The organism is Flavobacterium amnicola (assembly GCF_004122165.1).
In the GTDB taxonomy this organism is placed as follows: Bacteria; Bacteroidota; Bacteroidia; order Flavobacteriales; family Flavobacteriaceae; genus Flavobacterium; species Flavobacterium amnicola.
This window is the reverse complement of record NZ_SBKO01000001.1, coordinates 1095756-1153426: the sequence shown is the minus strand read 5'-3', so window position 1 is coordinate 1153426 and position 57671 is coordinate 1095756. Positions and strand designations below refer to the sequence as shown.

Here is a 57671-nt window from a genome sequence, read left to right as displayed (position 1 = left end):
ATATAAAAATTCGATATCCGGAATATGAAATGAATCGTTTACACCATCTCCGTTAGGCGAAAACCCATCAGGGATGTAAAAACCATAATCTTCAGGGGATTCATCACAATCTGTTAAAGTAACGGTAACCGCTATTCCGTTTGCCGATTGACATCCAGTAGTAGAATTAGTATACCCATAATAAGTTGTTCCTTCGGTTAATAGTGTTGACAAAGGAAGTTGTGTTCCGCCTGTCATGGCATCATACCAAATAACTGTTCCTCCCGAAGTGGTATTATTCGATAATTGTTGTAATGTTGGATTATCCGCACCACAGAAGTTTTGTCCGTTGGAAGTTAATACCGGTGGCGCCACTACTTCCACAGTAACCACATTGGCACTTCTTGGAGAGCCACAACCATTAACACTACTAACCTCTTCAACATAATAAGTACCGCTAACTAAAACGGTTGTAGATGCTAGAGGTGTTGTACTTGTTAATGAATTATACCAATTGTATTGCGTACCATTTGGCAATAAATTCGCAACGGTCGCATTATCCGTTTCGCAAAAAGACTGATTGGCCGTTGTTGGCGCAGCAGGAATTGGATTTATGGTAAAGTTTGTCGCAACATTTGATGTACAACCATTTAACGTGATCACTACTTCGTATAATCCGGTTGCTGTTGGTATGATTTGTGGATTGGTTTGACCTGTCAAAATACCTCCATTAAAATACCATTGATATGTTGCAGCCGTTACCACAAAATTTGATGGCGTTACTGTGAGTGTTGCCATTTCTCCTTGACAAATAGTATTATCCGCATCAGAAGAAGTAATCGTTGCTAACGGAAGTGGATTTACCACAAAACTGGTTGATAAAACCAAAGGACATCCGTTTAAAGTTATGGTTACTTCATAAGTTCCTGAAGCCGTTACTGGAATAGAATTGGTAGACGCTCCCGGAATTATCGCAGTGTTTAGTGTCCAAACATACGTAGCGTCTGTCGCTACAAAATTAGTTGGAGTAACTGTTAATGTGGTTGCATCGCCTTCACAAATCGTATTGTCGGCATCTGAAGAATCTAATGTTGCTATTGGATTAGGATTGATTACGAAAGAATCGGAAACCCCTGAAACAATTACGCCACATGAATTTCCAGTATTGGTCAAGTCAGTGATTTGAATAGTTGTAGTTCCAGTATTCGTCAATAAGGCTGCTGGAATATTGAAAGTCGCACTTCCAGAAGTAACCGGAACTGAAACCATATTATTTATAGCATTATTTGCACCTGATAAGTCATATTCAAAATCAACATTGGTTAACGTTCCTAATCCTGTAATGGTAACTGGAACATCTTGTCCTTCACAAGCATCTGCAACTGTTATCGCTAAAGCAGGAACAACAGGCAATGGTAAAACTTCAAACGAACCTGAAATAGTTATTGGTCCACTACACGTTGTCGTATTGTTCGTAATACTTGTTACCGTGCAAGTTGTTATACCAGCATTGGCTAACAAGCCTCCAGGGATTGAAAAACTAGATACACCTCCTGTTATTGTAATTACAGCAGTTTGCGCAGTGGCCGTGTTGGCACCCGATAAATTATATGTGATAGTATAACTTCCATCTGCTAATGGTGCTAAATTTGACAAATTCACATTGTTTGTATTGTTTTGACAAACATTTCCTGCCGTTAAAGTAGCATTTGTAACTTGAGGGGTTGGACTTACAATAACGGTATCCATAATTACAGGTACCGGATTCACGCAAATCCCTAAAGCAGTTGCCGCAACAATATTAGTAACCGAAACCGTAAAAGTCCCTACCGATTGAAAGTTAGCATTTGGCACGTTAAACGTTGCCACTCCACCCGTAAAAGTAACCGGAATAGTAATAGGCGTCACTTGACCCGAAACAATATACGTTACATTATACGTTCCATTCGGAATTAATGCTGGTGTTTGGGCAATAGTTGCCGTATAAACAGCCGTTGCTATTTGATCTTGACATATATCTGGAGATACATTTAATACAATTCCTGTATAATCTACAGGATCTTCAATAGTAACAGTAACGGTTGCATTTTCAACAGTACAAATTGGGTTACTTGGTCTTACTTCATAAGTAAAAGTATAGACACCAGCTCCTAATGTATTGTATATATTTTGGACATTGATAAAGGAATCCGAAATCGACGTTAATTCGTTTGTTCCACTATTTTCATCCCAGCTTCCTCCTGGGTCTTCACCCGTTAAAAGTGAAAATAAGTTTAAATTCGTATAAGCTGCAAAACCAGCAGAACTACAAATTTCAAGATTATTTGGTGTTCCTGGTTCTGCCGGAGGAAAAACGGTTAAAAAGGCACTTACCGAGTTAGCCGCACAAGTCCCTACTGCCGGAAGTGTATAAGAAAACTGATAGGTTGTACCAACAGTCACATTAAAACTACTAGGGTTGATAGTACTTCCAGAAACAGGAGTACCTGTAGTTACATTGAACCAATCTCCGTTAAACTGAGGTCCTGGTTGCACTGCTCCATTAAAAAGTTGAAATAAGTTATAGCTTGATTCGTCACCACAAACGACACCATTAGGCCCTGGATTACCAGCATAACCTCCCACTATAACAGTAATTACTGAAGTATTATCAACACAACCTGGTGCTCCGGTTACTGTGTACGTATACGTATAAACGCCACTTTCACCAATCTGCCACACATTTAAAATTCCAGTCAAAGGATTAAGTCCGCCAGATAACAAATCATCTGACCATGTTCCTCCTGGTAATGGTGCACCTCCTAAAAGAGCAAACAAGTTCACTGCTTGATTGGCTGGATCAGGAATATTACATATTGTAACAGAATTATCTGAACCGGCACATTGTGCTTGTAACGAGTTTGAAAAAAAGAAAGTAGTAAATAATAAGAAGAAACTGAACAAACACGTTTTCCTAGAAAAGGGTACAATTCTATTCATATTTTTGGGATAATTTTTCTATAAAAGTAGAAATATGATGTTTTGTTAATAACTTTTAACAAAATAATCGACAAACTGTCGCTAATCCTCGACAAACAACATGCTCTACTCATTAAATTCAGTTAGGAACACTGTTAATAACTCTGTTGAAACCGCCCCAAAATAAAAACTCCAGAGACTTCTCTGGAGTTTAATTTATCTATGCTAGACGTAATAATTGACTAGGATTTCACCAAAAGTTTAGGTTTTTTTACAGGAATTGATTTCGGCTTAATTGAGGATGTTTTGATATCGGCTAAAACATTAACGGCTTCATCCACATATACATCTTTTGAAATTGCTTCAAACCAATCTTTTCTCTTTTGAGAAAAAACAGCGTCATTTTTCATCAATTCAACTTCTTCCGAAATAGGATTAACAACTAAACCATTTTTATATTTTGCAATTTCTTTATATTTTTTAGTAGCTTCCTCTATCGATTTTTGCTCCTCTAAAAATTTAGTCAAATTAAGACTGATGTTGCTATCGTCTTTTCTATCATTAATCCATTTAGCGTTTTCATCAATCAATTTAAATTGTGCATTTTCCACCAAACGTTTTTGACTGTTAGCCACTACGTTTTCAAAATTTAAAATAGATTTAGTTTCTGTATAATGCGCTTGATCGATTTTATCCCAAGGCATTGCTTTTTTCTCATCACGTTCTCCAATTTTAATATACGAATATCGATCAGGAAAAGCGATATCACTTGAAACACCTTCTAATTGAGTAGAACCACCATTTATTCTATAAAACTTTTGAGTAGTCGTTTTTAAAGCCCCTAAATCACCATAATTAGCCCCCCCTTTAAATTGAAACTGATTTAAATCGATTACGTTTTGAACAGTTCCTTTACCATAGGATTGTTTGCTTCCAATGATGACACCTCTTTTATAATCTTGAATGGCGGCAGCAAAAATTTCCGATGCCGATGCCGAAAAATTATTTTGAAGCACCACTAACGGACCATCCCATTGTACTTTAGAATCATGATCAAAAAGTACTTCTTTTTTTCCGTTGCTTGATTTAATTTGAACTACAGGACCTTCTTCAATAAACAACCCTGTGATATCGACAACTGTTTTAAGAGAACCTCCACCATTATCGCGTAAATCCATTACGATTCCTTCTACTCCAGCATTTTTCAAACGATTCACTTCCACCGCAACATCTTTGGCAGCGTCACGATTGTCTTCGTTTTCAAAATCAATATAGAATTTAGGAAGATAAATTAATCCGAATTTTTTACCATTTTTCTCAATGATTGAAGATTTCGCATAGGTTTCTTCAATTTCAACAATATCACGAATCACTTTTATAATTTTTGTCGAACCATCTACTTTACGAACAGTTAACCTCACCTCAGTCCCTTTTGGACCTTTAATTTTCTTAACCACATCATCCAAACGCATTCCTGCTACTTCAACAGGCTCGTTTGCCCCTTGAGCCACTTTTAAAATAATATCTCCTGGTTCTAATTCTTTTCCTCTCCATGCAGGACCTCCTGAAATCAACTCAGAAATTTCAGTATGATCATTTTTCTTTTGCAAACGAGCTCCAATACCTTCCAGCTTTCCACTCATGCTGATATCAAATTTTTCTTTTTCTTCAGGAGCAAAATAAAAGGTATGGGGATCAAACTGACTTACAATGGAATTAATATATACTTCAAACCAATCGGCTCTATCCAAATCGCTTACAAATTCAAAATATTCATCTAAATTTTTAATAGCTGATTCTCTCGATTCTTTTTCTAATTGTTCGAAAGTTTTTTCTTTATAATTGGCATCTTTCGCTTTATTTTCTTTTTCTATTTTTTGTTTATCAACCACAGAAGCCAACGTTGACAATTTAATTTGCAAACGCCATCTGTTTTTTAATTCGGTATAATTTTTAGCAATGGCCAATTTATCCGAATCAATATTGATACTTTCATCAGAATTAAATTCAAAAGGTTTGTCATTTAAGGCTCTATAAATCACCTTTGCCTCGTTCATTCTTTTCTGAATTCTTTCATAAACAAGCGTAAAGAAAGTCAAATCTCTTTCTCTAATCATGTCATCAATTTGAAGCTCGTAGACTTTAAATTCCTTAATATCAGACTCTATAAAAAAACGCTTTGACGGATCTAAGGCATCCACAAAATCATCATAAACACCTTTTGAGAATGTATCATCCATTACTGCTGGATCATAGTGTCCTTTCTCTATAACGTAGGAGATTAAATCCAATAAGACTTTGTCTTTTTCCGGATCGCTCTGTACTTTGGGTCTAAAACTCCATAGCGTTGCACTTAGCGCAACGACTAGTAACACTACTTTATAATTCTTTTTCATAAACATCCAAATTGCATTCATACTAATTACTAAAGTACACAAAAAACCATGCCAACAAATAGGAATGACCATAATTTTTTGTTAAACATGTAAATTTAACATTTACCAATAAATTTTCCTATTTTAGCACATGATATTTATCTTCTTTTTTCAATGAAAAAACCTTTGATTTTAGTCACTAACGATGACGGAATAACGGCTCCCGGTATTCGAGTGCTTATGGATATTGCAAATGAAATTGGAAATGTTATTGTGGTGGCTCCCGATAGCCCTCAAAGCGGCATGGGACATGCCATAACCGTTGACAACACGTTGCATATCAATAAAATCAGCAATGAATCTAACGGAATTGCGCAGTATACTACATCAGGAACTCCTGCCGATTGCGTAAAAATGGCAAAAAACGAAATCATTAAAGAAAAAATAGACTTGTGCGTCTCGGGCATTAATCATGGTGGCAATTCTTCCATCAATGTTTTATATTCGGGTACCATGAGTGCAGCCATTGAAGCCGGCATCGAAGGTATACCTGCCATTGGGTTTTCGTTAGCCGATTTTTCATGGAAAGCCGATTTTGAGCCCATAAAACCCTTTATCAAAAAAATTATAGCAGAAGTAATACGAAACGGACTTCCAGAAGGTGTTGTTTTAAATGTTAATTTTCCAAAATTGCAACAAAACGAGATAAAAGGAATCCGCATTTGCCGTCAGGCGAAAGCCAAATATGCTGAGAAATTTGACAAGCGACAATCACCCTTTGGAAAAGAATATTATTGGTTAGCAGGTGAATTTGAGTGCTTAGACAAAGGAGAAGATACCGATGTTTGGGCCTTACAAAACGGCTATATTTCAGTGGTCCCTGTGCAATTTGATTTAACCGCACATCACGCCATTCAACAACTTAACACTTGGAATTTATGAGAAAAATAGATTTATTTATAGGAATGTTCATCGGATTTATCTCTGCGATTATTGGCATTTATCTTTTTTTAGAATTCAAAACGGAATATGGATTTGCTGAAGGAATTCAAGGCATAAAACAACAAGGTTTTTTAGGCAAACTTATCGCAATGGGAGCTGTATTGAATTTAGGCGTGTTCTTTTTATTACTTAAATTCAACAAAGATCTTATGGCCAAAGGGGTTATTTTAGCCACTATTTTACTAACCTTTATTACCCTTTTCGTTTAGATGAAATCGCCATCAACAAACAGTTTGTTGCAAACAATTGAAAATCATCGAACCCCTATGAAAATAGGATATTGTGAGATAAACACAAATAAAAATTTGCGATTCTTATACACTTTTAAAAAACAATAAGCGCATCATATATGAAATATTATATTATAGCTGGAGAAGCCTCAGGTGATTTGCATGGATCCAATTTAATGAAAGCCATTTTGAAAGAAGATTCAACTGCCGAAATTCGATTTTGGGGTGGCGATTTAATGAAACAAGTTGGGGGCAACATCGTAAAACATTATCGTGAATTGGCGTTTATGGGATTTGTGGAAGTGGTGATGAATTTGAAAACCATCATGCAAAACCTTAAATTTTGCAAAGCCGACATACTGCAATTTCAACCCGACGCCATCATTTTCATTGATTATCCGGGTTTTAATATGCGCATTGCCAAATGGGCTAAAACATTACAAATTCCAACGCATTATTATATTTCACCACAAATTTGGGCTTGGAAAGAGAATCGTATTAAAGACATTAAACGTGATTTCGACAAGATGTATGTGATTCTTCCGTTTGAAAAGGATTTTTATGAGAAAAAACACCATTATCCAGTAGAATTTGTAGGGCATCCACTTATTGATGCGATTCAAAATCGTCCCAAAACGGATGTCGCAAAATTCAAAAAGGAAAACAATCTTTCTGAAAAACCAATCATTGCTTTATTACCCGGAAGCCGAAAACAAGAAATTTCGAAAATGCTTTCAGAAATGCTTTCGGTAGTGGCTAATTTTCCAGAGTATCAATTTGTGATTGCTGGCGCTCCAAGTCAAGAATATTCTTTTTACGAACAATTTTTATCGGATCAAAACATCAAATTCATTTCCAATAAAACTTACGATTTGTTAAGTGTTTCCCATGCCGCTTTAGTCACTTCTGGTACTGCCACATTGGAAACCGCTTTGTTCAAAGTTCCCGAAGTGGTTTTATACAAAGGAAGTGCAATTTCATATCAAATTGCAAAACGCATTATTACGCTGAAATACATTTCGTTAGTCAACCTTATTATGGACGCACCAGTGGTTACCGAATTAATTCAAAGGGAATGCAACACTCAAAACATTAAAAAGGAATTGAATAAAATCTTGAATACCCAACACCGCAAACAACTTCTAGCCGATTATGACGTATTAGAAACCAAATTAGGCGGTTCGGGAGCCAGTGAAAAAACAGCAAAATTAATTGTTTCAAGTTTGAAGAATAGCTAATGATGATTACCCGATTTCCGATTGCGAGAATTACGTTTTGGTTTATAGGTGGAATTCTTTTGGCATTTTATGCAAAACCAAACCTTACAACTGCCTTGTTTTTTCTTGGAATCACGCTTTTGTTTTGTGTTTACAGTTTTTATAAATCCAATAAAACATTTACACCGAATTCAACTTTTGGAATTTCCTTATACCTGGTTTTCTTTTCGATTGGAATCACAACGACTCTATTCCATAACGAAACCCTCTTTAAAAATCATTACACACAAAACGAAAGTAATTTTGAAGACTCCAAAAACTTTCATCTTGTCCTACTAGAAAAACTAAAAAACTCTGCCAAATATAATCGCTATTTTGCGAAAGTCATTTCGATAGAAAACAAGAGTTCTTGTGGAAAAATCCTTTTAAACATCAAGAAAGATTCTGTTGAAAAAACGATAAAAATCGGAAATCAGTTATTGGTTCACGATCAATTGCTTCACCATTTTAAACCCAACAATCCCAACCAATTCGATTACGGCCAATACTTAGAAACCAAAGGTATTTATGCGCAAATTTATACCGATCCTACAGCTGTAAAAATTAGCACCAAAATAGAAAAAGGAATTTTTTATTATACGTCCAATTTCAGAACTACCATTGTAGAAAATCTGGCCAAATCCGGTTTCAAAAAAGAAGAATTAGCGGTTATCACAGCTTTAATATTAGGACAACAACAAGACATTTCGCCAGAAGTGCTTCGGGATTATCAATACGCCGGAGCAGTCCATATTTTGTCAGTTTCAGGATTGCATGTTGGCTTTATTTTGTTCTTTATTACCTTTTTATTACAACCGATTCCCAATACAAAATTAGGAAACACTTCAAAATTGGTTATCGTGATTCTATCGCTTTGGCTATTTGCATTTGTTGCTGGATTGGCGCCATCTGTAGTCCGTTCTACCGTGATGTTTAGTTTTATTGCGGTTGGAATGCATTTAAAAAGAGAAACCAACACCTTTCATACCGCCATTGTTTCCTTGTTTTTGATATTACTTTTCGAACCACTATTTTTATTCGACATCGGATTTCAACTCAGTTACTTGGCCGTTTTCTCAATTCTATGGTTACAACCCCTTTTGGATAAAATATGGCAGCCTAAAAATAAAATTATTACCTATTTCTGGAATATTTTGACGGTTTCTTTTGCCGCTCAAATTGGCACTTTACCTTTAAGCATTTATTATTTTCATCAGTTTCCCGGATTGTTTTTTATCACCAACTTGATCCTTATTCCGTTTCTATCCGTGATCATGGCATTGGGAACTTTACTGATGATTTTGGCTTATTTAGATTGGATTCCAATGCTTTTATCCAAAACTGTTGAAGTATGTATCACGATAACAAATACTATAATTAACAAAATTGCCTCCGTAGAGAGTTTTGTACTGACTGCTATTCCGCTTTCCTTTTCGCTAATGCTGCTTGCTTATTTAATACTTATAAGTTGGACCATTTGGATTCAAAAACCGAAGTTCAGCAAACTATTGGCTGCATTGGCGAGTTTGTTTTTGTTTCAAATCATCTTATTTTCTACCAAGTGGAATTCAGAAAAAAATGGGGAATTGATTGTATTTAATGTGATGAAAAAATCTATTATTGCGATGAAAAATGACAGTTCCATTAACCTGTTTGCATCGGAAGCCATCACCAAAAATTCTTTTGAAGAAAGAATGTTACAAACCTATGCAACGGCCAATTATTCAAAAATCAGTAAGACAGAACCATTATCAAACACCCTATATTTTAACCACAAGAAAATATTAGTTATTGATAGTTCGGCAGTATACAACACTTCGATTTCTCCTGATATTGTGCTTTTGACTCATTCTCCAAAAATAAATCTAGAGCGATTGTTAGCCACACAACATCCAGAAATCGTTATTGCCGATGCTTCCAATTTTAAAAATTATACTACAGCTTGGAAACAAACTTGTTTGAAAAGAAAAATCCCTTTTCACAGCACTTATGAAAAGGGATTTTATAGTTTAAAAAAATAAAAATTTAGCTTTTTACTTTTTGGATTTTATTGGCTTTCTTTTTGTTGGAAACATATTTTGCCACAATTTGATTGGCGCCATCTAACCATGCTGCTGGACCTCCTGCAACATAACCCGTACTGCCTAATTGCTCGAAATTTATTTTACCATCTTTATTTCCTGATTTTACAAACCAAACCGTTGGATATCCTCTCACCCCAAACATTTGTTGTAATTGATCGTTTTGCGCCTTAATATTTTCAGGTTGTGGTGTTCTACGTGGAAAATCTAATTCTACCAACACCACTTTATCTTTTGCCCACGCTTCAAATTCAGGCGTTTTGAACACTTCTTTTTGCAAACGAATGCACCAGCCGCACCAATCGCTACCCGTAAAAAACATAAAAATGGGTTTGTCTTCTTTTTGAGCAATTTTGGAAGCGATTCTCATATCGGTATGCCACACTAATCCTTTATCTTCATTATTTTTCGTAGCTGTAAAGCTCCACACTAAAAAAGCAATTGCTACTATTGAAAGGTATTTAACTATTTTCATATTCTAATTTTTTAATGATTTCAATAATTCTTCAGGTGTTTTATATCCGTCTAATGTTTCCTGCACATTCCCTTTTTTATCCAAAATATACATGGATGGATAACCCGGTACTTTTAAATGTTTCGTAAGCTCGTGTGCACTATTTCTTCCTTTTCTATTGGGATCGTACCCTGGGTTATTAAACGCAGCGCCTTGATAGTTTACTTTAGAGTTTCCTTCTGCATTAAATTTTACAGCGTAATAATTCTTATTAACATAATCAACCACAGCAGGATCTTGAAAAGTATTTTTATCTAACATTTTACAAGGCCCACACCATTCGGTGTACACATCCATAAAAATTGGCTTAGGAACTCTTTTTTGCTTGGCCAATGCCTCTTCCAGCGACATCCAATTGATATCTTGGGCTTGAACAGCAAATGTTCCTAAAAAAAGGAATAGTATGAGTAGTATTTTTTTCATGTCACAAATTTTACTTTTGATTAATCAAAAACAGTGCCGAAATTACTGTTTTATTTAACTTCTTGCATTAGTTTTTTTACCAATGGTGAAATCAGAATTAAAACCACTCCTGCCACAAGTGCATAAATGGCCAATTGTTTGTATCCATCGGCATAGACCATTAATTTATCTAAATTGGAAGCATTTTCGGAAGCTTCAGCAATATTAGCACCTAATAAACCCGCAAAATACTGACCGTAAGCACTGGCTAAAAACCACATCCCCATGATAACAGCTTGGGTCTTTTGAGGCGATAATTTGGTCATGGCACTCATCCCGATTGGGGACAAACACAATTCTCCAAAAGTAATGATAAACCATCCAAAAGTAAACAAATCTAAAGAGGTTTTACCCGAAGCATCGGCAAAGAATTTAGTGTAATAAAAAATCCAAAAACCACCCGCTAGAAACACGAATGCCAATCCGAATTTCACCACTGTATTGGGTTCAATTTTTCTTTTATTCATCCACAACCAAACCATTCCAACAAGTGCAGCAAATACAATAACAAACAACGAATTGGCTGAATTATTCACTCCATTTGGATCTAGCTCTACACCTGCTACGGTATTTTCTAAATTATTCGCTGCAAACAAACTCAAGGAACCTCCACTTTGTTCGAAAAAAGCCCAAAAGAAAATAGAGAAAATTATAAACACCAAAGCGGCTAACAATTTTTTATTTTCCGCACTTGAAAAATTACGCATTTCGTAAAACAAATACAGAATAGAAGCCGGACCAATGATCATCATGAAATAATCAGTATACACCGTATTGGCCACCATTAAAATGATTACCGGCACAATTGCCAACGAACCAATGAAAGTAATCACTTCCAATGCTTTTCGCTTCGAATCTTCTAAATGGGCTAAAGGAGACAATCCGATTTCACCTAAGCTTTTTTGTGTTTGAGTAAACGTCAACAAACTTATTATCATTACGATGGCTGCAAAACCAAAGGCATAATTCCAACGTAAGCTTTCAGGCACCAATGAAGACCATAAATTTCCGTTCGCCACAGCAATACAGATATAACCTCCGATTAAAGCCCCTAAATTCACACCAGCATAAAACAAAGAAAATCCGGCATCACGACGTGCATCTCCATCTTTGTATAATTGCCCTACCATGGAAGAAATATTTGGCTTAAAGAAACCCGTTCCGACGATGGTAAAACCAATTCCGATGAAAAAGAAATGTTTGGGATCGATAGCTAAGATGACACTTCCGACAATCATTAACAAACCGCCCCAAAACAATGATTTTCGAAGCCCTAAAATTTTATCGGCAAACAAACCTCCGATAAAAGTAAAGGCATATACCCAAGCTTGAGTCGCACCATATTGAAGATTGGCTGTTTTTTCGTCCATGGTTAATTGGCTTACCATAAAAACCACCAACATACCTCGCATACCGTAGAAACTGAAACGTTCCCACATTTCGCTAAAAAACAAATACCAAAGTTGTTTTGGATACTTTCCTTTAAAATCTTGAATTTCTTGTATAGTTGTTCCCATATTAATTAATTCCTTTTTCTTTCATTACTTTATTCAACTGTTTCAACAAGGCAAACATCAACAAGGTTGCAAACATTAGCAATCCAAAGTTTACCCAAAAGAAATCGGTTTTATCATCGTAGGTATCCCACATACTGGCCAAAACTCCCGATAATTTATTTCCGATTGAAGTTGCCAAAAACCATCCTCCCATCATCAAAGAAGTTATATTTCTTGGGCTTAATTTGGAAACTACAGATAATCCCATGGGTGATAATAGTAATTCACCGATAGTAATTACGCCATAATTAGCAAATAACCAAAGTACAGATACTTTTTCGGAACCATTTTGTCCAGCCTTAACTGCTAAAACCATTACTAATACTGACAAAGCAGAAATTAATAATCCGAAAGCAATTTTTGTTGGAGTGGAAGGTTCTTTTTGGCGACTTCTCAAGAAGGTGAAAAATGCTACTATTAGAGGCGTTAATGCAATTACCCAAAACGGATTAATTGATTGACTTAGGTTGGATGCCCAAACGGAAACTTTAGCCCCTTCGCTTGGTAATTTTTCTTTGGCTACGTTTCTGAAGTACAAAGGATAATTCACTTCTTTGATTACTTCTCCGTTTTTCTTTTGAATTCGAAATGCGTTATCGTATAAGGCAACAGAATCTTTTTTGTATTCTAATTCTTTCGTAAGAAAAATATTATCTGTAACCTTCTTTGCTATTCCTGTCACTTCACGATTCGTGTATTTATCTCCCCAGTTGTTTAAAGCAGATCCGTTAAGTTTAAAAACAGCCCAAAATAAAATTACCACGGCAAAAATAGCCAACAAAGCACCAATAGGTCTTTTATCGTCTTCTTTGGCTTTAAAATATAAACTTGAGTAAAATAATACTACTGGTATACAAGCAAAAATAAAGGCATCGGTACTATCAGAACCAAAAATGGCACTATCTAAATTTGTATCGGATGCTACACCTTTTATGAGCCAACCAATAATTCCGAATACTACTGATGGTACTAGAATAAACATAACAATTTTCCAAAAAGGCATATCTCCTTCTTGTGTTCCTTTTTTCTCTGTTTTATCACCATAATATTTGGTTCCCAACATAAAGACAATTACTCCAATAAACATACCAACACCAGCGACAGAAAAAGCAGCGGCCCAGCCAAATAAGTTTTCGAAAACAGCTCCAAAAAAGTTACAAATAAAAGCTCCAACATTTATTCCCATATAGAAAATATTGTACCCTTCATCTTTTTTAGCTTTATATTGTTCGTCGTTGTAAAAATTACCTAACAAAGTAGAAATATTTGGCTTAAAGAAACCATTACCAACAATAACTAAAGTCATGGCGACATATAACATGGGAAGATTATGAATTCCCATCATCAAATAACCTATTCCCATCATGATTCCACCAGAAATTATGGAATTTCGATATCCAAGATATCTATCTGCTACTAAACCCCCGATAAAAGGAGTTAGGAATACTAAGGCAATAAATGTTCCATACAAATCTGAAGCCTCTGCTTCGGTCATGGCAAAACCGGCTTCTACATCTTTAAGGTATAGGGTAAAAATTCCAATCATTAAATAATAACCGAAACGTTCCCACATTTCAGATAAAAACAAATAAGGCAAGGCCTTTGGATGTGATTTCCACATAATTTATTAGGTTAATTTGGTCTAAAAATAAAAAAGCCCGAAACCGTAGTTTCGAGCTTGAAAGATATAAAAATATTTTTTAATAGTTTTACTGCACTCCGTTCATCATTTTCTTTAAACGTGGAGACAATAAAGCAAGGATAATAGCTGCTACTCCACAAAGAATTACGAACACCATGAAGAACTCGTATAAATTGTGAATTTCAAATCCAGCAAAAGTAGTATTCGCCATTGGCAATTGCTCTTTTTCGAATAAAGCTACTTGCTCGGGAGTTAATGTCACTTTTTTATCCAATACTTCTTGAAGGTTAATTCCTAGTTTTTCTGCTTTTTGGAATTTATCTCCCGTTGCCGGAATAATAGCTCCTAACGAACCTGCTAAAGCATAACCCGCCGCATTAGAAATAAAGAAAACTCCGTATAGTAATGAAGCGAAACGTTTCGGTGCTAATTTACCAACCAAAGACAATCCGATTGGAGACAAACAAAGTTCTCCCATCGTTTGAATTAAGTACAATAACATCAACCATTTGATCGCTAACAACCCTGAATTTCCTAAGTCTTTTACATTATGCGCGATGATGAAATAACTTAAGGCAATTAATGCCAAACCAATAGCTTGTTTTAAAGGCGAAACCGGTTCTTGACCTTTAGCTCTTAATTTATCCCAAAGCAAACTGAAAGGTAATGCTAAGGCTACTACGAATAATCCGTTGAAAATTTGAACCATTGAAGGCGGCATATCCCATCCGAAAATATGTCTGTCGGTTTGGTTATCGGCGATGAATGTTAATGAGGATCCCGCTTGTTCAAAAGCAGCCCAAAAGAAAATAATAAAGAACGAAACGATATAGATTACCCAAATTCTTTGTCTTTCTACTTTATTTTCGGCAGAGCTCATAATTAAGAACGCCAAAGAAATACCAGCAGAATAGATAAACGGATAAATAATTCCTTTGATTAATTGTCCCATTTCCACAGAAGTGAAACCAAACTCACCTACCAATACATATCGGAATACAAAAAATAAGGCTACGAATAATCCGATAGCAATTCCGATTGATTTTCCAGTGAATTTTGCCGTTTGCGTTTCACCTTCTTCAAAATCGTCACTTGTATTGTGTTTTGGCAAACCACCGATTGGTCGACCTTCCGGATTTACAACATATTTATTTTTAAGAATAAAAAAGGTGATAGTTCCAATGATCATCGCGATTGAAGCCGCTAAGAATCCCCATTTGAAAGCAAAAATATCTCTAACTCCTGCATCATCTTTTACATCTCCTAAATAAGGGCAAATAAACTGACCTAAAAAGGCACCCATATTAATTCCCATATAGAAAATGGTGAACGCTGAGTCTAATTTCGATTTCTCTTGTTTTGGATACAAACTTCCCACCATGGAAGAAATATTCGGTTTGAAGAAACCATTTCCAAAAATGATAATAAATAAGGCAATCCACATGATGGTTTTAGCGCCACCTAAGTTCGTAGAGAATGTTGAAGCACTTAAAAATAATAAAAACTGTCCGATAGCCATTAAGGTTCCTCCAACAAGAATACAATTTCTGTTTCCTAAATATTTATCAGAAATAAATCCTCCTAACAATGGTGTTAAATAACATAATGCTAAAAATCCACCATAGATAATTGCGGCATCCGCTTCTTTTATTAAAAGAGAATTTACCATGAAAAGCGTTAATAACGCTCTCATTCCGTAGAAGTTGAAACGTTCCCACATTTCAGTTCCGAATAATACCCAAAGTCCCTTTGGATGTCCAGTTTTTACTGTTTCACTCATTTTTATTTGTTTTGGTTTCTATTGTTGGTTAATTATAATTTTTCTTTGATGAAATTCGTCATTTTGGTGTACAATTGCAAACGTGTTTTTCCACCATAAATTCCGTGATTTTTGTCTGGATAAATTGCCCAATCAAATTGCTTGTTGGCTTGCACTAAAGCTTCTATCATTTTCATAGTGTTTTGCACATGTACGTTATCATCGGCAGTCCCGTGGATTAAAAGAAAATTACCTTTCAATTTACTCACATGGGTAATTGGCGAATTCTCATCATAACCACTTGCATTTTCCTGTGGTGTTTGCATGTAACGTTCGGTATAAATACTATCATAATTTCTCCAAGAGGTTACTGGCGCTACAGCGATTGCTGTTTTAAACACATCCGCTCCTTGAAAAATACAATTAGACGCCATAAATCCACCATACGACCAGCCAAATATACCAATTCTAGATTTATCTACATACGAATAGTTTCCAATTACTTTAGCCGCATCAATTTGGTCAATTACTTCAAGCTTACCTAATTCTTTTTGAGTGCATTTTTTAAATTCGGCTCCTTTCAAACCTGTTCCTCTACCATCAACACAGGCTACAATATAACCTTGTTGAGTTAACATGGAAAACCAATAATCGTCAGTTGTATTCCAAGTATTGTCCACTTGTTGTGACCCTGGACCTGAGTATTGATACATAAATACTGGGTATTTTTTTGAAGCATCAAAATCTTTTGGTTTTAGTATCCAAGCGTTTAATTTGTGACCTTTTTCAGTGGTAAGTTCAAAAAACTCTTTTGTTGGAAGATTGTATGCCGCTAATTTAGCTTCTAAGTCCTCATTCGACACAATCGTTTTGATTGCATTTCCTGTTTTCGAATCGTTTAAGGTATATTTTGTTGCGTTTTTAGCACTTGAAAACGAATTGATAAAATATTGAAAGTTTGGACTAAAAGTAGCATTATTCGTCCCCGTTTGGGTTGTTAAACGTTTTTTACCGCTTCCGTTCAATTTGATTGCATATACATCACGGTTAATAGATCCATTTTCTACCGATTGGTAATAAATCATTCCGTTTTTCTCATCAAAACCATAATAAGAAGTCACTTCCCAAGGTCCTTTTGTAATTTGATTTTTTAGTTTTCCTGATTTGTCGTAGTGGTAAATATGATTAAAACCATCTTTTTCAGAAGTCCAAATAAAACTATTGTCTTTTAAGAAGGTTAAATTATCCGTCACATCTATATAGGCTTTGTCTTTTTCATTCAAAACCACTTTGGTTGCACCAGTAGTACCATCTACGAATAACAAGTCTAAATTATCTTGATGACGGTTTAAAACTTGAGCACATAAAGTATTAGCATCGTTGGTCCATTTCATTCTCGCGATATAAAAATCGCTGTACTTGTCTAAATTGATTTTTTGTGTGTTCCCCGATTTTACATCATAAATATGTAACGAAACGACTGCATTTTTTTCTCCTGCTTTTGGATATTTAAAAACAGTTTGCGTTGGATACAATCCTTGGTTGTACATATCCATTGAAAATTCAGGAACATCGGTTTCGTCAAAACGAATAAAGGCAATTTTATCGGAACCCGCATTCCAATCGAAGGCTTTCACAAAAGCGAATTCTTCTTCATACACCCAGTCGGTAATCCCGTTTATAATGGAATTCTTTTTACCATCTTTTGTAATTCGAGTATGATTTTTTGTCGCAATATCATATACATATAAATTATTTTCGAAGGCATAACTAATTTTAGTCCCATCGGGTGAAAAAGTTGGTTCCTGCACTTTATAATCAGCTAATTTCGTTAGTTTCTGTGCAGCGATGTCGTAAATAAAATAGTTCGCTACAAAGGAATGTCTGAATATTTGATCGCTATTATTGGCTATCAATATTTTCTTTTCATCGCTGCTAAACGTATAGCTATCGATGCCTTCCAGCATTTTAGAATCTTTAGAATCTACCAGCGTAGACACTTTGTTTAGGGTTGCATAATCATACAAATCGATTTTTGCCGAATTGTTTTTTCGATCAAAATTTAAAACGGTGTATTGATTGGTGTTTTTCATGGCGCTTAAAGCATCCATTCCTTTGGCTCTAAATGCGCCAGTCCAAATTTCCTCAAGGGTTAATTTTTGTTGCCCAAAAGTTGAAAAGGAAACGACAACAAGGCAAACTAAAGATAAAATTCTATTTTTCATTGGTTTCAATTCTTAAAAGAGCCCAATTTTAGTAAAAAAAATCCAAATGAAACCTAAATGAAATGTTAAAAGCATTTTCCAACAGGAATATTGACCACAATTGTATCACTTATTTTATCTTTGCAAATCAAAATTTTATGCAAAATGACTAAAGCCATTAGTGGATTTTCTAAACTGACAAAAGAAGAAAAAATAAATTGGATTGCTTCCAACCATTTTTCAAATGCAACAGAAGCAACTCAAATCATAAAAAAATATTGGAATTCGGATACAGAATTGCAAAAACTGCACGATGAATTTATCGAAAACACCATCACCAATTTTTATTTACCATTGGGTGTGGCACCAAATTTCACTATTAACGATAAAAGTTACACCATTCCTTTTGTTGTAGAAGAAAGTTCAGTAGTTGCGGCCGCGAGTAAATCGGCCAAATTTTGGGATAGTCGTGGCGGATTCAAAGCGACTGTACTCAATACCGAAAAAATTGGACAAGTCCATTTTATTTACAAAGGAGACAAACAAAAACTAACCACCTTTTTTGCTACCATCCAACCAAAATTCTTCACCGAAACCGAAAGCATTACAAAAAACATGCAAAAACGTGGCGGTGGTATTTTAGATATTGTGTTGAAAGACAAAACGGCTGAATTAGACAATTACTATCAGTTGCATGCGACTTTTGAAACTAAAGATTCGATGGGCGCTAATTTTATCAATTCTTGTTTGGAGCAATTTGCGAAAACACTAAAAGAAGAAGCGCAACATTTTGATAGCTTTACTTCCGAAGAAAAAAATATCACGGTGGTCATGAGCATCTTGTCGAATTATGTTCCCAATTGTGTGGTTCGTGCCGAAGTATCTTGTAAAGTTTCAGATTTAGCGGAAAAACACATCGACAACCCAGAAGAATTTGCCGAAAAATTCGTTCAAGCTGTTCGCATTGCTGAAATTGAACCGTACAGAGCTGTTACCCACAACAAAGGAATCATGAACGGGATTGACGCTGTAGTTTTGGCTACTGGTAACGATTTCCGAGCGGTAGAAGCAGGAATTCATGCCTATGCTTCTCGTAACGGACAGTATTCCAGTTTATCGCACGCTAAAATTGAGAATGGTATTTTTACTTTTTGGATGGATATTCCATTAGCATTAGGTACCGTAGGTGGATTGACTAGTTTACATCCGATGGTTAAAATCGCTTTAGAAATGTTAGGGAAACCATCAGCGCAAGAATTAATGCAAGTGGTTGCTGTGGCTGGTTTGGCGCAAAACTTTGCGGCTTTAAGAAGTTTGACTACAACAGGTATTCAGCAAGGACACATGAAAATGCACTTAATGAATATCTTGAATCAATTTCAAGCCAATGATGACGAACGCAAAAAAGTAGTCAAATATTTTGAAAAAAACACGGTGACACACAGTGCTGTGGTAGACTATTTAGCCGAGATTAGAAAATAACATTAGATTGCTTCACTTCGACTTCGCTCAGTGCAAGCTACTCGCAATGACTATGAAACAAACCTTTTACAGCAACGGAAAACTCTTAATCACAGGTGAATATGTGGTGCTTGATGGCGCAAAAGCCTTGGCATTACCTACCAAGTTTGGACAGAATTTGGTTGTGAATGAAGGGAAAAACAATGCCATTTCCTGGAAAAGCTATGATAGCGACGGGAGTGTTTGGTTTGAAAGCATCATTTCGTTTGACTCTATTCTCGCAAAAGAAGATTTTGTAGCAGACAAAATAAAAACGACACTTGTTGAAATTTTACACCATACGTATTTGTTAAATCCGAGTTTCATTACCCAGTCTAATGGATATGAAATTACAACCGAATTGACCTTTCCGAAATTTTGGGGCTTGGGCACTTCTTCGACTTTAATCAACAACATCGCACAATGGCAGCAAATCGATGCTTTTACGTTACTTCGAAATAGTTTTGGAGGCAGTGGTTATGATGTGGCTTGCGCACAAAACAACACACCTATTGTGTATGAGTTGCAAAACGGAGAACCAGTAATTTCTACAGTTGATTTCCAACCTACTTTTGCCGATAAAATTCATTTTGTATACCTCAACAAGAAACAAAGTAGCAAAATCGCCATTGCCAATTATTACAACAAACAAGCGAATATTCAAGGAGCTATACCCGTAATTAACGCAATTACAAAAACAATCATTACCAGTGCGGAACCAAAAGAGTTTGCCAACGCACTGCAGCAACACGAAATAGAATTGAGTGCCATCTTAGAGATGGAAACCGTAAAAGAAGCCTTGTTCCCCGATTTTAAAGGCACCATAAAAAGTCTTGGGGCTTGGGGTGGCGATTTTATTTTGGTGATTGCCAAAGAAAATCCGACAGCCTATTTTAAAGAAAGAGGCTACTCTATTGTGATTCCTTATACTGAGATGATTTTATAGTAATTTCGGTATACTTTTAGTGGTTCAAATACCAAATACTTCCATTCAACACCGTAGCAAAACTTACCCAGGCCAAATAAGGATAAAGTAATTTCGAGGCTAATGAGTCAATTTTTCCAAATGCTTTTATGGTTTCGAAAATCAATAACCAAAGTAATAGTATTTCAATAAAGGCCAAAAACGGATTGCACAATCCAAAAAACAAAATGGACCATAACGCATTGAGCAACAATTGCATTCCGAACAAAAACATGGCCTTTCTTTTATTTTCACCACTACTGGATTTCTCATTACTCCAAATAATTGCAAAAGACACGCCCATTAGTACATAAAGCACTGTCCAAACTGGGGCAAACACCCAGGCTGGCGGATTAAAAAATGGCTTAACCAAAGTGGGAAACCATGTTTTTACAGAAGATTGTGTTGCAAAACCGGATAAAAACCCAACCAACAAACAAGCTGTTACTGAAATAATTCCTTTTGAAAGTTTAATTTTTGCCAAAACTTGATGATTTTAATGAATTTCAAAAGTAAAGAATAAACATTAATTTTAACAACGAAGACAAAAAAAGTATCTTTGCGTAAATTTCACCATCAATGATTTCAGAAAACGATTTTATCGCTTCAAACTACACATTACAAATTGAAAAAGGGGATTTCCAATGGAGTGCACCCAGCAACATCGCCTTGGTAAAGTATTGGGGGAAAAAAGACAATCAAATTCCAGCGAATCCTTCTATCAGTTTTACGTTGAATAATTGCAAAACCATTACCAAAATGGGATTTGTTAAGAGAGTAAATGACGGTAACTTTTCTTTCGATTTGTTGTTTGAAGGAAGACCCAAAGAAGATTTCAAGCCGAAGATTCATAAATTTTTTGAACGTATTTTTGACTATTGTCCGTATTTGAAAGATTTTCATTTCACTATTGAAACCGAAAACACCTTTCCACACAGCTCAGGGATTGCCTCTTCAGCTTCCGGAATGGCCGCTTTAGCGATGAATGTGATGAGTATAGAAAAAGCATTAAATCCTTCCATTTCTGAAGACTATTTTTATCAAAAAGCCTCTTTATTAGCTCGTTTGGGTTCGGGAAGTGCTTGCAGAAGCATCAAAGGTGAAGTGGTCGTTTGGGGCCATCATGCAGAAATTTCAGGCAGTTCTGATTTATTTGGTGTAACATTTCCAACAACGATTCATGCCAATTTTAAAAACTACCAAGACACCATTTTACTAGTCGATAAAGGCGAAAAACAAGTTTCCAGCACAGTAGGACATGATTTGATGCACAATCATCCATTTGCGGAACAACGATTCGCGCAAGCTCATGATAATCTTTCTAAAATAAAAGCTATTTTGGAGACTGGAGATGTTGAAAATTTCATCAAAATTGTAGAAAGCGAAGCCTTGACTTTACATGCGATGATGATGACATCAATGCCTTATTTTATATTAATGAAGCCCAACACCTTGGAAATCATCAATGCCATCTGGAAATTCAGAAATGAATCCAATATTCCAGTATGTTTTACGTTAGATGCTGGAGCGAATGTACACGTTTTATATCCGCAAGACGTAAAAGAAAAAGTTTTGCAATTTATTAAGAACGAATTAGTTGGCTATTGTCAAAATGGTCAATATATTTGTGACGAAATTGGTATGGGTGCATTGTCATTTTAATTTGTATCTTTATCCTTAATAAACTGAATACCGTTAACTGTTAACCATATGAAAGGACCTCTATTCTACTCAAAAATCCTACTTTTCGGAGAATATGGAATCATTAAAGATTCTAAAGGACTAGCTATTCCTTATAACTTTTACAATGGCGCTTTAAAAATTGAAGAAAATCCTTCTGTTGAGGCGGTAAAATCTAATGAAAGCTTGAAACGTTTTGTTTCCTATTTGGATAAATTACAATCGGAACAACCCGAATTGGTTACTTTCAACATCAATGCCTTAAAAACAGATGTTGATAACGGAATGTATTTCGACTCGAGTATTCCGCAAGGATATGGTGTAGGAAGTAGCGGCGCTTTAGTCGCAGCGATTTACGATAAATATGCCAATGCTAAAATCACGGTATTGGAAAATTTAACCCGTGAAAAATTATTACAACTGAAAGCGATTTTTTCTCAAATGGAATCGTTTTTCCATGGAAAAAGCTCTGGCCTAGACCCATTAAACAGCTATTTAAGCATTCCTATTTTAATCAATTCTAAAGACAATATTGAAGCTACTGGAATTCCGACACAAAGTACTAGCGGAAAAGGCGCCGTATTCTTACTAGATTCAGGAATTGTAGGTGATACCGCCCCAATGGTGAGTATTTTTATGGAAAACCTGAAAGAAGCTGGCTTCCGTAAAATGCTAAAATCACAATTCATCAAATATACCGATGCTTGTGTGGAAAATTTCTTACATGGCGATGTGAAATCGTTATTTTCGAATACCAAGAAACTTTCAAAAGTAGTCTTGAACAACTTCAAGCCGATGATTCCGGAACAATTCCACCAAGTTTGGCAACACGGAATTGACACCAACGATTACTATTTAAAATTATGTGGATCAGGTGGTGGAGGTTATATTTTAGGCTTTACACAAGACCTAGCAAAAGCTAAAGAATCGTTAAAAAATTACAAATTGGAAGTCGTATATCAGTTTTAAAAAATAACTTTAAACTTTTATAACCTCAAACTTTCAGCCAAAACATGCTTACAAGAAAAACAAAATTATTACTGATGAAAATTCTCGGTTTGTTTTCTGTGGTGCGTGGTTATAACATTCCCATCATTGTTTTAGCACAATATTTGTCCTCTATTTTTATATTGGCGCCCGAAAAACGTGCCTTAGAAGTAATCTTAGATTGGCGTTTGCTTATTATTGTGTTTGTCTCTACCCTAACAATTGCTTCGGGCTATATTATCAATAATTTTTACGATTCTGAAAAAGATTTAATCAACCGACCTAACAAATCGATGTTGGACCGACTGGTTAGTCAGCAAACTAAATTACAAGTTTATTTTGGACTCAATTTTATAGCCACAGCTTTGGCATTTATTATTTCCTTTCGCGCAGCACTTTTCTTTGCGGTGTATATTTTTCTGATTTGGTTTTATTCCCATAAATTAAAGAAATACCCAATTATCGGAAACTTAACTGCTTCCCTACTTGCGGTTTTACCTTTTTTTGGAATTTTACTCTATTTCAAAAATTTTTATAGCGTTATTTTTGCCCATGCCACCTTTTTGTTTTTGCTGATTCTCATCCGTGAAATGATTAAAGATTTAGAAAACATAAAAGGCGATATGGCCAACGATTACCAAACCATTCCTGTTCGATTTGGCGAAAAGATATCCAAACAAATTATAACGGCACTTACTATTGGCACTGTCATTCCCGTATATATTTTGGTCGAAAAATTCAATGTGGGTTATATGGATATTTATTTTTACATGAGTTTGATTGTCCTTATTTTCTTTATTTTGAAATTGTGGAAATCCAATTCCCATCAAGAATACTTACAACTGCACAATATCCTAAAAATGATTATCATCACAGGGGTATTTTCTATTGTTTTGATAGATCCTTCTGTTTTAATTCATGGCAGAAATTTGTTGAAAATTTAATCAAACCATCCTAAATCGCAATTCCCAAATCCTAATTCCTTATCTTTGCATCAAATTAAAGATTTATGAATAATTCAGGAGGCAATAAACGTGGTGGTTCAAGACCAAATAGCTCAAGACCAAGTTCTAATAAGCCAAAACCTGCTATGGACAAAAGGGCACAAGGTCCTAAAAAAGCAAAACCTACGGCAAAACCAGAAGTAGTTACCGATAAAGTGGCCAAAAAGCCCAATCCTACAGCAAAACGACCTAAAAATACAGACGAAATTCGTCTAAATAAATACATTTCAAATTCAGGCGTTTGTTCGCGTCGTGATGCGGATATTTACATCCAATCGGGTAATGTAAAAGTAAATGGAGTGCCGGTCATCGAAATGGGCTATATGGTAAAACCAGGTGATGTGGTAAATTTCGACGGAATGACTTTAAATCCGGAGAAAAAAGAATACATCTTATTAAACAAACCTAAAAATTTCACCACGTCTTTCGATGAAAATGAAATGCACAGGAATGTTGCCGAATTAGTTCGTGCCGCAACGAATGCCAAAATTCAACCAGTAGGACGTATGGATAAAAACACGACAGGATTGTTGTTGTTTACTAATGATACTGATATGATTCGTAAATTCAGTTTACCGAATCAACGTTCGTCTAAAGTGTACCAAGTGTCTTTAGACAAAAATTTAAAATACGAAGATTTAGAAAAAATAGCCGGAGGTGTAACTTTAGACAATCATCGCTTATTTGTTGAGGAAATTAGTTATGTGGATGGTGAGCCGAAAACTGAAATCGGTTTAAAATTGCGCACCGCAAACGTAAAAGTAGTGCGTGCCATTTTTGAAAGTTTCAAATATGATGTGTTAAAGATTGATCGTGTGGCTTTTGCCGGTTTGACCAAAAAAAACCTTCCAAGAGGCAATTGGCGTTTTTTAACCGAACAAGAAATTATCAATTTGAAGAATGTATAAAAAAACTCCTGTTAGCAATAACAGGAGTTTTTTTTAATATATTTTAAATGATACTCATTTAATTTTGCGTTGGATACACACCGTACAAACTAATGATATAATTTAAACCTAGAGTAGGTTGCATATTAGTGAAGGGTTGATTCCCACCGTTAGATGGATTAACCATAGTAGATTTCATTGTGGTGTTTGACGCTGTATTGGCAAACTCCTTATCTAAAACCCCCGCATTGGCAAACAAATTCCCTGTTGGAAGATTGGATGTGCCCGCACTAGAAACACAGGCAATTCCATGATTATGCACTGGCATCTGATTAATATTCATTGTGTTGGTTTCGGATCCATATAGTTGTCCTAATTGCACATTACTCAATCCCGGTCCTGTACTGTTATTTGCACCCGTTACGATACGTCCTCTAAAATCTGGAAGAGCAAATGTTGTTTGTCCGTCACCGCCATAAGTCGTTCCAAGCAAAGAGAACAAAGCTTCATTTTCCGAAATTGGCAATAAACTACCGTCACAAAACATCCAACCCGCTGGAGCAAAATTTCCAGCAAAAACTTTAACTTGACCCATAAACACTTGTTGAGAAAAGCCTTTCTGATTAAAAAAGCCCAACACAAAAAGTAGTATAATTATTTTGATATTTTTCATAATTAATTCTTTTGAAATTATTTAAAACTGTACTAATTCGTTATTAATTTCTTGATGGAAATATCCCTTGTAGCGCAATGATATACATACACCCCGCACTTGGCTGAATGTTATTGATTGGCTGACTCCCCCCTGCAGGAGACATCACTCCAGACGCCATAAAAGCATTGGGTACAGCATTTGAATATTCAGGATCTAGTGTGGCTGTTTCAGCTGGTAAGTTGCCTGTTGGCAAATTCTGGTTTCCTGCTGTTGTCACCCCATTAATAGTATGGCTATGTGCAGGTAAATTATTTATAGTTAATGAATTCGCTTCGGTGCCCGCCATTTGTCCTTGTACAATTGCAGTATTGTTAGGATGCACTGGAACTCTTCCTCTCAAATCAGGCAAAGCAAAAGTAGTTTGACCGTTTCCGCCATAGGTTGTACCTAATAAAGAAAACAATGCTGTATTTGAAGCAATAGACAATAATTGCCCATTACAAAATGCCCATCCTCTTGGGGCAAAGTTTCCAGCAAAAATTTGAATTTCACCAATCATTGGATCGTCTTGACCATAACTCACTTGTCCAAACCCTACAAAAAATAAAGTTATAATGGAATATAAATACTTTTTCATAATAGTTTATTGTTTAATTATATTTTGAATTTTAATTCCTTTCTCAGAGATAATTTTAACCAAATACATCCCCGCTTGAAAAGTAGAAAAATCCAACTCATTTGATTGGTTAACCTCGCTAATTAATTGCCCTTGCAGATTATAAATCATTGCCTTTTCAATTCGATTAGGAGAATTAATTTTCAACACAGTAGCAACTGGATTAGGATAAATTTGAATGGAATTATCATACATATAATCATTTCTAGCCAAAACATTTTGAACACTTCCCGTTAACGTTGAATTCCCTGAAGTTAAGTTTCCAGCACATTGGCCCGTAGTAGTTGGAACATTTTCTGTCCATACTCCCAAACTCAAACTTGGAGGATTTGGAGTCGACGCTGAAGTATTATAATAAATCAAATTATACCCCGAAAAATCTCCATTTCCATCATCGGCAATAAATTCCCAACGGGAATTGGCTGCATTCCAAGATATCTGGAATTCACAAACCCCTAATCCAGGACATGATTGATCCCCAGTTATCGGGGTTGTTGTATAAATATTTCTACCGGCACTTGAACCAGTCAAATTGAATGTATAGGATGAACTCGCAAAAAGATTTGGACAGCCCGTGAAATTTATCGTTTGAGCGTTAGTAGCAAAAACAAAAAATAACAAAAAAATTGATAGTATATTTTTCATTTGATAAGTTTTATGTTGAATTAATTTCTTGGTGGATAAATCCCTTGTAAACAAATTACATAATTCATTCCCAAGTAAGGTTGCATGTTATTAAAAGGAGTGTTGTTTCCAGCCGGTTGCACCATTGCAGGACTCATCGTAGTGTTAGCTGCGGCATCGGAATACTCTTTATCTAACAACTTCGTATTGGCTGGAATGTTCGATTCTGGATTACCAGAAGTTCCATCGGCAGTAGTAGCATTGATGGCATGTGTGTGTGAAGGTACATTTTGTGGTGTTAAAGTCACAATTTCTTGACCACTCATTTGACCTAAAGAAACAGGAGAAAGGCCTGGTCCTTGACTTGCACCAACATGAATAGGAGCTCTTCCTCTTAAATCTGGCAAGGCAAATGTTGTCGTACCGTTGCCCCCGTAAGTAGTTCCTAAAATCGAAAAAAGTGCTGTGTTTGATGCAATAGATAATATCCGTCCATCACAAAAGGCCCACCCTCTTGGCTCAAATGTAAAGCCTACCATACGAATTTCGCCTATGTAGCCATCTTGAGCAAAAGATTTCGTTGCCGTGAGACAGCTAAAAAGCAGCACAAGGCAAAAAGTAATTTTTTTCATGGTTTTAAAGTTTTGTTTGTTTGGTGTAAAAGTAATCATAATCTTTTCCTTTAAAAAGAAAAAACGCACAAACAGTTAAAATGCAAAAAACCTCGACGAATCGAGGTTTTCATATAACTAAATCTAGTGATTATTTTAATTTTTTCTTCACGGCAACTTCGGTAAATCCTTCAATAACGTCATTGATTTCAATATCGTTATAGCCTTTAATTTGCATACCGCAATCGTATCCTTTCGATACTTCTTTCACATCGTCTTTGAAACGTTTTAAGGCAATCAAATCTCCAGTGTAAATTACGACACCTTCACGGATTAAACGTACTTTATTTGCTCTAAAGATTTTGCCATCGGTAACCATACATCCTGCAATAGTTCCCACTTTAGAAATTTTGAATAATTCTCTAATTTCTGCTGTACCTGTGATCTCTTCTTTCATTTCAGGAGATAACATTCCTTCCATTGCATCACGTAAATCATCAATAGCAGCATAGATAATAGAATAATGACGGATATCAATTTCTTCTTTATCGGCTAATTGCTTCGCATTTCCAGCAGGACGAACGTTAAATCCGATAATAATCGCATCTGAAGCCGAAGCCAACATAACATCCGACTCTGTAATCGCTCCAACCCCTTTGTGAATAATATTCACTTGGATTTCATCTGTTGACAATTTAGAGAACGAATCAGATAAGGCTTCTACCGAACCATCCACGTCTCCTTTAAGGATAATGTTCAATTCTTTAAACTGACCTAAAGCAATACGACGACCGATTTCATCTAATGTGATATGACGTTGTACACGTACTGATTGCTCACGCATTAACTGTGTACGTTTTGCTGCAATTTGTTTGGCTTCTCTTTCGTCTTCGTAAATGGTAAATTTATCACCAGCTGTTGGTGCTCCATCTAATCCTAAGATTGAAATTGGTGTTGAAGGCCCTGCTTCTTTTACGTTTTTACCACGTTCATCTTGCATAGCTTTAATCTTACCGTGGTTTTTTCCCGCTAAGATATAATCCCCCACTTTAACCGTACCTGCTTGTACCAAAACTGTAGAAATATATCCACGTCCTTTATCTAAGAATGCTTCAACAACCGTTCCTACCCCTGGTTTATTTGGATTCGCTTTCAGTTCTAAAACCTCCGCTTCCAATAATACTTTTTCTAATAATTCTTTTACTCCCAATCCTGTTTTGGCAGAAATATCATGCGATTGGTATTTTCCACCCCAATCTTCCACCAAGAAATTCATGGCTGCTAATTTTTCTTTAATTTTTTCAGGATTAGCCGTTGGTTTATCCACTTTATTAATCGCAAACACGATAGGCACTCCAGCGGCTTGTGCGTGACTGATGGCTTCTTTAGTTTGTGGCATGATATCATCATCCGCCGCCACTACAATAATCGCGATATCAGTTACTTGAGCTCCACGGGCACGCATCGCGGTAAACGCCTCGTGACCTGGTGTATCTAAGAAAGCAATTTCTTGACCATTGTCTAACTCTACTCCGTAAGCACCAATATGTTGTGTAATACCTCCTGACTCACCCGCAATTACATTTGTTTTACGGATATAATCCAATAACGATGTTTTACCGTGGTCAACGTGACCCATAACCGTAACGATTGGGGCACGAGGTTTTAAATCTTCTGGTTTATCTTCAATTACTTCGATATTTTCTTCAATATCAGTAGTAATAAATTCTACTTCATAACCAAATTCATCGGCAACGATAGTTAAGGTTTCTGCATCCAAACGTTGGTTCATGGTTACCATGATACCAAGCGACATACAGGTTCCAATTACTTTTGTAATTGGCACATCCATCATCGTAGCAATTTCACCTACCGTAACGAATTCGGTTACTTTTAGCGTTTTGCTACCTTCTTCTAATAATCGTTGTTCGTCGTCCGATTTTTGACGGTGCGTATCACGCTTGTCACGACGGTATTTGGCTGCTTTAGATTTGTTACCTTTTCCTTGTAAACGCTCTAAAGTTTCTTTAATTTGATTTTTTACATCCTCTTCAGATGGCTCTACCTTGACGATAGCAGGACGTTGACTATTATTTCCTTTGGTAAAAGGTCTACTTCCTCCTGGCTTGTTAAAACCACCTTGTCCTTGCGGTCTGTTTTGTCCACCTTGACCGGGTTGCCCTCCTCCTTGGCCTGGTTGCCCTGGCTTCGTTGGGATTCTATTACGTTTCTTTTTATCGGCAGCATTAGCATTATTACCCGCAGCGTTTTGGTTGTTGGTAATTTTAGGCTCTATTTTCTTTTTAGGCTTGTTGAATTGCGTTAAATCAATTTTTTGACCCGAAAAAGTAGGACCTGATAATTTGGTGTACTGCGTTTCGTGAGCCTCGTCTACAGGGGCAGCTTCTTGTGAAGGGCTTGAAGCTGGTTGTTCTGTTTTTGGAGCGACTACTACTGGTTTTTCAGCAACTTTTTCAGCTGTTTTTTCTTTCACTACTTCTGGCTTCACTTCTGCTTTAGGAGCTTCTACAACAGGTTTTGCTTCAATAGGTTTTTTCTCTGCAGGTTTTTCTACAACTTTTTCTACAGGTTTTGCAGGATTCAAGTCAATTTTACCCACTTGCTTTGGTGCCGTAATACTAGCTTTTGCTTTAATCACTTCTTGACGGGCACGTTCTTCTTCAAGCTTGCGCTTTTCTTCAAGTTCATGCTCGCGTTCACGCTCAATACGCAGGGCTTCTTTTTCTTTTCTTTTCTCCTCACTCACTTCTTTTGAAGCATCTTTATTCCCTTTGTCTCCAGCAAATTGGTTTGACAGGATATTGTATATTTCGTCAGTGACTTTTGTATTCGGATTAGATTCAATAGTGAACCCCTTGTCCTTTAAAAAATCGACAGCTCTTTCTAACGAAATATTAAATTCCCTTAAAACTTTGTTTATTCTAATTGTTCCTTCAGACATAAATTTTATTTATGATATTTTATTTTTGTGGATTAAAAAGGTGATTAATCTTCAAATTCTTCTTTCAAAATCTTGATTACTTCAAGAATTGTTTCTTCTTCTAAATCGGTACGACGCACTAAATCGTTCACATTTTGAGTTAAGATACTTTTCGCTGTATCCAATCCAATTTTTGCAAACTCATCAATGATCCATCCATCGATTTCATCTGAGAATTCCGTTAATTCAACATCATCATCTTCTGCTGCACTTCCTTCTCTAATAACATCTAATTCGTATCCTGTTAGTTGTCCCGCCAATTTAATATTGTGACCACCACGACCGATCGCTTTAGATACTTCTTCTAATTTTAAATAAACCTCAGCTGTTTTTTTCTCTTCATCAATTTTGATGGAAGATACTTTTGCCGGGCTCAATGCTCTTGTAATATACAATTGCGTATTTGTTGTGTAGTTGATTACGTCAATATTTTCGTTTCCTAACTCACGAACAATACCGTGAATACGAGATCCTTTCATACCCACACACGCTCCTACTGGATCAATACGATCATCATAAGAATCTACAGCCACTTTTGCTTTTTCACCAGGAATACGCACGACCTTTTTGATCATAATCAATCCGTCGAATACTTCTGGAATTTCTTGTTCGAATAATTTCTCTAAGAATTTTTCTGAAGTTCTAGACATGATAATTTGTGGCTTATTTCCTTTAAGCTCAACGTTTTCAATAATTCCACGAACGTTATCTCCTTTACGGAAGAAATCGGAAGGAATTTGTTTTTCTTTTGGCAACACAATTTCGTTCCCTTCATCATCTACAAGAATTACCGCTCTTGGACGTACATGGTGTACTTCAGCCGTGTAAATATCGCCAATTAAATCTTTAAATTGTTTGTAAAGATTAGTATTGTCATGTTCATGGATTTTAGAAATCAAGTTTTGACGTAAGGCCAAAATTGCTCTTCTTCCTAAATCTATTAATTTCACTTCTTCTGAAACTTCTTCCCCAATTTCGAAATCAGGTTCGATTTTTCTAGCTTCAGAAAGTGTTATCTCTTCATTTTCGAAATCTAAGTCCTCATCTGCAACAATAACTCTACGTCTCCAAATTTCCATATCTCCTTTATCAGGATTGATAATGATATCGAAATTATCATCGGAACCGTATTTTTTCTTCAATGCATTTCTAAACACATCTTCCAAAATCGCCATAAGCGTTACACGATCTATTAATTTATCGTCTTTAAATTCTGAAAATGAATCAATTAATGCTAAATTCTCCATACCAACTCTTTAATTTAAAATGTTATTGTAACAACTGCTTCTTTAATATCACTGTAAGCGATTTTTTCGTTATGAAGCACTGTTTCTTTTCCTTTTCCTATTTTTTTGGGTTCTCTTGAACTCCACTCAACTGTAATATTCTCATCGGAAGCATCTACAAGCAACGCTTCTATAGTGGCTGCTTCCGTTCTAATTTTTAGTGTTCTACCAATATTTTTTTTATACTGACGAACCATTTTTAATGGAGAAGAGACGCCGGCCGAAGCCACTTCAAGAGCAAAATCTTGTTCTTCTCTATCCAAATTATTCTCAACCATCCTACTGATATCGATACAATCTTGCAATTGCACTCCGGTATCACCATCTAAAGTTACAATAATTTTATTGGAATCATCAATCTTTAAATCAATAAGAAACAGACTTGGATATTGTTCCAAACCTTCTTCTAATAATTGTTTTACTTTTTCTTTAAATCCCATACTGTATAAAAAGAGGCACGCTGTGCGTGCCTCATTATTTAAATAAACTGCTAAATAACGGCGCAAATATACTACTTTTTTTATAAAAATAAAATTATTGTATTATGTTAATATTTTTCTTACCTTTATGTGACAAACAAAATGCAAAACGGAATATTAATCATAAACCTTACCATTATGAAACGAATTTTAGTTCCTACTGATTTTTCTACTCATGCAGAACACGCCCTAAAAGTCGCTGCCAAAATAGCCAAAGATAACAACGGAGAGATTTTCATTGTACACATGCTTGAATTACCGTCACAAATGGCAGATGCTGTAAGTTCTGGAGCGGCGATACCTGAAATTATGCTATTCTTAAACAAAGCGCATGAAAGGTTAGAAGAACTTTTAACCAGAGATTATTTAACAGGAATTAAAGTTACAGAAGCCATTAAATACGAAAGAGCCTTTGAAGGAATCATAAAACATAGCGAAGATTATGATATCGACATGGTGGTAATGGGTTCCCATGGCGCTTCTGGATTTAAAGAATTATTAGTAGGCTCTACCACTGAAAAGATTGTCAGAAATTCTGAAGCTCCGGTTTTAGTAATTAAAAACGACAGCCCAAATTTCAATGCCAATAGATTTGTATTTGCTTCCGATTTTTCTGAAGAAACAAGAAGTTCTTTCGAAAAAGTCATGAAACTTGCCAAAATGCTTGGCTCTCATCTTGATCTGGTAATGATTAACACGCCTAACAGCTTCAAAACGTCACATCAAGCACAAAAAACAATGAAAGATTTTGTTTCAAGTTATTCTATTGACAACTATTCATTGCACATTTACAACGACTCAAACATTGAAACTGGAATTCTTAATTTTTCCAATAGTGTTAATGCTGATTTAGTCGGAATGTGTACACATGGAAGAACCAGCTTGTACCATTTTTTCAACGGAAGTATTAGCGAAGGATTGGTAAATCACGCTTCGAAACCAGTTATTACTTTTAAAATCTAAACCTTACACATAACAAATAAAAAAGCTCCATTTGGAGCTTTTTTTATTTGTTCATATGTTGCATTTCATATACAAAGGTATCCAAATCTACTTCCAACATTAAAAGTGACAATGCTTTATCTACGATATAATTTACATTTCCAGGCGTAAAACCTAAGGCTAATGCAAATTTAGTAAGTATTTCTTTTTGTTTTGGACCAAGTACATGATCTGCATACACCATTCTTGACAAATCAAACAAACGCTCAATACGTTGCACATGTAATGATGGTGGATTAATTGGATATTTTAATGGATTTTCAAGAATTTCTTCATATTCGGCATCAGAAATTTCTAGGCGGCTTTTTAATTTGTCTAAAAATTGTTTTTCTTCAGCAGTTAAATCACCATCAGCAATCGCAACACGTACAATCGCAGAAAAATGACCTTTATTTCTGGCCTTAAATTCGCTATCAAATAAATCGGAAAATGACATAGTTTGTTTTTTTTAATATTTTATACAAATATACTTAATCTATAAATGTTTTCAAAAAATGTCACTCGCAATAAAATCAAGAAATTGCAATTACAACAGGTTTACTTATAGCCAAAACAAACAAGAGACATTGCGACACCCTATTCCGTTTAAAAAACGAATCATTATCAAATAGGAAATCAAATAAATTTGTAAGTTTGAATTTCCTAACCTAACCTAACCCTTATGCAAGATTTTTGGCTCTACTTCGAAATTGGTTTACGACATGTATTGGACATTAATGCTTACGATCATGTTTTATTTTTAATCGGAATTACCATCCCTTATACATTCAACGACTGGAGAAAATGGCTATTATTAGTCAGTTTATTTACTTTAGGTCATACCATTTCCTTAATATTATCCGTTTACGGAATCATTTATATCAAAGAAAATTTAGTGGAGTTTTTAATTCCGATTACCATATTAATTGTTGCCCTTTTTAATTTATTCACCGCAGGCAAAAGCAGCAAAGGCGAAAGCATTACACTCGTGGCCATTGTCACCCTTTTATTTGGAATTATTCACGGATTAGGGTTTTCAAACTATTTCAAAACTATTTTACCTGGAAATGCTTCCGATAAATTATTGCCGTTAGGCGAATTCGCCCTTGGAATTGAATGCGCACAATTGATAGTGGTGCTTATTGCACTAATTCTATCTTTTATAGTACAAACCGTTTTTCGCTTTTCAAAACGCGATTGGACACTCGTAATGTCAGCATTTATCATTGGAGTGGTAACTCCGTTAATCATACAAAGTCCAATTTGGCACCGATAAAATCAGAATGAAAGAACAAAAATTAAACAAATACGACAAAGCTTACTTACGTTTAGCAAAAGAGTGGAGTAAACTTTCTTATTGTCAAAGAAAACAAGTTGGCGCGATTATTGTACGTGATAGAATGATCATATCTGATGGATATAATGGCACTCCATCTGGATTTGAAAATTGTTGTGAGGATGAAAATAATTTAACCCATTGGTACGTTTTACATGCCGAAGCCAATGCAATTTTAAAAGTAGCCAATTCGACACAATCATGTAAAGACGCTACTTTATACATCACGCTATCGCCTTGTAAAGAATGTAGTAAATTAATACATCAATCGGGCATCAAACGCGTCGTGTATCAAGAAGGTTACAAAGACGATTCCGGATTGCAATTTTTGTTAAAAGCCGGAGTAGAAGTCCAGCATATTGAAGACTTAGAATAAATTAAAATGAAGATCAACAAAGTATATCTCCCACTACTACTTTTTTCAACACTAGCGGTTGGATTTTTGCTAGGAGGTATATTTATTGCAGTACCTCCATCGCCTACAATCACTTCCAAAAACGAAACCAAACAAAAATTAAGTCGACTGATTGATTTTATTGATTCCGAATATGTAGACGATGTGAATACCGACTCTATTGTTGATCAAACCGTTACCGGGATTTTAGAAAAACTCGACCCACACTCCATTTACATTGCAAAAAATGAAGCGGAAGATGCTGCTCAAGACATGCGCGGTAATTTTGTGGGAATTGGGGTTAATTTTTTTATTGAAAAAGACTCTGTCATCGTGATTAATCCTGTCAAAGGTGGACCCTCAGAGAAAGCCGGAATAAAAGCAGGCGACCGAATTTTATTTGCCGACAACCACAAACTCTTTGGAAAAAAAGTAAATTCAGACAAACTTTATAAAGTATTGAAAGGCGAACCTGACTCAAATGTTTTGCTTACCATTTACCGAAAATCGGAAGGCAAACAACTCAAAGTCAATGTTACCCGAAACACCATTCCCGTAAAAAGCGTTGACGTTGCGCTAATGGTCAATAAAAACACGGGATACATCAAAATCAATCGTTTTGCCGAAACTACGTATCGGGAATTTGAAATCGGTCTTTCACAACTGATCAAAAAAGGGGCGAACAGTTTAATTTTAGACTTACGCGACAACAGCGGTGGCTATATGGAAGAAGCTATTAAAATTGCCGATGATTTTTTAAAAGACAATAAGTTGATTGTTTTTACCAAAAATAAAAAAGGAAAAATAGACAAAACCTTCGCTACGAAAAATGGTATTTTTGAAAACGGAAAAGTGGCCATTTTAATCAATGAAAACTCGGCTTCAGCCAGTGAAATTGTAGCAGGAGCTATTCAAGACAATGACCGCGGATTAGTAATTGGTCGTCGTTCGTTTGGTAAAGGACTAGTACAACGCGATATGCCTTTCAAAGATGGATCAAGTGTTCGATTAACAATTGCCCGCTACTACACACCAACTGGTCGTTCCATACAAAAACCTTACGAAAATGGCAGCGAAGAGTATTTAAATGAATTCCTTGCACGGTATCATAATGGCGAATTATACGCCAAAGACAGTATTAAGGTAGCCGACACCTTAAAATTCAAAACGCCAAAAGGAAAAATCGTTTATGGCGGCGGGGGTATTGTTCCGGATATTTTCACTCCCATTGAAGCTACTAAAGGAAATGAGATGGTTCCAATGTTAATGCAATCGGGAGTAACGATGAATTTTGTGTTTAAAATTATTGATACCGACAGAAAAGCCTTTTCCAAATTAAAATACCATCAGATAATAGACAAAGTCAATCGTGCTGATTTCTATTTTGAATTATTTAAAAAACACATCTACGAATCGGATGCTTACATGGATTTGGAGGCGAATAAAAACTACGTGAAACGGTATCTTACCGCCGAATTTTGCCGACAATTACTTGGCGAACAATATTATTACCTTATTGTTTTGAAAGATGATTTGATGGTTAAAGAAGCGTTGAAGAATTAAATTATTCCTTCACTTTAATACTGTCATGACTATGGGTTTCTACCCCATTGTTCCACAATACTAAAATATCAGTCGCTACCGCTGCACCACTTCCGGCTGCAATAGACAATTGACTTCTATGTCCAGCTAAAGTACCACACACATAAATGCCTTCTGCTACTTTGTGATCGATATTTTTAAGTTGAATGCGTTGTTTTTCGGGTACTGATTTTTGATGCGGCTCAACATAATGTAGTAATCCTTCGATGGCAAACAAATTGGAAGAACCAATTCCGATTACCACTATTTTACTTTGATAGACCTCTTTATTCGTTTCTATCTCATACCCTTCTTCCAAAGGAGTTACTTTCATTACTTTTTCCTCTTCGATTTGAAGAATATGCGGATATTTTTCATGAAGTTGTTGTGTAGTTTCCACTAATAAATCGGCGCCTAACTTTCCAGCTGGGATTCCGTAAGCATTATAAAAAATAGCCTCTTGAAGAGATGATGCTTTTTGATGGGTTATGATGGCGATTTTTTTATCTTGAACGAAAGCTTTCTTATGAGCCGACCCTAAAATCATAGCACACGAAACCCCAGAAACTCCTCCGCCAATAATAAGAACATCAAACATTTAAGAATGTTTCTTTAATTTATTCGCTATTGATCTTGACATATTAAAAATCAACAACAAAACAATAGCACACATGGTGGCTAAAATACCAATGATTGCAATTAAACTCTGACCTTCAAATAAATTAGAAAAGTCAAGCATAGACGCATTTACTCCAATAAATACAATTGCCAAAGCAAACACGATATAGGTAAACGTTTTCATTTCAAACTAAATTAGGCAACAAATTTAAAGCTTTTCAAACTAAACAAACAAGGCTTTAACATTAGCGGCAAATAATTTAACAGCAATAGCCAATAAAATTACCCCGAAGACTTTTCTGACTACACCCAAACCTGTCTTCCCTAACATTTTTTCAATTTTCCCAGACAATTTCAGAACGATATAAACAATAACTATATTGATCAAAATCGCAATCACAATATTAATCGATTGGTATTCGGAACGTAAGGATAACAAAGTGGTCATGGTTCCGGCACCAGCAATTAGAGGAAAAGCAATTGGAATTATACTGGCCGTTTTAGGTTCTTCATCTTTATAAATACTAATCCCTAAAATCATTTCGAGCGCTAAAAAGAAAAGCACAATCGATCCTGCAACGGCAAACGATTTTACATCGACGCCCATAAATTTCAGTATTCCTTCTCCAACAAAAAGAAACGTGATCATAATAAGTCCCGAAACCAAACTGGCTCTTTCCGAATTAATATGCCCCAATTTATTACGCAAGTCGACTATAATAGGAATAGTTCCTACAATATCGATTACAGCAAACAAAACCATTCCTACCGTAAAAATTTCTTTCCAATCAAAATTCATAAGATGTATTTTCAAACAAATATATTCCAAATTTTCTTAATAAATTAATGAACTGCTATCGGATTTATGCTTAACTTTCGTTTCCATTTCTAATTTTAATCATGGATTATGAAAGCAAAAACGTATTTTATTTATTTCGGATTGATAGTATCTTTAACCGGTGTTGTTTCGGCACAAAAGCCAAAAATGAATATGGAAGACCTCATGAATTTGAGCAAAAACAAGGTGGATGCTTCAAAAATCCCTGATAAATATACCTTTAGCTGGAAATATGCCATGCAAATAACTTCCGACAAAGGCAAAGAAATTGTTTTTGACTATTTCCTTGAACCTAATGCCACTTATTATGGCGCCAATATGAATAAAGCAGGAGCTTCGGCAATGTTTATGATCATGGACACCAAAAACAACATAAGCATTTCCACTTTTGGGAAAGACGGAAAAAAAATGGCTATGGTTAGTAAAGTCCCAGACTATTCCAAAATGGTAGACGACAAAACCAAAAAAGTAAAATACAAAGCCATACCTAGTAAAAAAATATTAGGTTTTAATTGCAAAGGAATGCAAGCAACTAACGACGAAATGGAAATGGTATTGTATTACACTACCGAAGCCAAAGTAAGCTTTACTAATGTTTTTAAAATGAATCAAAATGGAGGAATGCCCGATGTTTTTAAAGACTTAGTAAAACCAAATGAAAAACCACTATTAATGGAAATGAATTACAAAGATTTAAAAAACAAAAGTAAAACGACTACAATGAAATGCATAGAACTAAACAAAGAATCGTATACATTTAATAAATCGGACTACAAGTTTATGTAATTAATCTTTGTACTTTTGCGAAATTAAACAAAACCGCAATAATGTTTCAATTAGGCAAAACCATCGTCTCTGAAGATATTCTCGAAAAAGAATTTGTATGCAACCTCACCGCTTGTCACGGAGCCTGTTGTGTAGATGGGGATGCTGGTGCCCCACTGTTACAAGAAGAAACCGCTATTTTAGAAACCATCTATCCTAAAGTAAAGCCTTTTCTTCGTCCTGAAGGCATTGCTGCTATTGAGGCACAGGGCACTTGGGTAAAAGGGACCGATGGCGATTTAGAAACGCCATTGATTGACAACAAAGATTGTGCTTATGTAATTTTTGATGGCAAAACAGCACTTTGTGGTATCGAACAAGCTTATAACCAAGGAATAATCGATTGGAAAAAACCTGTTTCTTGTCACTTATACCCTATCCGTGTAAAAGATTTTAGCAGTTTTCAAGCTGTAAATTATGACCGTTGGGACATTTGTTCTCCTGCCTGTTCTTTAGGAAAAGAATTGGAAGTTCCGGTTTATAAATTTGTAAAAGAAGCATTAGTGCGTCGTTTCGGAAATGAATGGTACGAAGAACTTGAAAAAGTAGCGGAGGACCTAAAAAAATAATTTACTGACGAAAATAAAAAGAAGCTGCTGTATTCGTTACAATATCTTCTTGCCGTTTCTCCTTTAATAAATCTTCCGTAGACTTGGTATTTTCTTTTAATGGCAATCCTTTTTTATCTTTAGAACCACGCAAAGTTGACAATTGAATCACATTAGAAATCCCTATCAAAACAATCAAAAAAAGAAAGTATAGATTATAGGAATTTTTAAGAGTCATTGTACAGTTATTTTAAATTTAGATTCCAAATTTATAACCTAACTTTTTAAAATTAAAATTTAATCGACCACGCTTTAATATTTTCGATAAAACACATAAATATTTAAAAATGAATGGTTTACATTCGTTAAAATTCACCAAATTTAGTTAGACACTAAACAAAGCTATACATTCATTAAAAAAACAACAAAGCTTTCGTTTATAACCCTCTTTTTTATAAAAACTCAACCCCTTATTTTACAATACTTCAGCAAAAATTACGTTTCTATATAATTGACTTTCAATACAATACAAACAAAGTCTCAAATCAATTAAAAGCGTTCGTTTGTTAAAAACTCAAGGCAATTGTGAATAACTATGTCTTTCATTTTCGGTTTCAAATTTGAATCTTTGTAAACCCCAATTGAAGCAAAAAAAACATTCATTTTCTAAAACTATAATTTTAAGCATAGCTATGGCTACTATCGAACCCATTTTACAAGAAAACAAAGACCGATTTGTCATCTTTCCAATCAAACACCACGATATTTGGGAATGGTACAAAAAAATGGAGGCCAGCTTTTGGACTGCTGAAGAAATCGACTTGCACCAAGATTTAGCCGATTGGAATAATAAATTAAGTGCTGATGAAAAATATTTCATCAAACATATATTAGCCTTTTTCGCCGCTTCAGACGGAATTGTAAATGAAAATTTAGCAGAAAACTTCGTGAATGAAGTACAATATGCCGAAGCGAAGTTCTTCTATGGTTTCCAAATTATGATGGAAAACATTCATAGTGAAACGTATTCGTTATTGATTGACACGTATGTAAAAGACGAAGCCGAAAAAGCAGAATTATTCAATGCGTTGGAAATCTTTCCAGCCATCAAGAAAAAAGGTGACTGGGCTTTAAAATGGATTGAATCCGATTCGTTTGCAGAACGCCTAATTGCCTTTGCTGCCGTGGAAGGAATTTTCTTCTCTGGAGCATTTTGTTCTATCTACTGGTTGAAAAAACGTGGTTTAATGCCAGGATTGACTTTCTCAAACGAGCTAATTTCTCGTGACGAAGGTGTACACTGTGATTTTGCCGTGCACTTACACAACCACCACTTGGTTAACAAAGTGCCAAAAGCAAGAATTAGAGAAATTATTGTAGACGCATTAAATATCGAACGTGAGTTCATCACCGAATCACTTCCAGTGAGTTTGATTGGAATGAACGCTACTTTAATGACACAATATTTAGAATTTGTGGCCGATAGATTATTAGTAGAATTAGGTTGCGATAGAGAATACAACTCATCCAACCCATTCGATTTTATGGATATGATTTCGTTACAGGGGAAAACGAATTTCTTTGAAAAACGTGTGGCTGAATACCAAAAAGCCGGCGTAATGAATACCGATTCTGAATCTGGGAAAATCAGTTTCGACGCAGATTTTTAATATAACCGTTGGTTTCGAGAGCCTCAACCGACGTATCGTGTATTGTTGTCTGAGGTACTCGAAGACAGCTATAAAAAATAAAACGCATCCAAAGGTCGGGAGACTTGCGTTTTTAGAGTTAAAACAAATAAATAATCAGAGAGCAGAGAAGGGATTGTCTGTTATCAAAAACTAAAACTTATGTACGTAGTTAAAAGAGATGGCCACAAAGAGCCAGTAATGTTCGACAAAATCACAGATAGAATTAAAAAACTATGCTATGGTTTAAATGATATGGTGGATGCAGTAAAAGTAGCCATGCGTGTTATTGAAGGATTGTATGACGGGGTAACCACTTCCGAATTAGACAATCTTGCCGCAGAAACCGCTGCTTCTATGACGGTATCACACCCAGATTATGCCCAACTAGCCGCTCGTATTGCAATTTCTAACTTACACAAAAACACCAACAAATCATTCTCCGAAACGATGAATGAAATGTTTCACTATGTAAATCCTAGAACCAACCAAGAGGCACCTCTTTTATCAGAAGAAGTACACAAAGTAATTATGGATAATGCCGAGTTCTTGAACTCACACATTATCTACAATCGCGATTTCAATTACGATTATTTCGGATTTAAAACTTTAGAGCGTTCGTACCTATTAAAAATTAATGGTAAAATTGTAGAACGCCCTCAACATATGTTAATGCGTGTTTCCGTAGGAATTCACTTAAACGACCTAGAATCTGTAATTGAAACCTACGATTTAATGTCGAAGAAATTCTTCACCCACGCTACCCCAACTTTATTTAACGCAGGAACTCCAAAACCTCAAATGTCGTCTTGTTTCTTACTTTCGATGCAAGATGATAGTATTGACGGAATTTACGACACGTTAAAATCAACCGCTAAGATTTCACAATCAGCAGGTGGAATCGGATTGTCTATTCACAATGTACGCGCTACCGGTTCTTACATTCGTGGCACGAACGGAACGTCTAACGGAATTGTCCCTATGTTACGTGTTTTCAACGATACCGCTCGTTATGTAGACCAAGGTGGAGGAAAACGTAAAGGAAGTTTTGCGATTTATTTAGAAACGTGGCATGCCGATATTTTCGATTTCTTAGACTTGAAAAAGAATACCGGAAAAGAAGAAATGCGTGCGAGAGATTTATTCTTTGCGATGTGGACTTCCGATTTGTTCATGAAACGTGTTCAGGAAGATTCGACTTGGACTTTAATGTGCCCGAACGAATGTCCTGGATTGTATGATGTTTATGGAGATGAGTTTGAAGCCTTATATACGTCTTACGAAGCGCAAGGAAAAGGTCGTAAAACCATCAAAGCACGTGAATTGTGGGAGAAAATCCTAGAATCACAAATTGAAACAGGAACACCTTATATGTTGTACAAAGATGCCGCGAACCGTAAATCGAACCAAAAGAATTTGGGAACGATTCGTTCGTCTAACTTATGTACGGAAATTATGGAGTACACTTCTGCTGATGAAATTGCAGTATGTAACTTGGCTTCCATTTCATTACCAATGTTTGTTGACAACGGACAATTTAACCACGAATTGTTATACAATGTAACCAAACGCGTGACTCGCAACTTGAATAAAGTAATCGACAGAAATTACTACCCAGTAAAAGAAGCCGAAAATTCTAATATGCGTCACCGTCCAGTTGGATTAGGCGTACAAGGATTAGCCGATGCTTTCATCTTATTGCGTTTGCCATTTACTTCGGATGAAGCTAAAAAATTGAACCAAGAAATCTTCGAAACGATGTATTTCGCAGCAGTTACTGCTTCTATGGAAATGGCAAAAGAAGAGGGTCCGTATTCATCATTCCAAGGCTCTCCAATTTCTCAAGGAGAATTCCAACACAATTTGTGGAACATTAAAGACGAGGAATTATCAGGAAGATGGGACTGGGCTTCACTTAGAAAAGAAGTAATGAAGCATGGAGTACGTAACTCTTTATTAATGGCACCAATGCCAACGGCTTCTACCTCTCAAATTTTAGGAAACAACGAAGCTTTTGAACCTTACACGTCTAACATTTATACGCGTCGTGTATTATCAGGGGAATTCATTGTGGTAAACAAACACTTATTAGAAGATTTAGTAAACCGTGGTTTGTGGAACGAAGATTTGAAACAACAAATCATGCGTCACAACGGTTCGGTTCAAAATATTGATGCCATTCCAGCCGATTTAAAAGAATTGTACAAAACGGTTTGGGAAATGTCGATGAAAGACATTATCGACATGTCGCGTCAACGTGGTTATTTTATTGACCAATCACAATCTTTGAACTTGTTCATGGAAGGTGCCACGTATGCCAAATTAACGTCGATGCATTTCTATGCTTGGCAATCAGGATTAAAAACAGGAATGTATTATTTAAGAACCAAAGCTGCAGTAGATGCGATTAAGTTTACCTTAAATAACGACAAAAAAGAAGAACCAATCGCGGTGATAGAAGAAGCTCAAGCGGTGGCTATGGAAGTCGTAGCCGAACCTGCTCCAATGAGTGCTGAAGAATACCGCGCGATGATAGAACTAGCTAAAAACGCTGGCCCAGAGGATTGTGAAATGTGTGGCTCTTAATTCACGCTGTAACGATCAACATTATTTTCAAATACCACCGAAAACAGCCATCAGAAGATGGCTGTTTTTTATTTCACAAATTCGTACCTTTGAAAAAATAATCAGAATACAATGTCAAAAGATAAAAAAGGAGTTTACACAGGTAAAATAGAAAAAGATGCAGATGGAAATTACTTCTGTGGCAAATATTTATTGGATTATCAATACACCGAAAAGAATTTCAAAATTGGCGATGAAGTCAATTTAAAAACCGTAATCGAAAACCCAAGTGATAAGAGCTATGACAAATACCCAAAAAAATCACGTAATTTCTTTTTGGCCAACGATAAAAAATAATGAAACTGGTTCGCACTACTTCAGACAATCCAGATTTCAAAAAGCTTTCTGCTCTTTTTGACGAGTACTTAGTGGATATTGATGGCGACGAAAGAGACTTCTTTGCTTTTTACAACAATGTCCAATTAGAACACGTGTTAGTGATTTATGAAAATGAAATAGCAGTAGGTTGTGGAGGATTCAAAAAATTTGACGAACATACTGCCGAAATCAAACGTATGTTTGTCCACCCCGACCAACGAGGCAAAGGAATTGCTAGTTTAATTCTAAGCGAATTAGAAAGCTGGGCCAAAGAAGAAGGTTTCAACTCTTTTATTTTGGAAACTTCACCAAAACTAACTTCCGCTATTGCTCTATACAAAAAAACAGGTTATCAATTAATCCCTAACTACGGACAATACATCGGTGTAGAAAATAGCATCTGCATGAAGAAAGAAAATTAAAAGTTTGTACATTCGTACTCTAACTTGAAATTTCACACTTCCAAATGATGCACTGGGAACAATTATTATCACTTAAACGCCAAGGCGACACCAGCAAACGATTACGAAAAGAACAAGACGATACCCGTTTGGGCTTTGAAGTCGATTATGACCGAATTATCTTTTCGGCTGCCTTTAGAAGTTTACAAGATAAAACCCAAGTAATTCCGTTATCCAAAACAGATTTCGTACACACAAGGCTAACCCACAGTTTAGAAGTTTCGGTAGTCGGACGTTCTTTAGGACGATTGGCTGGAAAAAAGATTTTAGAAAAATACCCCCATCTACAAGAAATACATGGGTACCATATGAATGATTTTGGCGCTATTGTTGCCGCTGCAGCACTGGCTCATGACATTGGAAATCCACCCTTTGGACATTCGGGAGAAAAAGCCATTGGCGAATATTTTTCGATTGGAAAAGGACAACAATACAAAGACCAACTGACCGATAAAGAATGGCAAGATTTAATTGATTTTGAAGGCAATGCGAATGGCTTTTCAGTAGTCACCGGTTCGCGACCAGGTGTAGAAGGCGGATTACGATTAACTTATGCTACTTTGGGCGCTTTTACCAAATATCCGAAAGAAAGTCTGCCCAAAAAACCCACAAAAAATATTTCCGATAAAAAATACGGTTTTTTCCAACAAGACAAGGAGTTCTTCAAAGAAGTAGCCTCCGATTTAGGTTTAATTCCAAACAAAACTGGAAATGACATTGGATACGAAAGACATCCGTTGGCCTACTTGGTTGAAGCTGCCGATGATATTTGTTATACAATTATTGATTTTGAAGATGGAATCAATTTAGGTTTGGTTTCGGAAGACTATGCATTAGAATATCTGATCAAATTGGTAAAAGATTCTATTGATGCTACAAAATACAATGCCCTAACTACGAAAGAAGATCGTATTAGTTATTTACGTGCCTTAGCTATTGGAAGTTTGATAAACGATGCCGTTACTGTTTTTGTGGAAAATGAAGAAGCAATTTTACAAGGAAAATTTCCGTTTGCCTTAACCGACAAAAGTAAATATCAAGCCCAAATGAATGACATCATCAAATTGAGCGTCAAAAATATTTATCAAAGTAGAGAAGTCATCGAAAAAGAAATCAATGGCTATCAAATCATTAACAATCTACTAGATAAATTTATTACCGCGTATAACAACAAACACGAAGGTAAGGCGACCAATTTTGACAACCTTCTTTTAAAGGTGCTACCCGAAAAACATCATGTAGAAAAAGACAGTCTATACAAGCGACTCTTACATATTTGTCATTTTGTTTCGATGCTCACAGATGGCAACGCTTTACTATTTAATAAGATGATTTCTACAAATAGTTGATATTTAGCTAAAAAATAAAAATAATACCAAATAATTACTATATTCGCAAATTAAACCAAAAGTAAATAATAAAAATTATGAAAAGAAACTTACTTTCTATGATTATTGCTTTACTTGTTTTTGTTACTGGTTATTCTCAAGAAAAACAAGAACCAATTACTAAAAAAACCAAAAACAACAAAGAAGTTGTGGTGTCAAACGGTAATTTAACAAAACAACAAGCAGCAGAATTGCGTAAAAAGCACGCAAATCATTTAGCAAAAAGCCCTATTAATAAAAATTTCTACTTGTCAAAAAGTGAAAGAAAAGCTGCTGGTATTCCACCAAATAAATACATGGAACAACAGTATTTATTAAAAATGGATCCAAACACAGGAAGACCTTCTGCAGAAAATCTTCAAATTATTAGACAGCAACTGGAAAAAGAAAGAGCGCTTGCCGCTCAAAACAGAATACCAGGAGATGCAGTTGGTAATGCATGGATAGAACGTGGTCCTAACAATGTTGGTGGACGTACTCGTGCCATAATGTATGACCCAGTTGTAGGAGGAAACGCAGTTGTAGCTGGTGGAGTGAGTGGTGGTTTATGGAAAAATGCCGACATTACTTCAACCGGAGTTTGGACTAGAGTTTCGACTTTCCCTGAACATGTTAATGTACAAAATATCACTGTTGACCCTAACAATTCTAGCATTTGGTACGTAGGTACTGGTGAGACTTATGTTGGTGGAGATGTAAACGGAAATGGCGCATGGAAAACCACTGATGCTGGTGCTACATGGACACAAATTTATGGTGGTGGAACTACAACAACTACACAAAGTAATTCTTTCAATTTAGAAGTTACGGGATCAACTAATCCAGCTTTAAACAGAGGATATGGAACAGTTGTGGCAACGGCTTTTGGACCAGCACTTACCAATATGACTTACCCACTTGCACTTATGGACGATGCAACAGCTCCTATTACAGATGCTTGCGAGGCAGTTGTAGGAACTCCTTACACTAACAAAATCGTATTGATTAGAAGAGGGTCATGTTCTTTCGAATCTAAAGTAGTAAAAGCTCAAAATGCAGGTGCAAGAGCTGTTATTATTATGAATAACGTACCTGGAGGTCCAGTTGGAATGGCCGAGGATGCTGCAGAAACTGCAACTATACCTTGTGTTATGATTTCTATGGAAGATGGTGATTTATTAGAAGCGAATTTTACAGGAAATGCAACTTTAAGACCAACAGGTGTAGGTGAATTTACAGGAAAAGTAGTTTCTGGAATACAATTGATTAATGACATTGTAATTAAAAACAATGGAGGTAATTCAGATATTTATATGGCCGTTAGTGATGGTTTATATTCAAACGCAAGAGCTAACAATTTATTCGGAACAGGAAGTTACGGTTTATACAAATCAACAAATGGAGGGACTACATGGACAGCATTAACACTTCCAGTAGCACCAAGCGGAAACAGAACCTGTCCAAATGACATTGAAATTAGTACAAATGGAGACATTTGGGTAAGTTCAAGAGACAGTTGGACCTTTGGAGATGGAGGTGGAAAAGTATTCCGTTCTCAAAACAATGGAACATCATTCCAGCAAGTATATTCAGTTACGGCAAATGGAGGTGGTTCTCGTGTAGAACTAGAACCTTCTATTAGTGATCAAAACACTATGTACATTCTATCTGAATTAAATCAGGCTGATGCTGCAGCACCAACTATCGAAGTACAATTATTACGATCGGTTAATGCTACTGCTGCTAGTCCAACTTTTACAGCTATGGCATTGCCAGCTGGAAATGAAACAAGAGAAACTACTTATGGTTTTACAGGACAACAAGCTTTTTATGACTTAATGATTGAATGTGACCCAACGAACCCTGAAATTTTATATGTAGGGGGTATTGATTTATACCGATCTGCAAATGCAAAAACAGGAGCTACTGTGACTTGGACAGCTATTTCTGATTGGACTGCAAACGTGCACTCTGATCAACACGCTCTAACTTTCAAACCAGGCTCACCAAATACAGGTTTGTTTGGAAATGATGGTGGTGTTTATTACGGAAGTAGTTTATCTACTGTAGGAAATGCTGTAGCTAGAAACAACGGCTTTAACGTAACACAATTCGTTGGAGTAGCCGTTCAACCGAACGGAGTAACTGGTGCAGCCGGAGACTTCTTTGTTGCAGGAGCACAAGACAACGGTAGCCAATATTATTCTGGTTCTACAACTGCAGCAACTTCAACTACTGGAGCATCTGCAGGAGTAAATGGAACATTTGAAGTACAAGGTGGTGATGGTGGTAAACCAGTATTTTCACAAGATTCTGACAAATACTACATTACAAATTACGTATACAATAACACTATCAGATTTAGAACAATTGGTTCTGCTACAACAAGAACATTAAATGGTCTAGTTGCTGCTGATCAAGATATGGGATTATTTTACCCAGCAATGACTTTAGATAACACTAATGATATTTTATATTCTGATTTTACTGGAGGTACTCCAGTGTCTTATCAAGTTAGAAGATATACAAGTATCAAATCGGGTACTGTTACAAGAACAAATTTAAATTATCCAACTTTATTGAATAGTTATCCTACAGCAATAATCCCGGGTAAAGTAACTCCAACTACGCTTTATATTGGAACTATGAACAGTAGATTGTTGAAATTAACAAGTGCAAATACTGTTACTGCTGCTAACTCTACAAATGGTGTGGGATGGTCAAATATTTCTGGTCCTTCATTCGTAGGAAGTATTTCCGATATAGAATTTGGAGCTAACGACAATCAAATTTTCGTAACCATGTACAACTACGGAGTTAACAACATTTGGTATACACCAAATGGAGGTACAAACTGGTATAGAATTGAAGGAGATTTACCTGATTTACCAGTTAACTCAATTTTACAAAACCCATTAAATAGTGCCGAATTAATGATTGGTACTGATTTAGGAGTTTGGTATACAAACACTTTTAATCCTGCAGGATCTGCTGACCAAGCTCTAGCTTGGAGACAATCTTACAACGGAATGAGTAGTGTGAGTGTTGTAGATTTAGATTTACAAGCAAATTTACCAGCAGCACCAACAGCTTATAATGTATATGCTGCAACATATGGTAGAGGAGTATTTTCAGGACCATTAACCAACACTATTTTATCAGTTGATGAAAATGATGTTGTTGCTAAAACAATTGCCGTATATCCTACAGTAAATAATGGAAATGTTACTATCAGTGCCGATAAATCGTATGGAAAAACAACTTTAGAGTTATTTGACATTACGGGTAAAATCGTTTACACTAACACAATTGAATTAGATGCAAATTCTGATGAAGTTAATTTTGGCACTTTAAGTGCTGGAAATTACATCTTGAAAATGTCAGGAGCTGATTTTAAAACAACAAAACGTTTAATCATTCAATAACATTTTGTAAATATATTTAAAAAGGGTCTGTTACACACAGACCCTTTTTTTATGAGAATATCACAATCCTGCACATATTAATTTATCTTTGTCTTAAATTCCCATACAAAATAAGTGTGCTAAAAAAAATAACATTACTACTTCTATTCTCTTTTTTTCAACTAAAAGGAAGTGCTCAAATTAAAAGCACGACTATTATTGAAAAAGCAATTCTTTCTAAAAAATTAAATTTTCCAAATAATTTTCAACTCACAACCTACAACAAACTTATTATAACTGCCAATCCAGACTTTGTCGAAGGCAATATTGATTCGATATTTGTAATGAAAAAAGGGAAGAAAGTCTTTAAGGAAATTGATTCTTCCGATTGTGAATTCAAAAAAATAATTAGCAAACAACATTTATATCAAACGGAAAAAATATCGGTAATTACCCAAAGTAATTTAGAAACAAAAGAAGAAATTCTTTCGACAAAAATGGCAGGTTTCAAAGAACCTATCTATGAATATTTCTCAGTTCAATTACAACCATTTTCGATGTACGACAAGAAATTAATATTGGTCGAAAATGAATATACCAACCCAATTTCTATAAACGGATTAAATATCTACACTTATCAGTGGTTAGAAACTATTGAGAGAAATAACAGAAAAATTCATGTAATTCAATTTAAACCCAAACGAATTTCCAAAACAGATAAACTAGAAGGAAAGTTATATATAGACGCGCAAAAATTCAGTATCGCCAGTGCCGAATATAAAATTCGTGGAAAAATAAACATTACCTCTTCCCATTTTTTTGATTTTAATGAAAAACTAAACAATTGGTTTCCTAAAAAATCTACGCTCACCATAAAAAAAGGGAATAGTAAATATCCGATAAAGATTTTAGGAGAAACCATCACTTTTGACGGATCAGATTCTAACCTCAACCCGCTAGGCAAAAAATATGCTTCCGACTTTTTAGAAATCAAATCGGAAAACCAATACTCACAAATAACATTTGGCATTAACGGCCCGATAAAAAAGAAGCACATCGCCATTTCTATCTCTGAAAAAGCCATCAACCGAAAAGAAGAACTTTGGTATACTTATTTTAACGACTCTACCGACGTGAGAAGTAAAGCCACATATGTTTCTTTAGACAGTTTAATTGAAAGTAGAAAAATTGAAAACAAACTCAAAATTGGTCGAAAAATCATCAAAGGATATTATCCTTTAGGTTTTTTTGATTTTGATTTACGTTATTTAATTCGCTATAATAATTACGAAGGTTTCCGCATGGGCTTGGGTGGGGTTACCAATGAAAAATTTTCAAAATTCTTCAAAGTGGAAGGTTATATGGTTTATGGCACCAAAGATGGCGCCTTTAAAGGACACCTTTCAAATGCCTTTAGGGTGAATAAAACCAGCGAAACTTGGCTCGGACTATCCTATAAAGATGATGTTTCTGAAATTGCCAATACCGCATTTGAAATCGACAAAAAGCCATTCAAAATATACGACCCAAGACCTTTAAACTTAAGTACGTTTTACAATCACGAAACTTGGAAAGGTTTTTTGGAAACTAAAATCATTCCTAAAACCGAAGCGGCATTACAAGTAACGCAAAGCTTTATAGAGCCTAAATTTGACTACGAATACATTATAAACAACCATCCATCAACCGATTTTAAAATAACAGCAGTAACCACTTCAATACAATGGAATCCGTTTAGCAAATTCATGCAAACTCCAAATGGAATACTGGAAACCGATAAAAACTATCCCAAATTTACTTTTCAAGTTTCTAAGTCGATTCCGGGATTGTGGCACAATAGTTATGATTTTGGCAAGTTAGATTTTAGAGTAGATTTGCAAAAAAAATTCAACTCCAATCATAAAATCTTATTTCTATTTGAAAGCGGCTATGCCTTTGGAAACACTCCGCTGACTCATTTATACAACCATTCTCCCAACAATTTAACCAAGGATAAAATCATTCAACGAGTTACATTTGCGGCAAAAGACAGTTTTGAAACCATGTATTTTAATGAGTTTTTCTCCGACAAATATTTGTATTTACACATGAAACATCAATTTCCAAAATTGGAAATTAGCCGACAAATAAAACCTGTTTTGTCATTAGTTTCACGTTACGGAATTGGAGAATTAGAACACAAAGAACGTCACAAAGGCCTTGAATTTAAGACCTTAGAACATGGTTTTTACGAATCAGGATTCGAAATGAATCAGATATTTAAAGGAATTGGTTTTACCGCTTTTTACCGCTATGGCCCTAACCAATTACCTTCTTTTGAAGACAACATCGCTTTAAAACTAAGTATTCAAATTAATCTAGGGTTTAATAATTAAAACCGAAGGCAAGTTACTCAACCATAAATTATTGGTCTCCACCAATTTTTTCCAACTGTCTAAACTTACCAACATTAGGTCTTGTTTCACTAAAAACGATTGATTTACCTGGTTTTCATTTACAAAAATGATATTGTCTGGATAATTTTTATCAAGCGCTTCCATTGCATTTTTAATTAGAAAATTTCCTTCTATTTGGTGTTTTACATCTACTACATTTACTCTTGAGTTGTTGTTATACACAAATTTCTGAATATAATCTACCAAAAAAGCATCTTCAGAATTAAAAAAAGGCACAAAAATCTTATCGATGGATTGCAATTCATTATCGACTAGAATACCAAGTGGCGTTTTGTTTTTAGCAATTATTTGGCGGGTTCTTTCATCGAAAATAGAATTGGAAAACAAACCTTCTTTCCCTGTTAATTTATCCAACAAACGATCTGGATTAATAATTCGAGTGGTAAAGCCTAATACTTTCCCTAAGATGGTTCCTTCAAAAATTGATTTTCCTAAACCAACCAATAGCAAATCATAATCGCCTTGTTTGGCAATTTCAGCAATATCATTTTCGATATCAGTAGTCGCTTTAAAAATGGTCTTAATTTCGATATTTAGTAACTTCGATTTTTCTAGAATAGGTTCAAAAGTTTCTTTCTCGTATTCTTCAATATTAAAACCATGCATTTCATCACTAACAGACAAATGCATTGCCGTTAATGCAGCATTGTCTTTTTGCTTTTTTATCAAAGCATTCGCAACATTCAATAGTGATTTTCCTTTTTCGTAGTTGCCAAATGAAACAAGAATTTTAAATTTATTATCGGCTTCTTCAATTTCAGGAACCATTGCATCTTTTGACTTAAATATAAAATTAATTAAATCTAAAGCAGGACCTGTCATAAAAGTAGTCACCAAGGCCATTATCACCATCATAGTAAAAATTTCTGAAGTCAAAACGCCCAAATCATATCCAATATTCAAAACAACCAATTCCATCAATCCGCGCGTATTCATTAACGCCCCGATCGTTAAACTATCCTTCCAATTTTGACCTACAAACTTTGCAGCAAGCGCACTTCCTACAAATTTTCCAACCACCGCAACCAGAATAATAAAACCAGTAACTTTCCATAAATACGGATCGTTAATCAAACCAATTTGAGTACGCAATCCCGTAAAAACGAAGAATAACGGAAGCAACAGAATTAAAGCAACATCTTCAACTTTGTCAATAAAAATATTTCTGAATTTAGCAATATCTGGCATTATAGCACCGGTCATAAATGCTCCAAATAAAGCATGAATTCCAATCACTTCCGTACAATAAGAAGAAATGATTAAGGTTAGAAAGAAAATAGCAACTACCGGTTTACTTAAATTGTCATTATTTGAGTACAAATCCCCTACTCTTTTTAAGAAAGGTTTGACCAAAAACAACATCATGATGACATATAAAATAGCCAATCCAATAACATAAAGCGCACTCACAAACGAACCTGCTTTTACAATTGCAATAACGGCCGCTAGCAAACACCAAGCAGTAATATCATCGGCAGCAGCACAGGTAATAACAATTGTCCCTAATTTTGTTTTGTGCATCCCTCGTTCTTGAACAATTCTCGCCAAAACAGGAAATGCCGTAATACTCATCGCAATTCCCATGAACAAACTAAACGACAAGAACTCTACCCCAACAGGAGCAAATTTATAATAAACATAATACGCTAATGTCATCCCTAAAGCAAACGGAATCACAATACTGGCGTGACTTATAATTACTGCATCATTGGCTTTGTTTTTGAGCACTTTTAAGTCCAATTCCATTCCAATCACAAACATGAAAAGGATCAGACCCATCTGACTTAAAAACTGAAGATTTCCAAGCGAGGCCGTTGGAAATAAAACTTGTGAAAATTCCGGAAAATACATTCCAACCACAGATGGTCCTAAAAAAATACCGGCTATAATCTCTCCAATCACCGAAGGTTGTCCAATTTTTTTAAACATCCATCCAAAAAAACGCGCAATAACAATAATGGTAATAATTTGTGCTAATAAAATTGCCAAAGGATGCTCTAAATTATGACCAAGTGCCGCTAAAAATTCATTCCAATGAGTATTTTTAGTGTTTGGAGCAATTATTTTTCGCCCCATTTCTAATCCTTTTCCTTCCCCTACTATCCAATACATTAAAGCTGTAAATGCGCCAGTTACGGCAAAATAGAAAATGGCATTTTTAAGTTTTTTCATAGTTGAAGACACAAAATTCAAACACAAAGATGACAAATTAACCAATCAAATAAAAACAGAAATCATAGATTTATTTAAAATTTAAAAGTTTGTTATTATTCATTTTACTTTTAAGGGTTTTATTTACCTTTGTGAGTACTTAAATATCTATGAGAAAATTACTGAGTATTGGTTTTTGGGAGTTTATTGCCCGAGTAATATTAAGAAATAGAATTGCTATCCTAGCAATTGTAGTATTAATAACTGTATTTTTTGCTTTTCAGTGGAAAAATATTGTCTTTACTCAAACCGAAGCCAATCTTATCCCTGCCGATGATAAAGTAAATGTCGATTACAACAATTTCTTGAGCAAATTTGGCGAGGAGGGAAATCTTATTGTAATTGCAACTCAAGACAAGAAATTATTTACCCCAAAAGTATTCAAAGCTTGGAGTGACATGATGACCAACATCGATTCGCACAAAGAAGTAGATTTGGTTATTTCGGTAGACAACCTAAAAGTCTTAGCCAAAAGTGATTCGTTGCAACGATTTGTTCTTAAAAATTTAGTCGACAAATCCCAAACACAGAAGCAAGCCTATTTAACGCAAATAAAATCCGATTTATTGAACAACCTTCCCTTTTACGAAGGATTATTATTCAACAAAAAAACGGGAGCCATTCGTTCGGCACTGTACTTAGATAAAAAAATCGTCAACACTAAAGCTAGAAAAGACTACGTTTTAAATTCTTTAATTCCAGAAATCGAAAAATTTGAAAGCAAAACCGGAATCGATTTACACGCTTCTGGAATGCCCTACATCAGAACCTTAAATGCCAAAACCATTATAGACGAAATTGGCTTATTTATTGGGGCTGCATTATTAATTACCGGATTGTTATTCTTTTTCTTTTTCCGTTCTTTTAGAGCCACGTTGATCTCTTTGATTATTGTGATCATCGGGGTAATGTGGTCATTCGGATTGTTGGGACTATTAGGTTATGAAATCACGGTTTTAACGGCTTTAGTTCCGACTTTAGTGATTGTAATCGGAATTCCGAATTGTATTTTCTTAATCAACAAATACCATCAGGAATACGCCAAGCACGCCAACAAAGCCAAGGCCTTACAACGGGTAATCACCAAAACCGGAACGGCAACCTTAATGACTAACTTGACCACTGCTTTAGGGTTTGCTACATTCATTGCCACCAACAATGTTTTATTAACCGAGTTTGGCGTAGTCACTTCAGTAATGATTCTGCTATTGTACATCTTGTGCATGCTGATTCTTCCAGTGTTTTTTAGCTATATTCCAGCGCCGATTCCGCGTCACTTAGGACATTTAGAACGCGAATATTTGACATCGTTTTTCAAATGGATTGTAAATACCGTAAAATTCAATCGTGTCGGGGTTTATATTGTGGCGATTTGCATGTTGATCATTGGGCTGATAGGCATTCATAAAATGCGTATTTCGGGAAGTATCCTGGAAGACATGCCAAAGAAAACGGCGTTTTTTGATGATATTCGCTTTTTTGAAAAAGAATTTAGCGGTGTAATGCCTCTAGAAATCATGATTGACACCAAGCGCAAAAAAGGGGTGATGAAATTAAGCACCTTAAAACGCATGGAAGAACTGGAAGAAACCATACTCGAAATTCCAGAATTATCGAAGCCATTATCAGTCGTGAACTTGGTAAAATACTCGAAACAAGCCTATTACAATAACAATCCAGATTTTTACGAACTGCCAACGGCTCAAGAACAATCTTTTATTTTGTCGTATGCTAAAAATGCTACGCAAAATTCGAAAGACAACTTGATGAAAAGTTATGTGGATGATACGGGTCAGTTTGCCCGAATTACTACTTTTATCAAAGATGAAAATGGCGAAAAAATGGAAGCCATCGAAGCTCAAATCAGAGCCAAAGCCGATAAAGTGTTCCCGCCATCTCGCTATGAAGTCATTATCACTGGTAAACCTTCAGTGTTTCAAAAAGGAACCAAATATTTATTAGACAACTTACTTTCGTCATTATTAATGGCCTTTGCTTTAACTGCGGGATTAGTTGCAATTATGTTCCGTTCGTTCAAAATGGTATTGGTATCCATTATTCCTAATTTACTTCCACTTTTAATGACCGCCGGACTAATGGGCTTTTTAAATATACCGCTAAAACCATCTACAATTTTGGTATTCGGAATCGCTTTCGGAATGTCGGTCGATGATACCTTACGTTTCTTGGCGCAATACCGACTGGAATTGTCCCGTAACGATTGGAGAATCAAAAAATCGGTTTTTGCCACTTTCGACGATGCCGGAATTAGTATGTTCTATACTTCCATCGTATTATTCTTCGGATTCTCGGTATTCATGCTCTCAAGTTTTGGAGGTACTGTGGCATTGGGAGGATTGGTGGCTTTGACCTTATTTTTCGGAATGTTATCCAATTTGGTGTTATTGCCCGCTTTGGTATTATCACTCAACCGCTCTATTGCCAACGAGCAAGAATTTATCGCGCCTAAGATTGATATTCTAGAACCAAGCGATGAGGAAGTGGATGCATTTGAGAAGAAGTAGTTTTTCAGTTAATTTTCTAAAACATTATCACTTTGAAAGCAATCGAAAAGTGACAAATTAATCCTTCTTATCAAACTTTCTCTTTTCATCCAAATACTTTATATTTGCACATTATAGTAAAAAGTATTTTTTAGAATTCAGTCATCTGATTTCTATTTTAAAAATTCAAAATTCAAAATGAAACATACAAAAGTTAAAGACTTACTAAACAGCACGAAAACAATACACGAAGTAACCGCAAAAGGATGGGTAAGAACTTTTAGAAACAATCAATTTATCGCGTTGAACGATGGTTCAACCATTCACAATATTCAGTGTGTTGTCGATTTTGAAAACACACCGGAAACGACTTTAAAAAGAATTACTACTGGGGCGGCAATTTCCGTAACGGGCGAATTAGCAGAAAGCCAAGGTGCTGGACAGAAATACGAAATTCAGGTTAAAAAATTAGAGATTTTGGGTGATTCGGATGCGGAGAAATTTCCAATGCAACCTAAAAAACACTCTTTAGAATTTTTACGTGAAAATGCGCATTTACGTGTGCGTACGAATGCTTTCGGAGCGATTATGCGTGTGCGTTCGGCATTATCATTTGCGGTTCATCAGTATTTCCAACAAAAAGGATTTGTGTATGTGAACACACCAATCATTACCGGTTCTGATGCCGAAGGTGCTGGTGAAATGTTTCAAGTAAGTGCTTTGCCATTTGACAATACGCCAAGAACAGAAGAAGGAAAAGTAAACTACAAAGAAGATTTCTTCGGAAAACAAACCAATTTAACCGTTTCAGGTCAGTTGGAAGCCGAAACCTATGCGATGGCATTGGGTCAAGTATATACGTTCGGACCGACATTCCGTGCCGAAAATTCTAACACGTCTCGTCACCTAGCGGAGTTTTGGATGATTGAACCGGAAGTAGCGTTCAATGATTTGGCTGCGAATATGGATTTGGCCGAAGATTTCATTAAATATGTGGTGAAATATGCGGTGGACAACTGTGCCGATGATTTAAAATTCTTAGAAGGTCGTTTGACGGAAGAAGAAAAACAAAAGCCACAAGCGGAACGTAGCGAAATGGCCTTGTTAGAAAAATTACAGTTCGTATTAGAAAACAACTTCAAAC

Annotated in this window: 47 protein-coding genes (2 of these 47 cut by a window edge); 25 read left to right on the top strand and 22 right to left on the bottom strand. The window is 35.6% G+C overall.

Annotation, left to right across the window (positions count from 1 at the left end; genetic code table 11):
* Positions 1-2958, bottom strand: the 5' portion of a protein-coding gene (locus EQG63_RS05045; RefSeq protein ID WP_129435063.1) for a gliding motility-associated C-terminal domain-containing protein. The gene continues 201 nt to the left of window position 1, outside the view; the window shows 2958 of its 3159 coding nt (coding positions 1-2958); it begins with the start codon at positions 2956-2958; the stop codon falls past the left edge of the window.
* 221 nt (positions 2959-3179) lie between these two features.
* Positions 3180-5354, bottom strand: a complete 2175-nt coding sequence (locus tag EQG63_RS05040) for a carboxy terminal-processing peptidase (RefSeq protein ID WP_129435285.1) — start codon at positions 5352-5354, stop codon at positions 3180-3182.
* 132 nt (positions 5355-5486) lie between these two features.
* On the opposite strand from EQG63_RS05040, the gene surE reads away from it, so the two are divergent.
* The 4 genes from surE (at position 5487) to EQG63_RS05020 (ending at position 9821) form a co-directional block, all read left to right on the top strand.
* A complete protein-coding gene (surE, locus tag EQG63_RS05035) occupies positions 5487-6254 on the top strand; it encodes a 5'/3'-nucleotidase SurE (RefSeq protein ID WP_129435061.1) in 768 nt (255 codons plus the stop codon).
* A complete protein-coding gene (locus EQG63_RS05030; RefSeq protein ID WP_129435059.1) occupies positions 6251-6523 on the top strand; it encodes a hypothetical protein in 273 nt (90 codons plus the stop codon). The genes surE and EQG63_RS05030 overlap by 4 nt, the downstream gene beginning before the upstream one ends.
* A 140-nt stretch (positions 6524-6663) precedes the next feature.
* Positions 6664-7782: a lipid-A-disaccharide synthase gene (gene lpxB, locus EQG63_RS05025; protein WP_129435057.1), complete on the top strand. Its 1119-nt coding sequence runs from the start codon at positions 6664-6666 to the stop codon at positions 7780-7782.
* On the top strand, positions 7782-9821 hold the full coding sequence (locus tag EQG63_RS05020) for a ComEC/Rec2 family competence protein (protein WP_129435055.1): 2040 nt from the start codon (positions 7782-7784) through the stop codon (positions 9819-9821). The genes lpxB and EQG63_RS05020 overlap by 1 nt, the downstream gene beginning before the upstream one ends.
* A gap of 4 nt (positions 9822-9825) precedes the next feature.
* Here the strand turns inward: EQG63_RS05020 and EQG63_RS05015 are convergent, their stop codons facing one another.
* The 6 genes from EQG63_RS05015 to EQG63_RS04990 all read right to left on the bottom strand — a co-directional run bounded on the left by EQG63_RS05015 (position 9826) and on the right by EQG63_RS04990 (position 18039).
* On the bottom strand, positions 9826-10356 hold the full coding sequence (locus EQG63_RS05015) for a thioredoxin family protein (protein WP_129435053.1): 531 nt from the start codon (positions 10354-10356) through the stop codon (positions 9826-9828).
* Positions 10357-10359: 3 nt separating this feature from the next.
* A complete protein-coding gene (locus tag EQG63_RS05010; RefSeq protein WP_129435050.1) occupies positions 10360-10818 on the bottom strand; it encodes a thioredoxin family protein in 459 nt (152 codons plus the stop codon).
* Positions 10819-10868: 50 nt separating this feature from the next.
* Positions 10869-12374, bottom strand: a complete 1506-nt coding sequence (locus tag EQG63_RS05005; RefSeq protein WP_129435048.1) for a peptide MFS transporter — start codon at positions 12372-12374, stop codon at positions 10869-10871.
* A 1-nt stretch (position 12375) separates the two neighbouring features.
* Entirely contained in the window at positions 12376-14034 is a 1659-nt protein-coding gene (locus EQG63_RS05000; protein WP_129435045.1) for a peptide MFS transporter, read from the bottom strand.
* A gap of 88 nt (positions 14035-14122) precedes the next feature.
* On the bottom strand, positions 14123-15835 hold the full coding sequence (locus EQG63_RS04995) for a peptide MFS transporter (RefSeq protein ID WP_129435041.1): 1713 nt from the start codon (positions 15833-15835) through the stop codon (positions 14123-14125).
* 32 nt (positions 15836-15867) lie between these two features.
* A complete protein-coding gene (locus tag EQG63_RS04990) occupies positions 15868-18039 on the bottom strand; it encodes a S9 family peptidase (protein ID WP_129435039.1) in 2172 nt (723 codons plus the stop codon).
* Positions 18040-18159: 120 nt separating this feature from the next.
* On the opposite strand from EQG63_RS04990, the gene EQG63_RS04985 reads away from it, so the two are divergent.
* On the top strand, positions 18160-19500 hold the full coding sequence (locus EQG63_RS04985; RefSeq protein ID WP_317125542.1) for a hydroxymethylglutaryl-CoA reductase, degradative: 1341 nt from the start codon (positions 18160-18162) through the stop codon (positions 19498-19500).
* A gap of 52 nt (positions 19501-19552) precedes the next feature.
* The gene (locus EQG63_RS04980; protein ID WP_129435035.1) at positions 19553-20464 is read left to right on the top strand and encodes a GYDIA family GHMP kinase; all 912 of its coding nucleotides are present in this window, start codon (positions 19553-19555) and stop codon (positions 20462-20464) included.
* 16 nt (positions 20465-20480) lie between these two features.
* Here the strand turns inward: EQG63_RS04980 and EQG63_RS04975 are convergent, their stop codons facing one another.
* Positions 20481-20966: a TspO/MBR family protein gene (locus tag EQG63_RS04975; RefSeq protein WP_129435033.1), complete on the bottom strand. Its 486-nt coding sequence runs from the start codon at positions 20964-20966 to the stop codon at positions 20481-20483.
* A 95-nt stretch (positions 20967-21061) separates the two neighbouring features.
* Between EQG63_RS04975 and EQG63_RS04970 the strand changes: the two genes are divergently transcribed.
* The 4 genes from EQG63_RS04970 (at position 21062) to EQG63_RS04955 (ending at position 25061) form a co-directional block, all read left to right on the top strand.
* Positions 21062-22144 carry a diphosphomevalonate/mevalonate 3,5-bisphosphate decarboxylase family protein gene (locus tag EQG63_RS04970; protein WP_129435031.1) on the top strand — a complete coding sequence of 361 codons (1083 nt, stop codon included), beginning with the start codon at positions 21062-21064 and terminating at the stop codon, positions 22142-22144.
* Between the two features lie 48 nt (positions 22145-22192).
* On the top strand, positions 22193-23131 hold the full coding sequence (locus tag EQG63_RS04965; RefSeq protein ID WP_129435029.1) for a mevalonate kinase family protein: 939 nt from the start codon (positions 22193-22195) through the stop codon (positions 23129-23131).
* A 44-nt stretch (positions 23132-23175) separates the two neighbouring features.
* Positions 23176-24093: a geranylgeranylglycerol-phosphate geranylgeranyltransferase gene (locus EQG63_RS04960; protein WP_129435027.1), complete on the top strand. Its 918-nt coding sequence runs from the start codon at positions 23176-23178 to the stop codon at positions 24091-24093.
* A gap of 65 nt (positions 24094-24158) precedes the next feature.
* The gene (locus EQG63_RS04955) at positions 24159-25061 is read left to right on the top strand and encodes a pseudouridine synthase (RefSeq protein ID WP_129435025.1); all 903 of its coding nucleotides are present in this window, start codon (positions 24159-24161) and stop codon (positions 25059-25061) included.
* Between the two features lie 58 nt (positions 25062-25119).
* On the opposite strand, the gene EQG63_RS04950 is transcribed toward EQG63_RS04955, so the two are convergent.
* From EQG63_RS04950 to rimP, 7 genes are all read right to left on the bottom strand, one after another.
* Complete coding sequence (locus EQG63_RS04950; RefSeq protein ID WP_129435023.1) at positions 25120-25713, bottom strand: phage tail protein; 594 nt, start codon at positions 25711-25713, stop codon at positions 25120-25122.
* Positions 25714-25756: 43 nt separating this feature from the next.
* Positions 25757-26332, bottom strand: a complete 576-nt coding sequence (locus tag EQG63_RS04945) for a phage tail protein (protein WP_129435021.1) — start codon at positions 26330-26332, stop codon at positions 25757-25759.
* Positions 26333-26338: 6 nt separating this feature from the next.
* The gene (locus EQG63_RS04940) at positions 26339-27016 is read right to left on the bottom strand and encodes a T9SS type A sorting domain-containing protein (protein WP_129435019.1); all 678 of its coding nucleotides are present in this window, start codon (positions 27014-27016) and stop codon (positions 26339-26341) included.
* A 20-nt stretch (positions 27017-27036) separates the two neighbouring features.
* Positions 27037-27627 (bottom strand): phage tail protein, encoded by a 591-nt coding sequence (locus EQG63_RS04935; protein WP_129435017.1) that lies wholly within the window; start codon positions 27625-27627, stop codon positions 27037-27039.
* Positions 27628-27757: 130 nt separating this feature from the next.
* Entirely contained in the window at positions 27758-30568 is a 2811-nt protein-coding gene (infB, locus tag EQG63_RS04930) for a translation initiation factor IF-2 (RefSeq protein WP_129435015.1), read from the bottom strand.
* 44 nt (positions 30569-30612) lie between these two features.
* The gene (gene nusA, locus EQG63_RS04925) at positions 30613-31854 is read right to left on the bottom strand and encodes a transcription termination factor NusA (RefSeq protein WP_129435013.1); all 1242 of its coding nucleotides are present in this window, start codon (positions 31852-31854) and stop codon (positions 30613-30615) included.
* A gap of 14 nt (positions 31855-31868) precedes the next feature.
* Entirely contained in the window at positions 31869-32333 is a 465-nt protein-coding gene (rimP, locus tag EQG63_RS04920; RefSeq protein WP_129435011.1) for a ribosome assembly cofactor RimP, read from the bottom strand.
* Positions 32334-32510: 177 nt separating this feature from the next.
* Here rimP and EQG63_RS04915 point away from each other — a divergent pair, with 177 nt between their 5' ends.
* Complete coding sequence (locus EQG63_RS04915) at positions 32511-33335, top strand: universal stress protein (RefSeq protein ID WP_129435009.1); 825 nt, start codon at positions 32511-32513, stop codon at positions 33333-33335.
* A gap of 43 nt (positions 33336-33378) precedes the next feature.
* Here EQG63_RS04915 and EQG63_RS04910 read toward each other — a convergent pair whose 3' ends face one another.
* Positions 33379-33810: a tellurite resistance TerB family protein gene (locus EQG63_RS04910; protein ID WP_129435007.1), complete on the bottom strand. Its 432-nt coding sequence runs from the start codon at positions 33808-33810 to the stop codon at positions 33379-33381.
* Between the two features lie 225 nt (positions 33811-34035).
* On the opposite strand from EQG63_RS04910, the gene EQG63_RS04905 reads away from it, so the two are divergent.
* The 3 genes from EQG63_RS04905 to EQG63_RS04895 are packed head-to-tail and all read left to right on the top strand — an operon-like array spanning position 34036 to position 36646.
* Positions 34036-34629 carry a HupE/UreJ family protein gene (locus tag EQG63_RS04905; RefSeq protein WP_129435005.1) on the top strand — a complete coding sequence of 198 codons (594 nt, stop codon included), beginning with the start codon at positions 34036-34038 and terminating at the stop codon, positions 34627-34629.
* A 7-nt stretch (positions 34630-34636) separates the two neighbouring features.
* Positions 34637-35065, top strand: a complete 429-nt coding sequence (locus EQG63_RS04900; protein ID WP_129435003.1) for a deoxycytidylate deaminase — start codon at positions 34637-34639, stop codon at positions 35063-35065.
* A gap of 6 nt (positions 35066-35071) precedes the next feature.
* Positions 35072-36646, top strand: a complete 1575-nt coding sequence (locus EQG63_RS04895) for a S41 family peptidase (RefSeq protein ID WP_129435001.1) — start codon at positions 35072-35074, stop codon at positions 36644-36646.
* Between the two features lies 1 nt (position 36647).
* Here EQG63_RS04895 and EQG63_RS04890 read toward each other — a convergent pair whose 3' ends face one another.
* Genes EQG63_RS04890 through EQG63_RS04880 form a run of 3 tightly spaced genes read right to left on the bottom strand, consistent with a single transcriptional unit; the run spans position 36648 to position 38081 of the window.
* Positions 36648-37262, bottom strand: coding sequence for an FAD-dependent oxidoreductase (locus EQG63_RS04890; RefSeq protein WP_129434999.1), 615 nt, complete (start codon positions 37260-37262; stop codon positions 36648-36650).
* Positions 37263-37466 carry a hypothetical protein gene (locus EQG63_RS04885; protein WP_129434997.1) on the bottom strand — a complete coding sequence of 68 codons (204 nt, stop codon included), beginning with the start codon at positions 37464-37466 and terminating at the stop codon, positions 37263-37265.
* A 39-nt stretch (positions 37467-37505) separates the two neighbouring features.
* Complete coding sequence (locus EQG63_RS04880) at positions 37506-38081, bottom strand: MarC family protein (RefSeq protein ID WP_129434995.1); 576 nt, start codon at positions 38079-38081, stop codon at positions 37506-37508.
* Positions 38082-38189: 108 nt separating this feature from the next.
* Here EQG63_RS04880 and EQG63_RS04875 point away from each other — a divergent pair, with 108 nt between their 5' ends.
* Together EQG63_RS04875 and EQG63_RS04870 are read left to right on the top strand one after the other, a co-directional pair.
* A complete protein-coding gene (locus tag EQG63_RS04875) occupies positions 38190-38906 on the top strand; it encodes a DUF4412 domain-containing protein (RefSeq protein WP_129434993.1) in 717 nt (238 codons plus the stop codon).
* 41 nt (positions 38907-38947) lie between these two features.
* Positions 38948-39514: a DUF3109 family protein gene (locus tag EQG63_RS04870; RefSeq protein WP_129434991.1), complete on the top strand. Its 567-nt coding sequence runs from the start codon at positions 38948-38950 to the stop codon at positions 39512-39514.
* A 1-nt stretch (position 39515) separates the two neighbouring features.
* Here the strand turns inward: EQG63_RS04870 and EQG63_RS04865 are convergent, their stop codons facing one another.
* On the bottom strand, positions 39516-39731 hold the full coding sequence (locus EQG63_RS04865) for a hypothetical protein (protein WP_129434989.1): 216 nt from the start codon (positions 39729-39731) through the stop codon (positions 39516-39518).
* A 454-nt stretch (positions 39732-40185) separates the two neighbouring features.
* Here EQG63_RS04865 and EQG63_RS04860 point away from each other — a divergent pair, with 454 nt between their 5' ends.
* The 7 genes from EQG63_RS04860 to EQG63_RS04830 all read left to right on the top strand — a co-directional run bounded on the left by EQG63_RS04860 (position 40186) and on the right by EQG63_RS04830 (position 51731).
* Positions 40186-41163: a ribonucleotide-diphosphate reductase subunit beta gene (locus EQG63_RS04860; RefSeq protein WP_129434987.1), complete on the top strand. Its 978-nt coding sequence runs from the start codon at positions 40186-40188 to the stop codon at positions 41161-41163.
* 180 nt (positions 41164-41343) lie between these two features.
* Positions 41344-43767, top strand: a complete 2424-nt coding sequence (locus EQG63_RS04855) for a ribonucleoside-diphosphate reductase subunit alpha (RefSeq protein ID WP_129434985.1) — start codon at positions 41344-41346, stop codon at positions 43765-43767.
* A gap of 111 nt (positions 43768-43878) precedes the next feature.
* Positions 43879-44103 carry a hypothetical protein gene (locus EQG63_RS04850; protein WP_129434983.1) on the top strand — a complete coding sequence of 75 codons (225 nt, stop codon included), beginning with the start codon at positions 43879-43881 and terminating at the stop codon, positions 44101-44103.
* Complete coding sequence (locus tag EQG63_RS04845; RefSeq protein ID WP_129434981.1) at positions 44103-44546, top strand: GNAT family N-acetyltransferase; 444 nt, start codon at positions 44103-44105, stop codon at positions 44544-44546. The genes EQG63_RS04850 and EQG63_RS04845 overlap by 1 nt, the downstream gene beginning before the upstream one ends.
* A gap of 47 nt (positions 44547-44593) precedes the next feature.
* Positions 44594-45934, top strand: coding sequence for a deoxyguanosinetriphosphate triphosphohydrolase (locus EQG63_RS04840; protein WP_129435283.1), 1341 nt, complete (start codon positions 44594-44596; stop codon positions 45932-45934).
* 77 nt (positions 45935-46011) lie between these two features.
* Positions 46012-49377: a PA domain-containing protein gene (locus EQG63_RS04835; RefSeq protein ID WP_129434979.1), complete on the top strand. Its 3366-nt coding sequence runs from the start codon at positions 46012-46014 to the stop codon at positions 49375-49377.
* A 116-nt stretch (positions 49378-49493) separates the two neighbouring features.
* Positions 49494-51731, top strand: coding sequence for a DUF5686 family protein (locus tag EQG63_RS04830; RefSeq protein ID WP_129434977.1), 2238 nt, complete (start codon positions 49494-49496; stop codon positions 51729-51731).
* On the opposite strand, the gene EQG63_RS04825 is transcribed toward EQG63_RS04830, so the two are convergent.
* Positions 51714-53984, bottom strand: a complete 2271-nt coding sequence (locus EQG63_RS04825) for a cation:proton antiporter domain-containing protein (protein ID WP_129434975.1) — start codon at positions 53982-53984, stop codon at positions 51714-51716. The genes EQG63_RS04830 and EQG63_RS04825 overlap by 18 nt on opposite strands.
* A gap of 149 nt (positions 53985-54133) precedes the next feature.
* Between EQG63_RS04825 and EQG63_RS04820 the strand changes: the two genes are divergently transcribed.
* Together EQG63_RS04820 and asnS are read left to right on the top strand one after the other, a co-directional pair.
* The gene (locus EQG63_RS04820; protein WP_129434973.1) at positions 54134-56548 is read left to right on the top strand and encodes an efflux RND transporter permease subunit; all 2415 of its coding nucleotides are present in this window, start codon (positions 54134-54136) and stop codon (positions 56546-56548) included.
* Positions 56549-56725: 177 nt separating this feature from the next.
* Positions 56726-57671 carry the 5' portion of an asparagine--tRNA ligase gene (asnS, locus tag EQG63_RS04815; protein WP_129434971.1) on the top strand. The gene runs 500 nt beyond the window's last position, so only the first 946 of its 1446 coding nucleotides appear in the window; the start codon lies at positions 56726-56728; its stop codon lies beyond the right edge, outside the window.

Coding starts and splice junctions, on each gene's coding strand:
- EQG63_RS05040 (WP_129435285.1), bottom strand. CDS start 5,354: ATGAATGCAATTTGGATGTTTATGAAAAAGAATTATAAAGTAGTGTTA.
- surE (WP_129435061.1), top strand. CDS start 5,487: ATGAAAAAACCTTTGATTTTAGTCACTAACGATGACGGAATAACGGCT.
- EQG63_RS05030 (WP_129435059.1), top strand. CDS start 6,251: ATGAGAAAAATAGATTTATTTATAGGAATGTTCATCGGATTTATCTCT.
- lpxB (WP_129435057.1), top strand. CDS start 6,664: ATGAAATATTATATTATAGCTGGAGAAGCCTCAGGTGATTTGCATGGA.
- EQG63_RS05020 (WP_129435055.1), top strand. CDS start 7,782: ATGATGATTACCCGATTTCCGATTGCGAGAATTACGTTTTGGTTTATA.
- EQG63_RS05015 (WP_129435053.1), bottom strand. CDS start 10,356: ATGAAAATAGTTAAATACCTTTCAATAGTAGCAATTGCTTTTTTAGTG.
- EQG63_RS05010 (WP_129435050.1), bottom strand. CDS start 10,818: ATGAAAAAAATACTACTCATACTATTCCTTTTTTTAGGAACATTTGCT.
- EQG63_RS05005 (WP_129435048.1), bottom strand. CDS start 12,374: ATGGGAACAACTATACAAGAAATTCAAGATTTTAAAGGAAAGTATCCA.
- EQG63_RS05000 (WP_129435045.1), bottom strand. CDS start 14,034: ATGTGGAAATCACATCCAAAGGCCTTGCCTTATTTGTTTTTATCTGAA.
- EQG63_RS04995 (WP_129435041.1), bottom strand. CDS start 15,835: ATGAGTGAAACAGTAAAAACTGGACATCCAAAGGGACTTTGGGTATTA.
- EQG63_RS04990 (WP_129435039.1), bottom strand. CDS start 18,039: ATGAAAAATAGAATTTTATCTTTAGTTTGCCTTGTTGTCGTTTCCTTT.
- EQG63_RS04980 (WP_129435035.1), top strand. CDS start 19,553: ATGAAACAAACCTTTTACAGCAACGGAAAACTCTTAATCACAGGTGAA.
- EQG63_RS04970 (WP_129435031.1), top strand. CDS start 21,062: ATGATTTCAGAAAACGATTTTATCGCTTCAAACTACACATTACAAATT.
- EQG63_RS04965 (WP_129435029.1), top strand. CDS start 22,193: ATGAAAGGACCTCTATTCTACTCAAAAATCCTACTTTTCGGAGAATAT.
- EQG63_RS04960 (WP_129435027.1), top strand. CDS start 23,176: ATGCTTACAAGAAAAACAAAATTATTACTGATGAAAATTCTCGGTTTG.
- EQG63_RS04955 (WP_129435025.1), top strand. CDS start 24,159: ATGAATAATTCAGGAGGCAATAAACGTGGTGGTTCAAGACCAAATAGC.
- EQG63_RS04950 (WP_129435023.1), bottom strand. CDS start 25,713: ATGAAAAATATCAAAATAATTATACTACTTTTTGTGTTGGGCTTTTTT.
- EQG63_RS04945 (WP_129435021.1), bottom strand. CDS start 26,332: ATGAAAAAGTATTTATATTCCATTATAACTTTATTTTTTGTAGGGTTT.
- EQG63_RS04940 (WP_129435019.1), bottom strand. CDS start 27,016: ATGAAAAATATACTATCAATTTTTTTGTTATTTTTTGTTTTTGCTACT.
- EQG63_RS04935 (WP_129435017.1), bottom strand. CDS start 27,627: ATGAAAAAAATTACTTTTTGCCTTGTGCTGCTTTTTAGCTGTCTCACG.
- infB (WP_129435015.1), bottom strand. CDS start 30,568: ATGTCTGAAGGAACAATTAGAATAAACAAAGTTTTAAGGGAATTTAAT.
- nusA (WP_129435013.1), bottom strand. CDS start 31,854: ATGGAGAATTTAGCATTAATTGATTCATTTTCAGAATTTAAAGACGAT.
- rimP (WP_129435011.1), bottom strand. CDS start 32,333: ATGGGATTTAAAGAAAAAGTAAAACAATTATTAGAAGAAGGTTTGGAA.
- EQG63_RS04915 (WP_129435009.1), top strand. CDS start 32,511: ATGAAACGAATTTTAGTTCCTACTGATTTTTCTACTCATGCAGAACAC.
- EQG63_RS04910 (WP_129435007.1), bottom strand. CDS start 33,810: ATGTCATTTTCCGATTTATTTGATAGCGAATTTAAGGCCAGAAATAAA.
- EQG63_RS04905 (WP_129435005.1), top strand. CDS start 34,036: ATGCAAGATTTTTGGCTCTACTTCGAAATTGGTTTACGACATGTATTG.
- EQG63_RS04900 (WP_129435003.1), top strand. CDS start 34,637: ATGAAAGAACAAAAATTAAACAAATACGACAAAGCTTACTTACGTTTA.
- EQG63_RS04895 (WP_129435001.1), top strand. CDS start 35,072: ATGAAGATCAACAAAGTATATCTCCCACTACTACTTTTTTCAACACTA.
- EQG63_RS04890 (WP_129434999.1), bottom strand. CDS start 37,262: ATGTTTGATGTTCTTATTATTGGCGGAGGAGTTTCTGGGGTTTCGTGT.
- EQG63_RS04885 (WP_129434997.1), bottom strand. CDS start 37,466: ATGAAAACGTTTACCTATATCGTGTTTGCTTTGGCAATTGTATTTATT.
- EQG63_RS04880 (WP_129434995.1), bottom strand. CDS start 38,081: ATGAATTTTGATTGGAAAGAAATTTTTACGGTAGGAATGGTTTTGTTT.
- EQG63_RS04875 (WP_129434993.1), top strand. CDS start 38,190: ATGAAAGCAAAAACGTATTTTATTTATTTCGGATTGATAGTATCTTTA.
- EQG63_RS04870 (WP_129434991.1), top strand. CDS start 38,948: ATGTTTCAATTAGGCAAAACCATCGTCTCTGAAGATATTCTCGAAAAA.
- EQG63_RS04865 (WP_129434989.1), bottom strand. CDS start 39,731: ATGACTCTTAAAAATTCCTATAATCTATACTTTCTTTTTTTGATTGTT.
- EQG63_RS04860 (WP_129434987.1), top strand. CDS start 40,186: ATGGCTACTATCGAACCCATTTTACAAGAAAACAAAGACCGATTTGTC.
- EQG63_RS04855 (WP_129434985.1), top strand. CDS start 41,344: ATGTACGTAGTTAAAAGAGATGGCCACAAAGAGCCAGTAATGTTCGAC.
- EQG63_RS04850 (WP_129434983.1), top strand. CDS start 43,879: ATGTCAAAAGATAAAAAAGGAGTTTACACAGGTAAAATAGAAAAAGAT.
- EQG63_RS04845 (WP_129434981.1), top strand. CDS start 44,103: ATGAAACTGGTTCGCACTACTTCAGACAATCCAGATTTCAAAAAGCTT.
- EQG63_RS04840 (WP_129435283.1), top strand. CDS start 44,594: ATGCACTGGGAACAATTATTATCACTTAAACGCCAAGGCGACACCAGC.
- EQG63_RS04835 (WP_129434979.1), top strand. CDS start 46,012: ATGAAAAGAAACTTACTTTCTATGATTATTGCTTTACTTGTTTTTGTT.
- EQG63_RS04825 (WP_129434975.1), bottom strand. CDS start 53,984: ATGAAAAAACTTAAAAATGCCATTTTCTATTTTGCCGTAACTGGCGCA.
- EQG63_RS04820 (WP_129434973.1), top strand. CDS start 54,134: ATGAGAAAATTACTGAGTATTGGTTTTTGGGAGTTTATTGCCCGAGTA.